Source organism: Nitrosomonas sp. Nm166 (genome assembly GCF_900112825.1).
Classification (GTDB): Bacteria; Pseudomonadota; Gammaproteobacteria; order Burkholderiales; family Nitrosomonadaceae; genus Nitrosomonas.
Window position 1 is genome coordinate 1 of record NZ_FONE01000004.1, and the last position, 57,671, is coordinate 57,671.

General features: G+C 43.6%; 57 protein-coding genes. 31 read left to right on the top strand and 26 right to left on the bottom strand.

Going from position 1 to position 57,671, the window contains the following annotated elements; all coding sequences use genetic code 11:
* Positions 1–690 precede the first annotated feature (690 nt).
* From BM021_RS01800 to BM021_RS01815, 3 genes are all read left to right on the top strand, one after another.
* A complete protein-coding gene (locus BM021_RS01800; protein WP_090718144.1) occupies positions 691–894 on the top strand; it encodes a cold-shock protein in 204 nt (67 codons plus the stop codon).
* An 894-nt stretch (positions 895–1,788) separates the two neighbouring features.
* Complete coding sequence (locus BM021_RS01810) at positions 1,789–2,763, top strand: YihY/virulence factor BrkB family protein (RefSeq protein WP_090718147.1); 975 nt, start codon at positions 1,789–1,791, stop codon at positions 2,761–2,763.
* 490 nt (positions 2,764–3,253) lie between these two features.
* On the top strand, positions 3,254–3,934 hold the full coding sequence (locus BM021_RS01815) for a Crp/Fnr family transcriptional regulator (RefSeq protein WP_177186273.1): 681 nt from the start codon (positions 3,254–3,256) through the stop codon (positions 3,932–3,934).
* A 167-nt stretch (positions 3,935–4,101) separates the two neighbouring features.
* Here the strand turns inward: BM021_RS01815 and BM021_RS01820 are convergent, their stop codons facing one another.
* The 5 genes from BM021_RS01820 to BM021_RS01840 form a co-directional block, all read right to left on the bottom strand.
* The gene (locus tag BM021_RS01820; protein WP_090718152.1) at positions 4,102–4,785 is read right to left on the bottom strand and encodes an MEDS domain-containing protein; all 684 of its coding nucleotides are present in this window, start codon (positions 4,783–4,785) and stop codon (positions 4,102–4,104) included.
* Between the two features lie 623 nt (positions 4,786–5,408).
* A complete protein-coding gene (locus BM021_RS01825; RefSeq protein ID WP_090718155.1) occupies positions 5,409–6,008 on the bottom strand; it encodes an HdeD family acid-resistance protein in 600 nt (199 codons plus the stop codon).
* 79 nt (positions 6,009–6,087) lie between these two features.
* Entirely contained in the window at positions 6,088–6,198 is a 111-nt protein-coding gene (locus BM021_RS16540) for an Hsp20 family protein (RefSeq protein WP_090718157.1), read from the bottom strand.
* Positions 6,199–6,304: 106 nt separating this feature from the next.
* Positions 6,305–6,508, bottom strand: a complete 204-nt coding sequence (locus tag BM021_RS01835; protein ID WP_090718160.1) for an Hsp20/alpha crystallin family protein — start codon at positions 6,506–6,508, stop codon at positions 6,305–6,307.
* A gap of 269 nt (positions 6,509–6,777) precedes the next feature.
* Positions 6,778–8,604 (bottom strand): AI-2E family transporter, encoded by a 1,827-nt coding sequence (locus BM021_RS01840; RefSeq protein WP_090718162.1) that lies wholly within the window; start codon positions 8,602–8,604, stop codon positions 6,778–6,780.
* Positions 8,605–8,609: 5 nt separating this feature from the next.
* Between BM021_RS01840 and BM021_RS01845 the strand changes: the two genes are divergently transcribed.
* Positions 8,610–9,782 carry a hypothetical protein gene (locus BM021_RS01845; RefSeq protein WP_143074273.1) on the top strand — a complete coding sequence of 391 codons (1,173 nt, stop codon included), beginning with the start codon at positions 8,610–8,612 and terminating at the stop codon, positions 9,780–9,782.
* 63 nt (positions 9,783–9,845) lie between these two features.
* On the opposite strand, the gene BM021_RS01850 is transcribed toward BM021_RS01845, so the two are convergent.
* Positions 9,846–10,700, bottom strand: a complete 855-nt coding sequence (locus BM021_RS01850; RefSeq protein ID WP_090718169.1) for a KPN_02809 family neutral zinc metallopeptidase — start codon at positions 10,698–10,700, stop codon at positions 9,846–9,848.
* Positions 10,701–11,322: 622 nt separating this feature from the next.
* On the opposite strand from BM021_RS01850, the gene BM021_RS01855 reads away from it, so the two are divergent.
* The 5 genes from BM021_RS01855 (at position 11,323) to BM021_RS01875 (ending at position 15,712) form a co-directional block, all read left to right on the top strand.
* The gene (locus tag BM021_RS01855; protein WP_090718172.1) at positions 11,323–11,631 is read left to right on the top strand and encodes a DUF4389 domain-containing protein; all 309 of its coding nucleotides are present in this window, start codon (positions 11,323–11,325) and stop codon (positions 11,629–11,631) included.
* A gap of 223 nt (positions 11,632–11,854) precedes the next feature.
* A complete protein-coding gene (locus BM021_RS01860) occupies positions 11,855–12,232 on the top strand; it encodes a hypothetical protein (protein WP_090718174.1) in 378 nt (125 codons plus the stop codon).
* 407 nt (positions 12,233–12,639) lie between these two features.
* Positions 12,640–13,047, top strand: coding sequence for a LexA family protein (locus BM021_RS01865; RefSeq protein ID WP_090718177.1), 408 nt, complete (start codon positions 12,640–12,642; stop codon positions 13,045–13,047).
* Between the two features lie 2 nt (positions 13,048–13,049).
* Positions 13,050–14,429: an exonuclease domain-containing protein gene (locus BM021_RS01870; protein WP_090718180.1), complete on the top strand. Its 1,380-nt coding sequence runs from the start codon at positions 13,050–13,052 to the stop codon at positions 14,427–14,429.
* A gap of 2 nt (positions 14,430–14,431) precedes the next feature.
* Positions 14,432–15,712, top strand: coding sequence for a Y-family DNA polymerase (locus tag BM021_RS01875; RefSeq protein ID WP_177186274.1), 1,281 nt, complete (start codon positions 14,432–14,434; stop codon positions 15,710–15,712).
* A gap of 31 nt (positions 15,713–15,743) precedes the next feature.
* On the opposite strand, the gene BM021_RS01880 is transcribed toward BM021_RS01875, so the two are convergent.
* Both BM021_RS01880 and BM021_RS01885 read right to left on the bottom strand, forming a co-directional pair.
* Complete coding sequence (locus tag BM021_RS01880) at positions 15,744–16,220, bottom strand: DUF4112 domain-containing protein (protein WP_090718186.1); 477 nt, start codon at positions 16,218–16,220, stop codon at positions 15,744–15,746.
* Between the two features lie 114 nt (positions 16,221–16,334).
* Positions 16,335–16,643, bottom strand: a complete 309-nt coding sequence (locus BM021_RS01885; RefSeq protein WP_090718188.1) for a hypothetical protein — start codon at positions 16,641–16,643, stop codon at positions 16,335–16,337.
* A gap of 456 nt (positions 16,644–17,099) precedes the next feature.
* Between BM021_RS01885 and BM021_RS01890 the strand changes: the two genes are divergently transcribed.
* Complete coding sequence (locus tag BM021_RS01890; RefSeq protein ID WP_090718418.1) at positions 17,100–17,480, top strand: sensory rhodopsin transducer; 381 nt, start codon at positions 17,100–17,102, stop codon at positions 17,478–17,480.
* A 76-nt stretch (positions 17,481–17,556) separates the two neighbouring features.
* Here the strand turns inward: BM021_RS01890 and BM021_RS01895 are convergent, their stop codons facing one another.
* The 7 genes from BM021_RS01895 to typA all read right to left on the bottom strand — a co-directional run bounded on the left by BM021_RS01895 (position 17,557) and on the right by typA (position 25,825).
* Positions 17,557–18,039 carry a DUF2721 domain-containing protein gene (locus tag BM021_RS01895; RefSeq protein WP_090718191.1) on the bottom strand — a complete coding sequence of 161 codons (483 nt, stop codon included), beginning with the start codon at positions 18,037–18,039 and terminating at the stop codon, positions 17,557–17,559.
* A 5-nt stretch (positions 18,040–18,044) separates the two neighbouring features.
* A complete protein-coding gene (locus BM021_RS01900) occupies positions 18,045–18,422 on the bottom strand; it encodes a sensory rhodopsin transducer (RefSeq protein ID WP_090718194.1) in 378 nt (125 codons plus the stop codon).
* Positions 18,422–19,612 (bottom strand): D-arabinono-1,4-lactone oxidase, encoded by a 1,191-nt coding sequence (locus tag BM021_RS01905; RefSeq protein WP_090718197.1) that lies wholly within the window; start codon positions 19,610–19,612, stop codon positions 18,422–18,424. Before BM021_RS01905 ends, BM021_RS01900 begins: the two co-directional genes overlap by 1 nt.
* Before the next feature lie 62 nt (positions 19,613–19,674).
* Positions 19,675–20,640, bottom strand: coding sequence for a TIGR03885 family FMN-dependent LLM class oxidoreductase (locus tag BM021_RS01910; protein WP_090718199.1), 966 nt, complete (start codon positions 20,638–20,640; stop codon positions 19,675–19,677).
* Positions 20,641–20,661: 21 nt separating this feature from the next.
* A complete protein-coding gene (locus BM021_RS01915) occupies positions 20,662–22,284 on the bottom strand; it encodes an alpha-amylase family protein (RefSeq protein ID WP_090718202.1) in 1,623 nt (540 codons plus the stop codon).
* A gap of 221 nt (positions 22,285–22,505) precedes the next feature.
* Positions 22,506–23,696 carry a hypothetical protein gene (locus BM021_RS01920; protein WP_256207726.1) on the bottom strand — a complete coding sequence of 397 codons (1,191 nt, stop codon included), beginning with the start codon at positions 23,694–23,696 and terminating at the stop codon, positions 22,506–22,508.
* Positions 23,697–24,010: 314 nt separating this feature from the next.
* Entirely contained in the window at positions 24,011–25,825 is a 1,815-nt protein-coding gene (gene typA / locus BM021_RS01925) for a translational GTPase TypA (protein ID WP_090718207.1), read from the bottom strand.
* 153 nt (positions 25,826–25,978) lie between these two features.
* On the opposite strand from typA, the gene BM021_RS01930 reads away from it, so the two are divergent.
* Positions 25,979–26,950: an ornithine cyclodeaminase family protein gene (locus tag BM021_RS01930; protein ID WP_090718209.1), complete on the top strand. Its 972-nt coding sequence runs from the start codon at positions 25,979–25,981 to the stop codon at positions 26,948–26,950.
* A 12-nt stretch (positions 26,951–26,962) separates the two neighbouring features.
* Here BM021_RS01930 and BM021_RS01935 read toward each other — a convergent pair whose 3' ends face one another.
* Positions 26,963–27,154, bottom strand: a complete 192-nt coding sequence (locus BM021_RS01935) for a hypothetical protein (protein WP_090718212.1) — start codon at positions 27,152–27,154, stop codon at positions 26,963–26,965.
* 129 nt (positions 27,155–27,283) lie between these two features.
* Here BM021_RS01935 and cutA point away from each other — a divergent pair, with 129 nt between their 5' ends.
* From cutA to BM021_RS01960, 5 genes are all read left to right on the top strand, one after another.
* Positions 27,284–27,607, top strand: coding sequence for a divalent-cation tolerance protein CutA (gene cutA / locus BM021_RS01940; RefSeq protein WP_090718421.1), 324 nt, complete (start codon positions 27,284–27,286; stop codon positions 27,605–27,607).
* Positions 27,608–27,624: 17 nt separating this feature from the next.
* Positions 27,625–29,559 (top strand): protein-disulfide reductase DsbD, encoded by a 1,935-nt coding sequence (gene dsbD, locus BM021_RS01945; RefSeq protein ID WP_090718214.1) that lies wholly within the window; start codon positions 27,625–27,627, stop codon positions 29,557–29,559.
* Between the two features lie 9 nt (positions 29,560–29,568).
* Entirely contained in the window at positions 29,569–30,147 is a 579-nt protein-coding gene (locus tag BM021_RS01950) for a TlpA family protein disulfide reductase (RefSeq protein ID WP_090718217.1), read from the top strand.
* 384 nt (positions 30,148–30,531) lie between these two features.
* A complete protein-coding gene (locus BM021_RS01955; RefSeq protein WP_090718220.1) occupies positions 30,532–30,879 on the top strand; it encodes a BON domain-containing protein in 348 nt (115 codons plus the stop codon).
* A 117-nt stretch (positions 30,880–30,996) separates the two neighbouring features.
* Positions 30,997–31,374: a DUF2784 domain-containing protein gene (locus tag BM021_RS01960; protein ID WP_177186275.1), complete on the top strand. Its 378-nt coding sequence runs from the start codon at positions 30,997–30,999 to the stop codon at positions 31,372–31,374.
* Here BM021_RS01960 and ttcA read toward each other — a convergent pair whose 3' ends face one another.
* Positions 31,375–32,277, bottom strand: a complete 903-nt coding sequence (gene ttcA, locus BM021_RS01965; RefSeq protein WP_090718222.1) for a tRNA 2-thiocytidine(32) synthetase TtcA — start codon at positions 32,275–32,277, stop codon at positions 31,375–31,377.
* Between the two features lie 211 nt (positions 32,278–32,488).
* Here ttcA and BM021_RS01970 point away from each other — a divergent pair, with 211 nt between their 5' ends.
* The 4 genes from BM021_RS01970 to BM021_RS01985 are packed head-to-tail and all read left to right on the top strand — an operon-like array spanning position 32,489 to position 35,225.
* Positions 32,489–32,905, top strand: a complete 417-nt coding sequence (locus tag BM021_RS01970; RefSeq protein ID WP_256207727.1) for a cupredoxin domain-containing protein — start codon at positions 32,489–32,491, stop codon at positions 32,903–32,905.
* On the top strand, positions 32,902–33,441 hold the full coding sequence (locus tag BM021_RS01975; protein ID WP_090718227.1) for a DUF411 domain-containing protein: 540 nt from the start codon (positions 32,902–32,904) through the stop codon (positions 33,439–33,441). The genes BM021_RS01970 and BM021_RS01975 overlap by 4 nt, the downstream gene beginning before the upstream one ends.
* Positions 33,442–33,457: 16 nt before the next feature.
* Entirely contained in the window at positions 33,458–33,928 is a 471-nt protein-coding gene (locus BM021_RS01980) for a c-type cytochrome (protein ID WP_090718229.1), read from the top strand.
* A 52-nt stretch (positions 33,929–33,980) separates the two neighbouring features.
* A complete protein-coding gene (locus BM021_RS01985) occupies positions 33,981–35,225 on the top strand; it encodes a multifunctional CCA addition/repair protein (RefSeq protein WP_090718233.1) in 1,245 nt (414 codons plus the stop codon).
* Between the two features lie 72 nt (positions 35,226–35,297).
* Here the strand turns inward: BM021_RS01985 and BM021_RS01990 are convergent, their stop codons facing one another.
* A complete protein-coding gene (locus BM021_RS01990; protein WP_256207728.1) occupies positions 35,298–35,909 on the bottom strand; it encodes a hypothetical protein in 612 nt (203 codons plus the stop codon).
* 492 nt (positions 35,910–36,401) lie between these two features.
* On the opposite strand from BM021_RS01990, the gene BM021_RS01995 reads away from it, so the two are divergent.
* The 9 genes from BM021_RS01995 (at position 36,402) to BM021_RS02035 (ending at position 44,631) form a co-directional block, all read left to right on the top strand.
* Positions 36,402–36,614 (top strand): YezD family protein, encoded by a 213-nt coding sequence (locus BM021_RS01995; protein ID WP_090718235.1) that lies wholly within the window; start codon positions 36,402–36,404, stop codon positions 36,612–36,614.
* A gap of 143 nt (positions 36,615–36,757) precedes the next feature.
* Complete coding sequence (locus tag BM021_RS02000) at positions 36,758–38,419, top strand: alginate export family protein (protein WP_090718238.1); 1,662 nt, start codon at positions 36,758–36,760, stop codon at positions 38,417–38,419.
* A gap of 30 nt (positions 38,420–38,449) precedes the next feature.
* Positions 38,450–39,451, top strand: a complete 1,002-nt coding sequence (locus tag BM021_RS02005; RefSeq protein ID WP_090718241.1) for a sulfate ABC transporter substrate-binding protein — start codon at positions 38,450–38,452, stop codon at positions 39,449–39,451.
* 48 nt (positions 39,452–39,499) lie between these two features.
* On the top strand, positions 39,500–39,778 hold the full coding sequence (locus BM021_RS02010) for a DUF2325 domain-containing protein (RefSeq protein ID WP_090718245.1): 279 nt from the start codon (positions 39,500–39,502) through the stop codon (positions 39,776–39,778).
* Positions 39,779–39,931: 153 nt separating this feature from the next.
* Positions 39,932–40,765: an EAL domain-containing protein gene (locus tag BM021_RS02015; RefSeq protein ID WP_090718248.1), complete on the top strand. Its 834-nt coding sequence runs from the start codon at positions 39,932–39,934 to the stop codon at positions 40,763–40,765.
* Between the two features lie 38 nt (positions 40,766–40,803).
* Positions 40,804–41,637, top strand: a complete 834-nt coding sequence (gene cysT, locus BM021_RS02020; RefSeq protein ID WP_090718250.1) for a sulfate ABC transporter permease subunit CysT — start codon at positions 40,804–40,806, stop codon at positions 41,635–41,637.
* 9 nt (positions 41,638–41,646) lie between these two features.
* Positions 41,647–42,528 carry a sulfate ABC transporter permease subunit CysW gene (gene cysW, locus BM021_RS02025; RefSeq protein ID WP_090718253.1) on the top strand — a complete coding sequence of 294 codons (882 nt, stop codon included), beginning with the start codon at positions 41,647–41,649 and terminating at the stop codon, positions 42,526–42,528.
* Positions 42,518–43,621 carry a sulfate/molybdate ABC transporter ATP-binding protein gene (locus BM021_RS02030; RefSeq protein WP_090718255.1) on the top strand — a complete coding sequence of 368 codons (1,104 nt, stop codon included), beginning with the start codon at positions 42,518–42,520 and terminating at the stop codon, positions 43,619–43,621. The genes cysW and BM021_RS02030 overlap by 11 nt, the downstream gene beginning before the upstream one ends.
* Before the next feature lie 131 nt (positions 43,622–43,752).
* Complete coding sequence (locus BM021_RS02035; RefSeq protein WP_256207729.1) at positions 43,753–44,631, top strand: EAL domain-containing protein; 879 nt, start codon at positions 43,753–43,755, stop codon at positions 44,629–44,631.
* A 15-nt stretch (positions 44,632–44,646) separates the two neighbouring features.
* On the opposite strand, the gene BM021_RS02040 is transcribed toward BM021_RS02035, so the two are convergent.
* The 8 genes from BM021_RS02040 to panB form a co-directional block, all read right to left on the bottom strand.
* On the bottom strand, positions 44,647–46,356 hold the full coding sequence (locus BM021_RS02040) for an ABC transporter ATP-binding protein (RefSeq protein ID WP_090718258.1): 1,710 nt from the start codon (positions 46,354–46,356) through the stop codon (positions 44,647–44,649).
* A gap of 57 nt (positions 46,357–46,413) precedes the next feature.
* Complete coding sequence (gene lolD, locus BM021_RS02045; RefSeq protein WP_090718262.1) at positions 46,414–47,106, bottom strand: lipoprotein-releasing ABC transporter ATP-binding protein LolD; 693 nt, start codon at positions 47,104–47,106, stop codon at positions 46,414–46,416.
* Positions 47,099–48,346, bottom strand: a complete 1,248-nt coding sequence (locus BM021_RS02050; RefSeq protein WP_090718432.1) for a lipoprotein-releasing ABC transporter permease subunit — start codon at positions 48,344–48,346, stop codon at positions 47,099–47,101. Before BM021_RS02050 ends, lolD begins: the two co-directional genes overlap by 8 nt.
* Before the next feature lie 577 nt (positions 48,347–48,923).
* Entirely contained in the window at positions 48,924–51,338 is a 2,415-nt protein-coding gene (gene gyrB / locus BM021_RS02055; protein ID WP_090718265.1) for a DNA topoisomerase (ATP-hydrolyzing) subunit B, read from the bottom strand.
* Positions 51,339–51,413: 75 nt separating this feature from the next.
* A complete protein-coding gene (gene dnaN, locus BM021_RS02060; RefSeq protein ID WP_090718269.1) occupies positions 51,414–52,529 on the bottom strand; it encodes a DNA polymerase III subunit beta in 1,116 nt (371 codons plus the stop codon).
* Positions 52,530–52,722: 193 nt separating this feature from the next.
* The gene (gene dnaA, locus BM021_RS02065) at positions 52,723–54,117 is read right to left on the bottom strand and encodes a chromosomal replication initiator protein DnaA (RefSeq protein ID WP_371116007.1); all 1,395 of its coding nucleotides are present in this window, start codon (positions 54,115–54,117) and stop codon (positions 52,723–52,725) included.
* A gap of 49 nt (positions 54,118–54,166) precedes the next feature.
* A complete protein-coding gene (panC, locus tag BM021_RS02070) occupies positions 54,167–54,991 on the bottom strand; it encodes a pantoate--beta-alanine ligase (protein WP_090718438.1) in 825 nt (274 codons plus the stop codon).
* A gap of 13 nt (positions 54,992–55,004) precedes the next feature.
* A complete protein-coding gene (gene panB, locus BM021_RS02075; RefSeq protein ID WP_090718272.1) occupies positions 55,005–55,796 on the bottom strand; it encodes a 3-methyl-2-oxobutanoate hydroxymethyltransferase in 792 nt (263 codons plus the stop codon).
* A gap of 455 nt (positions 55,797–56,251) precedes the next feature.
* Here panB and BM021_RS02080 point away from each other — a divergent pair, with 455 nt between their 5' ends.
* Positions 56,252–56,941 (top strand): hypothetical protein, encoded by a 690-nt coding sequence (locus BM021_RS02080; protein ID WP_090718275.1) that lies wholly within the window; start codon positions 56,252–56,254, stop codon positions 56,939–56,941.
* Between the two features lie 39 nt (positions 56,942–56,980).
* A complete protein-coding gene (locus BM021_RS02085) occupies positions 56,981–57,670 on the top strand; it encodes a hypothetical protein (protein WP_090718277.1) in 690 nt (229 codons plus the stop codon).
* Position 57,671: the final 1 nt, after the last annotated feature.

Sequence of the window (57,671 nt, forward strand, 5' to 3'; positions counted from 1 at the left end):
GATGATTCTGAGGAAGCTGAGGCTTCTTCTCGCCCTCATTCTCGTGCAATTGCATTGGCCATTAATGAATGATGACGGAGCCAACCATCGTCTTACACTCGCCTACGCCTGAAAATAGAATTGTTCAGGGCTGACTAGCTATGGAAAGTACTGTCATTAGACATGATCATACGGCAAAGCGTGAGGCTGTTCCGATTGCAACTCCCCACACCTGCAATTCTTCATCATCCTTGAAACGGATGAGTGAATAAGCTGTATTTTCAGCGTGCTACTTGATGACACCATTACGCGCATAGAGCCGCTTAACAGTGTATTCATTGACCAGCATGTCACTATCGTGAAGTGAGCACCAGTCATAGAATCCCCACTCACACGAAAGAAATAGGTTACTGCTTTATTACTTTATTACGTATCACATAAGTATTGAGATCAAGCCCTTTCTCAACATATTCGTCTGCTGGGGAAGGAAATCCGGCAGGCACGCGATGCTGCAATGGCGGTAATATACATACATGCAACCGGGCGATGCATCATTTTAGAAGACAATATTTGAGAAGATAAAATGATCGGTAGCGAACATATCTCTCGCCTAAAAATTGTTAAGATATAATTAGCCCTTAGACGAGGGTCTTTCTTTTTTAACTAATATGTTTCACGGGTTCCGGCCCAGTTTTTTTATAGGAAGTAAAAATGACAACTGGTACAGTAAAGTGGTTCAATGATTCAAAAGGTTTTGGTTTCATTACCCCTGATAACGGTAGTGAGGATTTATTCGCACACTTCTCTGCAATCAACATGAACGGATTCAAAACACTCACAGAAGGTCAAAAAGTAACGTTTGAGGTTATACAAGGTCCAAAGGGCAAGCAAGCATCAAACATTCGATCCGCATAAGATTTCATGCTGGGGTGAACAGATCGTATCAACGTGTAGTTTAGCGTTGATCTGCGCGGATTCACCCCTCTGATTATCCCTTCTCCTAGGTAAACTGTTTTAAACACATCTCTTAAAGTTAATTAGTTACCCCTGAAATACCATCATGGCTGGCATATAGCACAACCAGATAATTTTAATTATAATTTGAAAATGGCATATTTTATTGGGTTCCGGCATAAAGTCTTATCTCTCCTAGAGAAGGAAAGGCTTGCAAAGCTTGGTTAGCGGATCGGTTGTAACTATGCTATAGAAAACTCTAACACACCCCAAAGCGGTTGATCGCGCATGTGGCGCATCCCTCCAGGACAAGATCATCGCCTATAAATCCGCAGGCCGGGCCATTGTCTATATTGATGAAAGTGGGTTTGCGCATGACGCGCACGCACGGTTATACCCCATTGGCCAGAGATGTCATGGCACACATAATTGGCACGTGAAGGACCGTATCATCGCGATTGGCATTTTAATCGAAAATACTGGTAACCGTCGGCCTGTTTGAAACCAACATCAAAGCCGATGTGTTTCATGGATGGGCGATGCAGGATCTGTTGCTTAATTGCTGTCACATTCCGTCATTGTGATGAACAATGTGCCCGTTCCGTAAGAGACAGGGCACACGGAACATCATACAAAACGCTGGGCATACTCTTGAATACTTGCTGCTTGACTTCTTCTGATCTCAATCCTATCGAACACAAATGGGCGCAGACCAAAGCACTGCGTAAACAATAAAAATTAAACCGTCGACAGGCTCTTAAAATCCTATATATTCTGAATCATTCTTAACTGATTAGACCATATTAACGTATCAAAATTAAATTACAAATATTCCCCTACATCAGGCTCCATAAAATGAAACTTACGCTTAAGAGTATTTGGGTTATATTGAGAGAAGTAATTTCAGAATTCATGGAAGTGAATGTGCTTAGAATGAGTGCTTCACTCGCGTTTTATACGTTGTTCGCTCTTGCTCCTATGTTTATTATTATCATCACCATTGTTAAATTCTTCTTTGGAGCCGAGGCAATAGAAGGAAATCTTTACCCTCAAATTGAGGGATTAGTTGGTTCACAGGCAGCCACCCAGATAGAAGAAATGATTAAAAATGTTGCTATATCTGGCAGCAGCACTTTTTCAACTATGGGTAGCGCAGTTATGCTCGTAGTATTAGCTACCGGTGTTTTTGTTGAAATTCAAGAATCTATAAACTATATCTGGCACTTAAAAGCAAAACCTAAAAAAGGATTCATTAAACTTATCGTTAATCGTTTACTCAGCTTTTCAATGGTAATTTCTTTAGGATTCATATTGCTAGTATCACTTACATTAAATGCCGCACTAGAAGTTCTAATGGAAAGTCTGCAACGAATGTTTCCTACTGTTACTATTTATATTGCTTATTCTCTCAATTTACTTCTAACCCTCTTCATTGTTACTTTATTATTTGCTGTGATATTTAAAATATTGCCCGATGCAGATATCCGCTGGAAGAATGTCATTATAGGAGCTATTACTACCACTTTACTTTTTTTGATAGGAAAATTTTTTATCACCTTATACTTAAGTAAAAGTAATATAAGTTCAGCCTATGGCGCTGCAGGTTCAATTGTGATCATTCTACTCTGGGTATATTATTCAGCTATTATTTTATATTTCAGTGCTATTCTTACACGAGTGTATGCCCAATTTTCCGGTTATAAGATATATCCAAACGAATATGCAGTATTCATCAAGGAAGTTGAAGTAGAGAATAAAGCTTCATTGCAGGCCCAATCGGATACTCAGGAAATAAAAGCTGAAATTAAAGAAATAGCAGAAGAAAGGTAGCCAGCGGTATTCACATGTGATGGCTTCCCTTACTTTCGTAATTTCTTTTCGGTTTACAAGCAGCAAGGGTGTTTTCCATCAAATGCCGATATCTATACAAGCCCCTCATTAAAGTAGGCACTTTTCAAAATGCGGATAACTTTATGAGTAATTTTATTTAATAAAAAATAAAATTTATTTGAATTAATGACTTTCATATAATGATGTGAATCCCATTCTCATAAAACCTGAAGAAAGTTTTTTATTAATACTTACGATTGCGAGACAACAACAATCATTAGTAACTTCCAAAGCGTTTTCTTCTTACTGGCGAAAAGCATGAAAAATTTCTACTCACATTCATAGAATGCGTTATGGTTAAATTTTATCTTCTATGGGTCTAATAGTTATGAATTCTACAATTACTTGCGATCCACGAGAAAACCATATCTTGTGTGCTCTTACTAAATCCGAGTTTGAACTACTGATTCCTCACATAGAACTAGCCACTATGTCTCGTGCTGAAGTATTATTTGAAGCTTATGAGAAATTACAATACGTTTATTTTCCCGTTACAGCTACGGCTTCTTTACTGTGCTGGCTGGAAGATGGTACTACCGTAGAAGTAGCGATGGTAGGCAATGAAGGCATACTCGGCGTTTCAGCTTTAATGGGTAGAGAAGAATCATTTACACAAGTTATTGTTAGCCAGCCAGGGCATGGCTATCGAGTCTCTATAAAATCATTACAGAAAATTTTAGCTCGCAGTGGAGGGCGACGCACTGGAATTTTGAAAAAAGTAATTACACGCTACAATCAAACCCTTCTTATACAAATGGCACAAGCTACTGCTTGTAGCCGACGTCATCTTTTGGAGCAGCAACTATGCACATGGCTTTTATCATGTTTTGAGCGTGGACATTCCAATACCCTAATAATGACACAGGAATCAATCTCTTATGCCCTAGGGGTTCGGCGTGAAAGCATAACTGAAGCAGCAAAAAAATTACAAGACTCTGAAATAATTACTTATAGGCGAGGATACATCGAGCTGAAGAATAAAACTAAGCTGGAAGCCAGAGCTTGTGAATGTTATAAAATTCTCGGACGAGAATTAGTTCGCTTGAAATCTGATTTAGAATCATTTCGCAACTTGCCTGGTTTAAAGCTGCCTAAAGATGAAATTAGGTAAAAAGAGGCAAGCTAAAAAAGAGTCTAAAAGGATCTTGCCATAAGCAGTGGGGTATTTTAGCTGAAACACTGCTATCTGATAAGCGGGCTGCCGCTTCCTTTGATATGTTATAATTCACTTAAGTTAGAATTCTAATTGAGCAATTTTTAAAGAAATACATATATAAGTCAAGTGGATATCTGCCGTATTATTTGATGGGATTTTGCTAGCTTAGCCACCACACGATTCCAAGCTGCCCAAAACATAATTAGCATTGCTTCGCCCACTTTCGGGTTAAATGACCTACTCATTGGAACGAGATGTGTGTGGCATTTACAAATATGCTCTAATGATTGGTCGTAAGAGTTCGGATCTAAGCTAGTCAGAAGGTAAGTACAAAGAAGGTTAAGCTCTTCTTTCTTGCATAAGTCACTCCATAAACCTTCAAGCTGTACAGCCGAATCGTGCCGACCATTTTGCCACAGCACATCCACCATCTCACCAAATGCACGGACTTTACCGTATTTTAATTTCGCCGCCTGAACTGGTAACGCAACGAATTTCTGAAAAGCTTCCTCTTCAAGCACTCCATTCAGTAGCAGATCCGATAGTAGAAATTCAGCATCAAAAAATTTTACTTGATCTTTATTTTTTAAGGCCTGCATATTAAAACCTAGCGTATCTAGTTTAGATAGTACAGCCTTCCTCAGAGCCGTTTTGGCAATAACAATAACCGCCTCATCGTTTAGCAAACCTTCTTGAATATACTGAGTAAGTATTTCTACCTGAGATATTTCATTCTGGCAAATTTGAACAATATGACTACCTGCGGCAGAATTGAAAGAAACCGTTTCTAAGCTACTTAACTTCATAAATGCTCCAGAATATATAAAAGATCAAGTATTAACATTAACAGATATTAATACTGCTTCACCATATAAACCCTAAATTTTGCAGGGTATAATTTTTCTTAAAAAAAGTAAATCTTAAAAATTTTTAGCAATAAAACTACCTATAGTAGTATGACAGTGAATTGACCAGTGTGGAGCTAGAACTGGCTCTGCAGGATTTTCAGATGTCGATGAATTTCCTTTGGTACACAGCGTATTCGAGGTAAAAGAAGACCTCTGTGGATCTTGAAACGCCAAGAAAAGTTTATACGAGATTGCGTCAGATTTTTTTCTAAAGCACTATGCAAGCTCTTATCTGCAAGCCTTATCCATGAATAGTGGCAGCGAATACTGTAATCTATGATATATGATGAGCTATGATGAATGGGTCGATTGGCTTTGAAATACTTCAGGGGTAGCTCATAGTGGAGCGAATCTTCAATGGTGAACGGCATTAACTTATTGTTAACATATCAAATTATAGAATAAGTTTTGACCTCTTATCCTTGGTAAGTCCATAGTTCCATACCGCATTGCGCATATTTTTATATGAGTATTTTCAAATTGCTACGCTTAAACTCCTTTTAACCTTATTTTTGGATAATTTAAGCCAACTTTCTCTCCGATTCATGGCTGGAAAAATATTTTCCTTCGCGATTAGTTCTGCGCACTGCCATGGCTATGGCAATGAGCAGCCAGCCATTTATCATCATCTCTATAGCTATAAATAAGCCGATCACCCAGAACAATGTACTTGGCCATCCATATAAAATCATGCCTGCCAATAGCAGATCAATCAAACCACCTACCAGCATTAATTTCCATTTCCAACCACGATTTCGACATTTCCAGGCATAAGAAATGCGTGACACGCCAATGGCAATCAGAAAGCCTGCCAGCACCAGCGTAAGACTGACAGAACCGCTAACTGGGTCCCATAATATCAAACCGCCAAATAGGATATAGGTAAATGCTATGAGCAGATGCAAAGCTCGACCTGACCATTTAACTTCTTTACTGGCTATGCCGTGCCAGAGCTGGAAAATACCTGATACCACAGCCATGGCACCAAACATAATTACACTCGCAAGAGTCAGATAAACGGCGAAACCGACACCTAACATGCCAAAAATAACCATACCTATACCAAGTGCCAGCAACCAGCCCCAGCTAAGAGGCCATTCCAATTTCTCTTCCACTGCCATTTTGCTTTCTCCTTGTCGTGTAAGTTTTCGGAATATTCACAATTGGCTTTTACAGCCTCATACTGTACCCAATAGGCTGTTACCAAATAAAAATGACCGTAATATTGCGACGCTTTGAAGATTCTTCTTTCGACAAAGTAACTTCCAAAATACCATTCTTTAAGGATGCTTTTGTTTTTGAAGTATCCACTACTCCAGGTAACCTAACTGAACGAGAAAATAAAAAATTTCAAATTTCGCGCTTGTGGTAATCACTTTTCTCTTCTTTCGCTTCACTCGCACAATGGTCATAATCGTCAGCAAAAGTTTCCAGTAATAGAAATATTCAAATCTTGCTTTTCTCTACCCGGAATTTCAGCACGAACCAGAATTTCATTATCCCGATCAACTATATCCAGATTAGGTGAACGCGAGCCTTCCCATTCAAATGCTTTATCCAGCATCGGCATATCGTCCCCAATGCCTAAACGAAGACCATTCGCATCTGAAAAAGTGATCAAAAATACGGTCTATCTCATTAAATGGTTGCATGACTGACACTTCAGTTTTTGCTAACAATTAACAGCCCAGTTTTTAAAATAGATAATAAGTACTATAGAGACTTATCAAGGAAATTCTGTACGGGGCACACAAAAATCTTTCTATGGCTATTTGCTTAAGTAATCCTGTTCGTGATCTTACATTGACTCGGCCTGCCTCTTTCAGCAAGTCAACTAAGTTACTTGATTAGCTTTAAAGTAGTGACATAAAGGCAACAAATATTCTACTTTTACTCGGCACTTGATAAATCTAGAAGATCTAACTTATCAAGCTCTAACAAAGTTCCTTGAAGGCTGTAAACCACCCTATTAGCTCCGGCTGCTTGCAGTTGATTATGAGTATTTGTGAGTGGTGGTTTTATATTCTCTATATGATGGATGCCAAGCCTGCAAACAACAATAGTTATCTCTGGAAAACGTATACGTATACGTTTGCAAAGATAGACTGTATGCGCCAGACTGCTCGGATAAATTGCGGTAATAACAATAATATTGGCATTTAACTGCTCTATCCTCGTTAACACTTCAGTCGCTAGTCCCATAGAGCCAATTTCATGCCACTCAAAATCCTGTCCAGATATTGATTTACTTAACATTGATATCGCCAATTCATCGCTCGAATCTCGCGCCGGAACAGCCAAAACAATTTTACGCTTGGTTTGCTTATCTTCCTCCCTCTCTGCAGGAGCTTCTAATTTATCATGATCAGCAATAATCACTTGTAAATTATCAACTAATCCGCGCTGTTCATCGGAGTCAATGTTGCCATTACGTAAATCAGCTCTGGCCTGCGCTAGTGCAGGAATTGCTAATTTATCAAAAACTTGTGCTAATGTGCTATTTTCATTGGAGAGTTCTTGCTCTATCAAGTAAGAAGCTTCATCAATATCATCAGCCAATAATCTCTGATAAAAACGCTGCTCAAACGATAAGGTTGGTCGATCGCCGAGCATGGTATCCAGAAACTTTAAGTGTGGAACATATCTACCCAAAACTACAATACAGACGGTTAGTGGCGAAGCTAAAATAAGCCCAATAGATCCCCAAAGCCATGTCCAGAATGCAACGCATACTAGTAAAGCCGCCTGAGATACACCCATACCCCGTCCGTAGAGCATGGGTTCAATAATCATATTTGTGATGAGCTCAAGTACGCAAAAAAGCACGATCACCATTATTGCTAATGACCAGTCAGGCGATATTAGCAGGCTTAGCATGATAGGCAGGATTGCAGTCAACCATGCGCCAAGATAAGGGATATAACGCAACAGTGCTCCAAAAAATCCCCATAAAGGTGCGTAAGGGACACCAATCATCCATAAACCAAGAGCAACTGCTACCCCATACCCTACGTTTATTAATAACTGCATCAGTAAATATTTGCTGACACGCTCACCTGCATCCTCAAATGCCCGGGTTGTGCGTGCTATTTGTTCCACACCAATTAACGAAATTACCCTATCGCGTAAATCTTCCCGGTTAATCAGCATGAAACAGACCAGCACTATAATTAAGCCCGCATTAGCCAATGGCTCTAGCATGGGACCAAAAATCGACCACAATTGCGAAAGCTGGAAAGGGCCATCATTTACAATACGTACCGGTTGGGCATCTTTCTTTTCTTTCTTGTCAGTAGGAAACGATAACCTATCTTCTAATACTGGATTATCTGTAAGTTGTTCGGTGATACGTTCTGTTACAGCCTGCAATTTGTCAAATAGGCCATCACGTTCACGTTCGGAAAGTTGATTGAGTTTAGATAAAATATTATCTTCATACTGTGGGTAGGCATCCAATAAACTTCCCATCTGACTAGTCACCCCCCACATAGCACCTACTATTCCGCTTAATGCAAGAGAAGAAGCCAAGAAGATGGCCACTACTCTTGCAATGCCGTGTTGCTGTAGCCATGTTACTATGGGAGAAAGTAGAAAAGTCAGCAGGATCGATAAGGCGAGAGGAATAATGATTGCCTTTGCCCAATAAAGAAAGCCTAGCACTAGCGCTAAAACTATTAGCATTGATACATTATTGCTAACATAAAGTTTTTTCTTCATATTCTTTGACAGCAAAATTAGGTTTATTTATGCAGACAGAATGTCAAATAGAAAGTAATACACCGTATTATGTTTACCAATTAATTTTACTGAGTTTACTCTTATTTCCTACAAGCATTGTCTTGGCCTTCGATATTAATCCCTTTAAAGAATATAACGGCGGTGCTGAATTAGTACATACTTTTGAGCAACCTGCCGCGGAGATATTAGTAAGTTCAATTATTAATCCGGTACATGAAGAGTTAACAATTAAAACCTTATTTTTTGTTAGAGATACGCGAATGCCGGGTTATGAATTAATTGATGATAATTTAATAAGAAAAGTTATTAGAGGCGTTCGGTGGAATGATGATCCTTTGAATTTTTTACCGGACAATCCTCGCCAATGGCTTTTGAATTTTGAGCATGCCAGTAAAATTACTGATCGCATTAATGAAAATTTTGATTTATTCTATCGAAGCCATCATGCTGATTTGCAGTTTTTACATGCTATGGCATCGTCTGAAGATGAATCAGCTCAATTTACTCGCGCGGCGATAATGAGTTGGATTGAGTTTACTTACAAAGTAGCATCGGGATATATTCCTGTTCATACACCATTTAAGCAGCTCCATAATTACTTATCCCCTAAGACCAGTTTGGTTTTTAAAAATTTTTTTACTCAAAACGGTAGGAGGCTTAATTGGACCCCTGCTTATTTATTTTCTTTGAAGTGCACCCGCGAAGTAGTATTACCATCCACCTTCGAAGCATTAGATTGCTCTCAGACAACGTGGTTACCAAATAAACAAGATATTCAAAATATCGCACTTGGCAGCTTGCTGCATGTTATTCAGGATTCCTTTTCCGATAGTCATGTTACCCGTAATCCTGATTATGATGGTAATTACTCGCTCATCCACGGGCGTTCCGCGATACAAACTTTCAATACTTACAAGAAGCAGAGCATTAGGCTGCATCGCGGCGCAGATTCCTATCCTCAAGATATGGATCAACCGCCTATGCAGAGTGGATTTAATTTAGAGGAAGTTTCAGCAGAAGTAATTTCATACGTTTTATCGGATAGAACCAGACCAAGAAATAAAAATCGTCAAGCATTGGTTAATTCAAAATTAAGAAAAGGGATTTTTCATCTTCTTGACCCAAACGCCACTGCAGGCTCTGGTAAATATAAATAAGCTAACATAAAGATCTAGCAATTTTTTAAATCTGCCAGATACAGATAATTGATTTATTTATAATTACAGCCGCTTAGTGTTGAAGGTATCACAGCTACTAACTTTTCCTGATTCTAGTCCTCGTCTAAACCAGCGAGCTCTCTGTTCTGAGCTTCCATGTGTAAAAGATTCAGGAATAACGAAACCTTGTGATTGCTTTTGTAAACGATCATCACCAATGGCCGCAGCCGCATTCAAACCTTCTTCCACATCACCGCTTTCAAGAATATTACGTGCTCGATGTGCATGATTCGCCCATACACCAGCAAAACAGTCCGCTTGTAATTCCTGCCGAACCGATAACGCATTTCGTTGAGCTTCGTTCATATGTTCTCTCTGTGCCAATATACGATCGGAAATACCTAACAAAGTTTGTATATGATGCCCAATTTCATGGGCAATAACGTATGCTTGTGCAAAATCCCCGGCTGCACCTAGTTTCTTTAAATCATCGAAAAAACTAAGATCTATATAAACTTTCTGATCAGTAGAACAGTAAAATGGACCCATTGCAGCCTGCGCAAAACCACATGCAGACTGGACAACGCCACTGAACAAAACGAGGGTAGGTTCTTCATATTTTTTATTAAGCTGCTCTGGAAACAATACCCTCCAAGTATCTTCCGTATCTGCAAGCACCACAGAGGTAAATTCCTTCGCCTCCTCCTGACCAGGAGGGATAGGTTGGGTTTCTGTTTGTGAAGTGCCACTACCTAAAATTTCAGCCCCCTGCATAACAATACGTGGCTCTATATCAAAAAATAACGCCACAAGCGCTAAGACGATGATACCAATACTGCCGCCACCAAGCCCTCTAGATATCCGTAAGCCACGTCTATCTTCAATATTCTGACTACGACGACCAGTTTTCCACAACATAGACTCCTCCATAAATATTTAACCTTGAGTGTGCATCTTAGAGGTTTTTGATAGTTATCAATAAAAATGTATTATCAATGTTAATAAATGGAAAGGCATGTAAACCTCTGATCTACTAAAGAGCACAGTGGCACGCATTCACTGATTTTTCTTCCTCCGTCCGTAAGCTAATTTCAGGTAGCCGCAAAAAGTAAATTTTTTCGAATTCAATTTTATAAATTTCTATAATTTGAAACCCCATTTCTTAGGAAAAGTTCCCATCTATTTTTACCAAATTTTGGAGAGACCGAGTAATTCCCGAGTAATTCAAAAGATCCTGGTAAAAGAAAATCCCGCAGACGATAATTTTTCAGGATTGATTTATTGAAGATCAGTATGAAGATCAGTACACCATGTGTTGAATAAAGATTAGCCAGAGAAGTAGCTCTAGCTGTTGGCAGGGAAGGGCTTCTCATTCATCCGGAGCGGACTGAATATAATTAACAGACGCGATTAGGAATTTCTCCAGCGAATGTTGTCAAATGAAATGCAGTGACCCTTAAGCGTAGGGGGGTCAAAAACTATTTAATAAACCCATAAATATTCAATAGGTTATTGATCACTTATCTTTTTTACAGGAAAAATGAAAGAAGAAATTAAACGAAGATTACAAAAGAATGAAACCTGGCAGCGTGGATTTTATATGTTATTTTTCATTTTCATCTATGGTGTGTCAAAATTTCTAGTCATAGCTGTTATGTTATTTCAATTCTTTACTATGATCGTGACAGGTACCGTAAACGAACAATTGCTGAAATTTGGTCAGAATCTGAGTACATATCTATATCAAATTACAATGTTTTTAACTTTTAATAGCGAGCAACTTCCCTTTCCATTTAGTGCATGGCCACAGGGTACACCTAATCAAAAATATTATCTCGACGAAAGTTAATCAATATGAAAGTTTCACACTATCTATAATTTGATAGTCCAAGCTGATTGACACGATCCCAAAATGTTCTCAAAATCGCGGCACGTTGTTGATTTGTCATTTGGTAAGTTAGTAAACCGTCATGATGATACTCTTACAATTGTAAGTGTATGTCTTGTAATGGCATTAATATTGATAACAACGACTTTGTGATTTTTAATTTAAATTAATAGGTTTAATGCATATGAATAAAATACTTTTTGCTGTTCTGATTTCTTTGGTGTTTTCAAATAGTCTGTATGCAAAAGGAGGCAAAGGCAGCTCATCGAAAGGTTCGTTTAGCTCAAAACCTGCTGCTACCCAACAAAAGAAAACTGACACACCAAATCACTCTACGCCAGCGCAAGCCAGCAGTTCAAACACATCAACATCAACTCCAGCACCCGCGCAAAATACATCTGGCGGCAATCCGTCGTTACTTCAATCAGCCATGCCAGCTCTAATAGGGGGTGCGGTTGGAAGCTATGTCGGCAGCAAGCTAGCCAATGACGGAGAGAATGAAAAAGAAAAAACAGTAGAAGGAAATGGAGAGAAAAAAGAGGAACAGCCGTTAAAGCCATAAGCTGTACTCGTTTCGATCTGATTATATAAAACCTTGAAAGCGTTACCGAGATAGATAATATGCTATTCCTGACTAACCAGGCATTTTATGATTTCGGTACGCTAACCCAAATTCTCCATTTAAAGTTCCAGCAAAATTAGAAACTGGATAATTGCATGGTAGGAAGAATAAGAGAGTGAAAGAATTGACATCATTATTTTATGTTTGAATAATGTACATATTTCAATTATGGAGTTATTCGAACAGTGTCAAATCGTGGTGGCAAGAGAGAAAATGTCGGAAGGCCGCGTGGAAAAGGAAGGTTTGGTGAGCCTACAGTAGCGATCACATCCCGCAGAGGCAAGAATCAGTCATTAAAGAAAGAATAGCTGTGAGGAACAAACATAGAAAAATTTCTTATTCCCGCTATGAGCGATCAACCGACCAGGTTGCCGCTGTTTTCAACTAAAGTCGTTGCAGGCTTCCCAAGCCCGGCAGATGATTATGTGGAAAAACGGCTTGATATCAATGAGTTCATGATTGATCATGCTGACTCAACATTTTTCGTTACTATTCAGGGACAGTCAATGATTGATGTAGGTTTATTGCCAGGAGATCAAGTTGTGGTGGATAGATCCAGGACTGCAGACATCGGTGATATCGTCCTGGCAGTTGTTGATCGTGAATTCACTATCAAAATATTGGATCACACAGATGGCAAGTTGCGCTTATTGCCCGCGAATTCGACAGGCGCTTATTCGCCGATCGAAATTAATGAAGACAAGCAATTTGAAGTATTCGGGGTTGTCATAGGATCATTTCGTCGTTTCAAATGAGTATGCTACCGTGTTATGTATTGCTTGATTTGGAAACAACAGGCACTACCCCTACCAGTGACCGTATCACTGAGATTGGCTTAATCCGTTATGAGAACGGTATTGAAGTTGGTCGATGGAATACCTTAATCAATCCAGAAGTCAGCATTTCACCATTTATTCAACGATTGACGGGCATTACGCAGGAAATGGTAGAGAACGCCCCTACATTTCCCGCAGTGCGCGATACTTTGTTGGATTGGTTAGATAATGCGGTATTATGCGCTCACAATGTGCGTTTTGATTACGGCTTCCTCAAAAACGAATTCAAGCGCATCGGCATTACCTTTCAAAAGAAACTGCTGTGCACAGTCAAACTTTCCAGAAAGTTATACCCTCAGCATGAAAAACATAGCCTGGATGCCATCATAGAAAGATTCCATCTGGTTTGTGAGCATCGCCATCGTGCAATGGATGATACTGAAGTGATGGCGGCGTTTATTAGTGCAGCGATGAATGAGTTAGGTGAACATGCCGTTCAGGAAACCGCTCTGGCATTGCTGAAACAGCAAGCCATCCCAGCCAGTTTGGATCATCTGGAAATCAATGCTATTCCCGAAACTTGTGGTGTTTATTTATTTTATGGCGATAGTGCACTGCTGTATGTGGGTAAAAGTGTTACTCTCAGAAGTCGTGTGCTCGGTCACTTCCAAGGTGATCATAGTTCAGCCAGGGAAATGCGTATCGCTCAAGAAATCAGGCGGATCGAGTACCGGGTGACAAGCGGTGAGCTGGGGGCATTATTATTGGAATCTCGCTTGATTAAGGAGTGTCAGCCGATTCACAATCGACAGCTCAGGCGTGAGCGGCAATTATGTGCCTGGCTGGTTGCCGATGATCCCGCGGCCCGGCCACTGGTTAACCTAATTTATGAGAGTGACATGGACTGGACTACCTTAGAAAATGTGTATGGCACTTTTAAAACTAAACGGCAAGCACTGGAGATTCTGCGAAAGCTTGCAAATGAGCACGGCTTATGTGACAAAGCCTTAGGATTGGAAAAAGGGACTGGTGTTTGCTTTTCTCATCAATTAGAGCGCTGTAAGGGTTTATGTGCTGGCAAGGAGCTCGCGGAACTGCACCGTTTGCGCCTGTTAACAGCGTTAAGTAGTTACAGGCTTTTAGCCTGGCCATTCGGTGGTTGCATCGGAATCAGGGAGCATAACCCGGATCATGATATGACAGAAGTGCATGTCTTTGATCAATGGTGTCATATGGGAACAGTGAAAGATCCTCAGGCGCTTGATGAAGCGTTCTGTCATCCGCGTTTTGACCGTGATACTTATCGCTATTTACTGAAATTTCTCAAAAAGAGAAACATTGAAATCATCAAACTGCATTGATCATGCCTGACCGTACTATCGCTCTGATTGATGTCAATAACTTCTACGTCAGCTGCGAGCGGGTATTCAATCCCAAACTGGAAGGAGAACCTGTTGTCGTGCTTTCTAACAATGACGGCTGCGCAGTGGCTCGAAGTAATGAAGCGAAGGCGCTGGGGATCAAGATGGGACAGCCGTGGTTCCAGTTTAAGGATCTGACGCAAAAACACGAAATCATCGCATATTCATCCAATTATGCGCTGTATGCCGATATGAGTAATCGAGTGATGAGCATCTTGGCAACATTCAGCCCTGATCAGGAAGTGTATTCCATTGATGAATGTTTTCTGGATCTGACAAGCTTTCATAATCTCAATCTCACCTGTTATGGTCAGAATATTCGTCAACGGATTAAACAATGGCTGGGTCTACCGGTCTGTGTGGGAATCGGATCAACCAAGACACTTGCCAAGCTAGCCAATTACATGGCCAAGAAACATCCTGAATTCAATGGCGTGTGCGACCTCAATGGGCTTTCGCCGCAACAGCAAGAGAAATGGTTAAAAAAAATTGGCGTAGAAGAGATTTGGGGAATTGGCAGACGGGCAGCGCCCAAGCTGCATGCCATGAAAATTAGAACCGCCTGGGATTTAAAACATGCATCTCTTTCGACTTTGCGCAGAGCATTTTCCGTGGTGATGGAAAAAATTATCCGAGAAATAAATGGAGTGCCTTGTATTGAGCTGGAAGAAATTCGCCCACCAAAAAAGCAGATTGTCAGTTCAAGATCCTTCGGAATTAAAATTTCGGATCTGGCCTCCTTAGAAGAAGCTGTCTCATTTTACACCAGCCGTGCAGCAAAAAAATTACGACGGCAACAATCCTGTGCAGGAGCAGTTCGCGTCACTCTCCGCACCAGCCCCTTCCAAGAGAAAGAAGCTTATTATGCAAATGGTCTAACAATTCCGTTTTCAAAACCTACGGATGACATTGTGCTACTGACTAAGGCAGCTTTGTGGGGGCTGCGTGAAATATACCGGCGCGGCTACAAATATCAAAAAGCCGGCGTGATATTATCTGAACTGGTTTCTGCGGATAAGCTACAGCATGATCTATTCAGCAGGGCATCAATTGATCATAAAGCAAGAAAGTTAAATGAAGTAATGGATCAAATTAATGACCGTATGGGAAGCGGTACCATCAGACTCGCCTCACAAGGCATCCAGCAAAGCTGGGCTATGCGGCAAGCAAACAAAAGCCGGAACTATACAACTGACTGGCAGGAATTGCTCGTTGTAAATTAATTTATTTAAATGAAGCGATTGAAAAATTGGCTCAATTACCTTGAACCGAGAACCAAAGCCAGCGCATTAACAGAAAACCAAATGCTCCAATCAGCACTACCACGCCAATCACTAACAAACCTACCATTCCAACAAAAAAGCGACTGTAAGTTACAGTTTTTTCTGGTTGTTCCAGATAATCGCTCAGCAATTTAACATTTTTCTGATTGGCTTTCCAGATAAAATCTGACACGTCCCCTATCACAGGAATTATGCCCAAAAGAGCGTCTAGCCCAACATTGAATGCCATTTTCAAAAGAATAGATTTTGGGACGCCCATTTGAGCTGCTTGGGACATAATATGGCTTGAAATCAATGCGCCAAGCGCATCGCCGATTCCCGGAATCAATCCGATCAATCCATCAACGCCAAAACGCATCTGCGTTCCTGGAACACGAAAAGAGTTATCCATCCACCAGGCTAGTCTGTTTAATTTATTCTTTGATTGCTCAATTTGACGTTTGTCCATAGAAATTTCCTTTAGAAAAATCATTGCCTTTTTATTTGAAAGCTTGAGCTATTTATGTTCAATAAACCCATACCAGAGAGTATTATTATTTGAAGGAAAACTTTTAACAGACGCTTATTTTGGAGGCGGTTGCTCCTTATCACCACCGGAAGGCGCCAATTCCTCAACAGGCACTCTTTTGCCGGAAGAATCCTTGACGGTAGGCTCTTCAGGAATATCCTTACGAGGAGGTGCATCTTCCGGCATGACTTCTTCAAATGGGATATCTTCATGAGGCTCCCGCTCAGAAGGAGGATTATCAATAGGCTCCTTTCTGGGAAGGTCCTTTTGAGGAGGAGGTATGTCCTTAGGCATATGGGGAAAAGTCGGTTCTACACAAGGTGCATTATCACCTGGTCCAATATCGATATTTTTTCTAGGCATGTTTACTCCTTCACGGGGTTATTTGTATCTGTAGTGCCACGCGGACTTCTATCAGACGAAGAAGTTGGATAACTTAACGTACTTGATTCCGCAGATAAACCATGAGAACTCTCACACAAGATTGCTTTTGCATAGCAAGAACTTTTACACGCTTATTTTTTTATGATGATAAATATTTGCAGTTTAGTCAGTTCGTTTTCCCACATTATGCTCTGATAGCTATTCCTATCATTGCTAATCTGTGTTAAGTTCTGATAGAGGCGCTGCGTTTCAATGCTTGGATAAATCCATTAAGTCCCTTTCCGGTTTACATCGATAAAAACGAGTTTTGCAAGGCCTATACAATTTGATTAAAAATGGCTTTATTGAGTTCAGTGAATTTAAGATTTATCTCCATCAATGGCTCACGCAGGCCTAAAACTGAATATGCTATTAGAAAATAGAGAATGCTTAAGTATGAATTTACCTATTGGACATAAGACCTGGGCTATCCCGGAAGGATATATACCTTCAAAAAGTACCGGGCCCGACCCGGAATTTACCAGTCATGAGACCGCTTGCATTTTGAATACCGGAGATAATGAAGCAAATATAGAGATAACCATATACTTTACTGATAAAGATCCTGTTGGTCCTTACAAACTAAAAGTGCCGGCAAGACGCACCCTGCATTTAAGATTCAATAGTTTAAAAGACCCTCAAGAGATTCCGCGGGATACTGATTATGCAAGTGTTATCAGATCGGATGTTCCTATTGTGGTTCAACACACACGTTTGGATTCCCGACAAGCAGAAAATGCATTATTAACGACCATTGCTTATCCAGTAAATGAATAGATAACCAGATGATTTTGTAGATTGCCCTATCTAACCATTAATAAGGTTATTACACCGTTCTGTTATTACTGATAATTTAACGATTAAATTTTTTATCTATTGTTAATCTGAATTTCATTTCATCATGGACAGCACCAAGAGCCAGCCTGGTTTCCATAACAAGGAAGAAACTTGCACAAAGCAGCATCAAAATACCTATTATAGAGAATGAAATCAAAATCCAAGATCTGATCCAGTTCAGAATTTCAAATATACCGATAAGCAAGCTGGTAGCAATAAAAAAAAATAATGAGATATAAAGCAACGCCATTGCACGCTGCAATAAAATAGATCTCTTTGCAGCTTTCTCCATTTGGCGGAACAACATTTGTTGCTCCTGCTCCGGCACTGATTTGTTTCCTTGCATGTCTTTGAATTCAATAGATATTTTTCTTGTTCTGTCAATACTTCTATTAAGTCTTTGAGAAGTAGTTAATAAAAGTGACCCGCAGGCAAGAATTAATACTGCAGGAGTTATCATTGCGGTAAGGACAGTTATGCTAACTGAAATCTCTTCCATATTTCTTAGCCATCCGTTCCATAAGCCATTGTTCCCATAATTGCCACATTCTTGTGCCCTGTATTCATTTGCAGAAATTGAATAATAACCTCGTGCTCTGCTTCAATGACTAATGCATAGTCTGTTGCAAGGAAAATAGGGAAAGGATTGATAAGATCATTGATGCGAACCTTCCTTAAACGCTGACCTTTAACTTCTAGAGAATAATTTTCTATAGATTCCTGATCAGGATGATATACAGTTAATTTTAATTTCACCGTATTCATGCCCGTATTCAATATTGCTATTCTATCTTGGCTCAAGAGGTCAGGCTCTTTCCCCGTACTTTTTAAGGGAATATGTCCAGCCGGAATTACCCACTTCTTTTTGCCAATCGCTTGCATCACAGATCAAAAATTTGCTTTTTTAAATAGTTATTTATAAATATTCTTCTTGGATCCATTTTCTCTCTTATTTTCAAAAAGTCTTTCCATCTCGGGTAAAGCTGGCTGATTTCCTCGCTTTTTAAAGTATGCTTTTTACCCCAGTGAGGCCGTCCATCAAAATTTCTGAAAACGGATTCGATCGTCCTGAAATATTCTTCAAAAGGAGCACCGGCATTTTGATGCAAGGAGATAGTAACCGTATCTCGTCCGAAACAGGGACTAATATAAAAATCATCTGCTTCTATTGTTCTGTAAAGAACCCGCCAGGCAACAATTTTTCTGAACTTAGCCTTGATTATTTTTCGTATTTCTTTGAAGCATTCCGGACCAGCTGCTAGGGGAAGTGCGTATTCTATTTCATCAAATTTTAAATCCCGTTGCTTAGGAAGGACATCAATAGCCCAACCTGATTTTTCTTCTACACATTTTGCATAGGCCAGCTTTTGTAACCCCTTGCCCGGTTCATTAAGAATACGTAATTTCGCCAGATCATTACGTGGATACCAGTAAAAATCAAAATTACGATTCTCATTGATGAGATCTACAAGATGTTCAAGACAATCCTCAATATGCGTACACCATTCTTTTCTTACAAGTTTGAAAGCAGGTAAAAGCTTGAGTTTCATCTTGGTCATAATCCCAAATGATCCCAGAGAAACACGCAATGCATCAAAAAACTCTTTCCCGTGCTGATCCTCAGTAAATTCTTTTATTTGCCCATCAGAACAAATCATCCTACAACCTACCAACATTGAAGATAGGTTCTTCAATTTTATTCCTGAGCCATGAGTTCCGGTACTGATTGCGCCAGAAATATATTGAATGTCTACATCACCGGTATTATGAAATGATAAGCCATAGTCAAGTAATCTGCTTCCCCCCTCTTTTACAGTCAGCCCGGCTCCTATCCATGCAGTTGAATTTTCCTTATCTATATTATCAACTGATCTAAGATGTTTAAGAGAAAGAAGATTTTCATCTGTAACTACCAGAGGAGATGAGGAATGTCCTGCTCCCAAGACTCTGATTTTTTGGTTATTTTTTAAAATAGTCTCAACAACTTCCAATAATTCCTGTTCACTGGCAGGTTCAATAATTTTACCAGGAGTAAATTTTAAACTTCCCGACCAGTTTGACCATGTATTCATGTGACTTTAATATTAGTCAAAATTTTTTATAAGATTGGGTTAAGAGTTAATAATGATGGAAATCATAAGCTTTTGAGTTCAGGGATAACTTTTTCAGCAAACACTTCTAAGAACTGCTCCTGTTTTTTATTCACATTGTGGAGAATCAGATCAGAAAACCCCATATCTCTATATTTTATGAGCCATTCTATATGTTGATCTGGTTCATCTGAGACATTTACCATTTTTTTTAATTCTTCAGGCTTAACATGCTGAGCGGCCTGCTCGAATTGTTGAGGATTCCGAAGTTGAGACTGCAAATCACTAGCAAAAATGTTTGTTCTCCATTGTTGATGCGCCCCATGCAAAGCATCATCAAAATTTTTGTCATACGACAGCTGTACTTTTAGCTTGATGGGTTTATTTTCTCCTCCGTTTTCTTTCCACGCATTTACTATCTCTCCTAATTTTTCTTCTGGTTGAGAAATAGTAATTAAGCTATCAGTCCATGAAGCCATCCATTTTGCGGTTTCAGGTGTTAAAGCAGCGCCCGTTACCGACATTTTTGATTTTGGAGTTGTATATAAGGTAGCTTCCACTACCTTTATTGGTCCTTTAGTTGTTACTGTTTCACCCTTCCATAATGCTTTCATAATATCTACAGAAGCTTTTAATTGCTCATTTCTTTCGGGTTTGGTTGGCCAGTACTCACCTAAAATAGATTCATTAAGTGCCTGACCACTTCCTACTGCAATCCAGAATCGTTGTGGAAACATTTCATCTAAGGTGGCGGCGGCCTGAGCAATTATTGCCGGATGGTAACGGAAGAATGGACAGGTAACTATTCCAAAATTAAGATCCGTTTGGCTTAAAGCCGCTCCCAGCCATGACCAGGCATAACCACTGTGGCCCTGATCAAAATTCCATGGAGAAAAATGATCTGAAGACAACCCGCATGAAAAACCTGCCTCAGCGGCTTTCTTGGCTAACCTCAGCAATTCTCCAGGTGGAAACTGTTCATGGGATATGTGATAGCCAAGGTTTAACATATCATTTGCATTAAGTGAGTATTAGTTCTTAGTAAATATTTGTACCCATCTAAAACCGTATGGGTTTAGATTGAATTCACTTAAGTCTACTTCATCTCCATATTGCTCATCCTCAAGTATTGGAATCATCCTAAAAGGGATAATATCTGTAGTAAAGCTGGTTTTTATCTTATCTGAGGACAAATTATAGACTGCCATAAGTAAGGTTTCTTTATATTTGAAAGACCATGCTGCAACCTTTTCGCTATCCGGTTGCATTACATCTAAATTTCCCTTGCTGATAATAGAATTTTGCTTTCTGATCTTTATCAGATGACAAAAAAAGCTCAGAAAAGAATCTGGATGATTTTGCTGATCAAGAACATTTACTTTCCTGTAACTGAATTCTCCCTCAGAAATTACAGGCCGGTATAATTTTTCATAGGAACAGGTTGAAAAGCCTGCATTGGTTTCATCAGACCATTGCATAGGTGTTCTTACACTATTTCTTTCTTCAAGATCAAGATCATCGCCCATGCCTATTTCTTCACCATAATATACCAATGGGGCACCAGGTAGGCCAAAGATTACGGCATAGAAGAGTTTCATTCTTTTTATTTCATTGTTTAGCATGGGAGGAAGCCTTCTTCTGATTCCATGACTAAATACCCGCATATTTTCATCAGGCGCAAAAGTACTCAGAACTTCTTTTCTTTCCGATTCACTTAACAGCTCAAGATTTAATTCATCATGATGTCTACCGAAGTTAAGCCAATAAGAAGCCTTCTCAATACCATGGTATAGACCGAGCATTTTAGTTAAAGTAATTCCGCTGTTGCGGGCAAAAGCCAGGAAAGTATGTTTATTCGAGATAAAATTAAAAAGCATATGTAACCTGGGCCTTCCATCGCTGCTCAGGAAATATGCTGGCAGCTCATCAGGTGGCACATCCGCTTCTCCCAATAATATAGCATCTGGATATTTTTCCTTAAGCAGGTCATTCATTTTCTCGAAAAGAGTATGAAGATTACCAAAATCAATATGCTCAACATCTACAGGATTTGTTACAGCATGTGCTGCGTCAATCCTGAAACCTGACACTCCTAGCTCAAGCCAGAACTCCATTATTTTAATAACTTCGCTTACCACTTCGGGATTAGCCAAATTTAAATCGGCCTGGTGTTTAAAATATTCATGAAGATAATATGAATTGGTTTTTTCGCTGTACTCCCAGATTTCCCGGACATCTCTCGTCCTTATAGACGTTTCATCACTTTTTGGGTCATCATCCCATATATAAAAATGCCTATATTTGGAATCTCTACTGTTTTGCGCATCCAAAAACCACGGATGTTCTACGGAAGTGTGATTGATAACCAGATCAATGATGATCCGGATGCCTCTCTTACTGGCTTCATCGATCAGTTGTGAAAAATCATCCAAGCTTCCAAGTAAGGGATCTACATTGAAATAGTCTTTTACATCATATCCATTATCCAGTTTTGGTGAAGGATAGAAAGGAAGAAGCCAAATACAGCCATAACCTATTGAATTTATATAATTAAGTTTTTGTATTACCCCCTGTAGATCTCCAATCCCATCACCATTTGAATCATAAAAAACTTTTACATCCAGGGAATAAAAGATTGCGTTTCTGTACCACATATTCACAGGTAGCGCCCTTAGATATCGTCAATTATGAAAAGCGAAAGGAAAACAATTTGATCTCAAGTTTTGATAATTTAAAAGATTTATAAACAAGCGTGTAATGTAAACTAAAGCCCACTATAAGTCTGTGTGAAAACGCTCTTTCGGGCTTGAGTTATCCAGGAGGTCGATTAACTAACCATGCCAAACCACCGGCAAAGCCGGTGGTATTTGATCCTCTATGGCTGGGGTTGCAGCCTAAACATCATCGGCTGCATGCGCTTAATCGTAGTTGGCGAGATCAGGTCTTTTATCTGCAATGACTTAATCGCTGATGCCGGAGCGCAGTTAGCCACTTTCACCAGTTTGACGATGACCGGGTTAAAATATACGTCGACACCGGTATAGCTACCTGCATCGTCACCAGAGCGATCACCGCGGAATACAAATTCCTTGACCGGCCCGTTCGGGCCACCGCCTTGACGGTCATCGTTATGATCTGTGTCAACATAGTGCGCTGAGCTTTCTGCATAGCCTGCAACTATGCGATCGATACGATATCCGGAAGGCGCTGAATAATAGGATATTATCTTTTCCCCTTCTGCGGTGGTCCAATCACTGCGCGTTTCCTTGGCCTTCATCCAAAGCCGGAAATTGATGTGCGTACCCTCATTGATCAAGCGCGCGTTCGCCCACACCTCGGGTCCATTACCCGAGTATTCCCTGTCGCCCCGAGTATGCGGCGGCGTGTAGGATAAGTAAGCACGTGGTGAAATAGGTTCATCTTTTTCCTCGCACACCGGCGTGGCCGGCTGGATGACAGCAATACTGGAGATAGGACGATCCTGCCATTCTAAAGTCAAGCGGTTGCTTGCACTCGATATAGGGACGCCATTGGCGCCAAGATTGAGGGTCATATGATAGTGAGTAAGCCGGTCCAAATGAGAAGATACGTCAAGTGTGCGTGATTGGTCCTGCAAGGTCACTTTAATAGGAGTAGTATCAAAATCGTAGCCGAAAAACTCCAGTTTATTGCGGCGGTTTGCATCCAGTGCCATATCCACAGCTGCTGGCACCACATGGCACAATGCCGGCTCAACCGGCGGTATTGGCTGATGAAGCAAACGGGCACGAATTCTCACCAATGCTTGGCGCACACGAGAGCCGATGAAATCCATATTGCAACGCAGTTCTGTCCCAGTGGCTGCAACGCTGCGGTTGAGCAGATCCGAGATTTCATTTCGGACGGTAGATTGGGCATCAGTAGTCAATTTCTGGGTAGTTTCTTGTAATACTGTTTGCCAGGATGATGAATTACGATCCAAGGCATCAATAGCGTTATCCAATGCAGCCACAGTATCGCCCGTAATATCGCTAACTGTGTCGGTCGCTTTATCGATTTTATCGCCGATGCTGCAACCTGAAATCATGATTGGTATCCATATTACCAACCATATTAACGATCTGCAGATTTTAATACGTGTTGGGAAAAAGTATGACAGAGATGGTAGGGCTACTTTCATGCTGTTAATCTCCTTTTTGTGTAGGGAAGCTCGCATTCCTGTTGCAATGGAGTACAGAAATAAAAAGTTTTATTTTCAAATTGAATATAAATAAACTCCGGTGCTTAGTCAAACCAGCGGCTGCTGAATTCGGGCTGGATGGAAATCCAGCCTTTCTGGATAGAGTAAATGATGGGTTATACCATCATCGAAACAATGAACGATGATGGTACTTGATAGTACTAAGCGGCTACACGCGATGCGCGTTTGCGTTCGTGCTCCAGCAGGTAGCGCTTACGGATGCGGATGGTTTTAGGAGTAATTTCCACCAGCTCGTCGTCCGCGATGAATTCAATCGCGGATTCCAGTGTGAGCTGAATCGGCGGCGTTAAAGTCACCGCTTCATCGGTTCCCGATGCGCGGATATTGGTCAACTGCTTGCCTTTGATCGGATTGACCACCAAATCGTTATCACGGCTGTGAATGCCGATCACCATGCCTTCGTACAGGCGATCACCGGGACTGACGAACATGCGACCGCGATCCTGTAATTTCCAGAGCGCATATGCAACCGCTTCGCCATGTTCGGAAGAAATCAGCACGCCGTTTCTGCGCGGCGGGATCTCCGGGCGCATCGGCGCAAATTCATCAAACACATGGCTCATCAAGCCAGTGCCACGCGTCATGGTCATAAATTCCGACTGAAAACCGATCAAGCCACGTGCAGGGACACGGTAGTCCAACCGTACGCGTCCTTTAGCGTCCGATACCATATCCAAGAGGTCACCGCGACGCGCGCCCAAGGCCTCCATTACCGCACCCTGGTTGGCTTCATCGATGTCGACCGTCAGCAACTCAAACGGCTCGCATTTGACGCCGTCGATTTCACGGATCACGACATGCGGACGCGAGACGGCAAGCTCGTAACCTTCGCGGCGCATATTTTCCAGCAAAATGGTCAGATGCAACTCGCCGCGCCCGGAAATCAGGAACGAATCGGTCTCGGAAGTTTCTTCCATCCGCAACGCGACATTAGTCAACAGTTCTTTTTCCAGGCGTTCGCGCAACTGGCGGCTGGTCACAAATTTGCCTTCCTGACCGGCAAAAGGCGAAGTGTTGACCTGAAACGTCATGGTTAATGTTGGCTCATCCACCGCAAGGACAGGTAATGCTTCGGGATGATCCACATCAGCCAGCGTAGTGCCGATGCTGAGCTCTTCCACGCCGTTGATCAGCACGATATCGCCCGCCAAGGCCTCTTGCATTTGCACCCGCTCCAGTCCGCGGAAACCGAGCACTTGGTTGACTTTGGCTTTTTTAGACGGTTTGTCGCCCATCAGTACCATGACTTCTTGGCCGGGTTTCAGCTTGCCGCGGTGAATGCGGCCAATGCCGATGCGGCCAACAAAACTGGAATAATCCAGTGCGCTGATCTGCAATTGCAACGGTTCGTCCGGATTACCGGCAGGGGCCGGAACATGCTTGAGGATAGTCTCAAACAACGGACGCATGTCCGGGCTTGGTTTTTCAGTATCCAATGTAGCGAAACCATTCAATGCCGAGGCATAGACCACGGGAAAATCAAGCTGCTCGTCGTTGGCGCCCAGTTTGTCGAACAGATCGAACGTTTGATCCACCACCCAATCAGCACGCGCGCCCGGCCGATCAATCTTGTTAATCACGACGATCGGACGCAGACCCAGTGCCAGTGCTTTTTTGGTGACAAAGCGAGTTTGCGGCATCGGGCCTTCGACCGCATCGACTAACAGCAATACGCCATCGACCATCGATAAAACGCGCTCGACTTCGCCGCCAAAATCCGCGTGACCCGGAGTATCGACGATATTGATATGGATGCCTGCGTAATCAATGGCGCAATTTTTGGCTAAAATGGTAATGCCGCGTTCGCGCTCAATATCATTGGAATCCATCACACGCTCGGAAACCTGTTGGTGTGAGGCAAAAGTACCGGCTTGATGCAACAGTTTGTCGACCATAGTGGTCTTACCATGGTCAACGTGAGCGATAATGGCAATATTGCGGATCGGACGAGACATAAATAATTCCTCAAAAATAAGCTGTTAGTAGTTACGGCGGGGGGCAACATTATAACAGTCAACTGTTAATATGGCTAATTTTCAAATAACTTTGCAAAGACAATTCAAAATACAGCAAAGTTCTAACTATTCTAACTATGTGGATAAAAAGCTATGACACAGACATCATCGGTTATTCGCTACTTGTCTAGAGGTTCATTGCAATCTCTACAATTATCCACGCAAGACATCATTGCAAGCATCGAGCACCTGATTCTCGGGCAAAGCCGGCAGCAAGTCTGGAACGCGCCCACAGCGGTGATTACGCCGCTAGATGGCCGGTATATGATGGCTACCCTGGCGGCTGCCGATGATCCGCCGTTTCTGGCAGTCAAAGCGTTAGTGCTGAATCCGGATAACCCGAAGCATGGACTTAACAGCATCAATGCACTGGTGACTTTGCTAGATAGCCAGAGCGGTTTACCGCTCGCAATCATTGATGGGAATTGGGTAACCGCGGTGCGTACCGCGGGGTTGAGCGCGGTGGCTGCCAAGCGGCTCGCCCGGCCCGATGCATCCATCGCAGCGTTTATTGGTTGTGGCGTGCAAGCGCATAGTCACTTGCTGGCATTAGCTGAATTATTTCCATTAACACAAATTCGCGCATTTGGACGTGGAGCCACTAGCCGGGATACATTCTGCCGCAGCGCTGAAAAGATGGGTTTATCGGTCATTGTTAGCCAAACTGCACAGGAAGCGGTCAGTGATGCGGATCTGATCGTTACTTCCGTCACACTATCGCCGCAGTTAATTCCTTTTCTGGATGCACGCTGGCTAAAGCCCGGCGCTTTTGTCACGATGACGGATCTGGCTGCTTCGTGGCTGGCTGAAAGCATGCCGGCCTTTGATCGTATTATTGTCGATGATCTGGAACAGGAAGCCAGCATGCCTAAACCGCTGGTAGACCCGGCGCTGGTTTGCGGCGATCTGAGCGGTTTGGTAAATGGCAGCGTGCCAGGTCGTTGTAGTGATAGCGAGCGCACTGCGTTTGTGTTTAGAGGATTGGCGTTGGGAGATCTGGCTGTAGCTAGCTTGGTTTACCGGCGTGCCTGTCAATGTTCCAAAGGCGCTTTGATAGAGGCTTAAATGATTTGCCTGTCATTCCTTGTCTGCGCCTGACATCAGAAATTTAATGAGCAAAGCGAAAATAAATGGAATTGTACTCAGCGCAGTCACCATATAATGCTCAGCAGTGAATTGATCGCCTTCATCCATGATGATGTAGCCAAAAAACACCGTGATCGGGGCTATCAAGGATAAAATTATAACTAAACTCAATAATCGTTTCATTGTAAATGTCCTGTGCAAATTTTTTTAAGTATAAGCTTATTGGCAGAATATGCCCAGTCTGCTCAAGACCTACTGAATTGAGTACTGGAAAGGTTAAATGGCCACTTTCTTTCGATTACAATGCCTGGAATGGAATTCATACTCATCATTACCAATTTTCCCGATAAAGCAGGCGCTGTTGCGCTCGCCGAAACATTGATTGATCAACATTTGGCTGCTTGTGTCAATGTGCAAAGCCCATGTGCTTCCATCTACCGCTGGCAAGGAAAAACCGAATTGGCTGAGGAATTACCCGTTTTAATTAAAACTCAGCGGCAGCACTATGAGCGGATTGAACAGTTAATCAAGATGATGCATCCTTATGAACTTCCCGAAGTGATTATGGTTCCTATCGTAGGCGGACTGCCTGCCTATTTGCAGTGGATCGCCAGTGAGACATCTCTATCTGATTAAATCATTACTGAATACCGATGCGATTAATCCATTTTTTATTACTGATTTTATGCTTGACCAACGTCAATGTTTTCGCTCAAGAAAGCGGGTCTTTCAGCTTGTTCCAAAAACTGCAGGGACTGGGCATCAATCTGGGTCAAAGCAATCCACAAGAACTGTTACCGCCTGATGAAGCGTTCAAGATCTCAGTGGAAGTGCACGATGCTAATACACTAATTGCCAGTCTGGTTCCGGCAAAGGATTATTATCTCTACCGCGATAAAATTGCCTTCGAGCCGAAACAGGACGGTACAGTCATTGAAAAAGTCATTTTGCCGCCGGGCAAAATAAAAGAAGACCAAACTTTTGGTCAAACAGAAGTTTATTACCAGCCCATTCAGGCCATTATTTCGTTAAAACGTGAAGATCCTGCAAGCGAACAACTCTTAACGCTGGCTGCCACTTATCAAGGCTGTAATGAGCCGGTCGGAGTGTGTTATGCGCCGATCAACAAAGCCATCGATCTGACACTACCCACAGTGAAAGCGGCGATCGGTGCAGTGGCCGAAGCGGTAAGCGGACAGGTGGCTGCGGCAGGAATCGATGCGACGGCTGATCTGTTTCAGATGCCATCCAGAACGCCGGCTATCGAAACCGAAGCGTATAAAATCGATCAGTTGTTTCAAACCGGCGATTTTGGGTTGATTTTAACCGGATTTTTCGGCGTTGGCCTACTATTGGCGTTTACACCCTGCGTGTTTCCGATGTTTCCCATTCTGTCGGGAATAATTGCCAAACGAGGCGAGCATGTGACCAAAGGCCATGGATTTATCCTGGCGCTGGCTTATGTGCTGGGCATGGCGATTACTTATGCCATCGCCGGTGTGGCTGCTGGATTGTCAGGTGCGATGTTGTCGGCGGCGCTGCAAAATGCCTGGGTATTGGGCACGTTTGCAGTGATATTTGTGCTGTTGTCGTTTTCCATGTTTGGTTTTTATGAGTTGCAACTGCCCGGTGCATTGCAGACTAAATTATCCGAGGAAGCCGGGCAGTTGAAAGGTGGGCATTTAACCGGTGTATTTGGTATGGGCGCATTGTCAGCATTGATCGTCGGACCGTGCGTTGCTGCACCACTGGCGGGTGCTTTACTGTATATCAGCCAAACCCGTGATGTGATTCTGGGTGGCTCAGCATTGTTTGTGATGGCACTGGGCATGGGAGCACCATTGCTATTATTAGGCACCTCTGCAGGTGCTCTATTGCCGAAAGCTGGCGCATGGATGGAATCAATCAAACGATTTTTTGGTGTATTGTTATTAGCAGTGGCTATCTGGCTGATTTCTCCCGTTATCAATGAAGTGGTTCACATGCTGCTGTGGGCAGCCTTGTTGATCATCTCCGCCATTTACCTGCACGCGATTGACCCACTGCCGGAAAGATCCTCCGGTCTGCAGAAATTTCTGAAAGGTGTCGGTGTTATTGCATTGCTGGTTGGTATTGCCTTATTGATTGGCGTTTTATCGGGCAGCCGCGATGTGTTGCAGCCACTTTCAAAAATCAATCTGGCCAGTACCGATGAAGTTAATACCAGGGAGTCAGCCACTTTCATTGAATCTTTACCTTTCCGACGGGTAAAAAACGTTGCAGAATTGGATGAGCAGATTCGGCAATCCAAAGACAAGTACATCATGATCAAATTTTATGCAGACTGGTGTGTTTCTTGCAAAGAAATGGATCGCTTCACGCTCTCTGATGCCAAAGTACAATCGCGCTTGAAGGATGTTGTTCTACTGCAGATTGATGTGACTGAAGGCACTGCCGATGACGCTGCTTTACTCAAACGCTTTAAACTGTTTGGACCGCCCGGAATTTTATTTATCGATCCTCAGGGTAATGACATCCCCGATATCAAAATTATCGGTTTTCTGAATAAAAATGATTTTCTAACTGTGCTCAATGCAGTACTGATTTAAAGGAATATGATGGCAAAATTGAAACAACTATTGATATATTTGATGCTGGCCGCTCTTGCAATAACGACCGGCTTTATGTTGCGGTCACAGCTGATGGGCGGTTCGCAAGTTGCACTTTCCAGTGAAGAAAGCCAGCAAGGCGCAAAAGCAATTCTTGCTGTCAATTTGCCGGATATTGAGGGAGAAAATCAGGCGGTATCCCAATGGCTGGGAGAAGTAATGGTAGTCAACTTTTGGGCTACCTGGTGCACACCTTGCCAGGAGGAAATTCCGGAATTCATTGAAGCGCAAAAAAAATTCCGCGACCAAGGATTGGTATTTGTCGGAATTGCCATTGATCAACCCGACAAAGTGAAAATGTTCAGTCAGGAGTTTGGCATCAATTATCCGGTATTGGTGGGTGGCTTGAATACCTGGTCGCTGTTAGAAGCTGCAGGAAATCGCCAGTCTGCGCTACCCTACACGGTAGTTATCAATCGTTCTGGAGAAATTGTTGAGACCTACTTGGGACGCGTCAATCTGAAAAAACTAGAAACACTGCTGACTCCATTGTTAAAACAAAATCCACAAACCGGACAATCAATATGAGTCAGCAGGAAATATCCGCTTGATGCAGGAATTACAGCAACAGTAGCCTCGACCCTTTATTTATCGATTCAAGCGGACTTTCAGTTTCTGCGACCTTGCTGTGCAGTTTTCTTAAAAACTACGAAGCAGTAATTCCCAACAAAGATTGTTTCTGTCAGCGATAATCATGTAATATCAGCCATAGGAATGGAATGCTTTGTCACTAGCCTATATGCGAGCTACTCTGTCCTTACAAATACCTCGCATTCTGATTTTTGCGAATACTTACCGGAGGCCTCAATAAAACAATTGCTTGGATAAGTACTGAAGGTAGTAAAGCAAGGGTTTTTTAATCTAAATGTAACGAGGATATTTTTTCCGATCATCATTTAGGAGAACCTTATCATGACACGGCTCGATAGTAATAATCATTTCATTTTTTTCTTCTTAGTTATGCAAATGGCTTTTTCCCCGGGTTGTGCCTCAACGTCCGATTATCAGGGAAGTAGAGAACAATTCGATGATATTGTCATTACCGCCAAGGTTCATGAAGCCATTCTCAATGAACCTTCCTTAAGACCCTACGAGATTAATGTCAGTACTGTGAAAGGCGTCGTAGAGCTAAGCGGTATCGTCGAAACGCGGGATGAGATGGAAAGAGCAGTCGCTATTGCACGCAGTATCAAGGTCAAGGGCATAAGATTAATCAAGAACGACATACGGCTGCTGCAGAGAGTCGGCGATCATTATTAATTACCTCATTGCAAATTGGGCAGGGCTTTTTGTGCCCTGCTCAACTTACCAGCTCTTACCAGCTGATGAGCGCTTTTTAACTGACAATGACAAGTCTCTGGATAAATAATTATTAATATGCTGTTGGCTGACCTTGTACTGATCATTCACTTCTTGTATGTATTGTTTGTGGTCGGAAGCTTGCCCGTCATCTGGCTAGGCGCATGGCTCAAGCTGCCATTCGTCAGAAACCGCTGGTTTCGTTATTTACACCTTGCCGCCATCGTATTGGTCGTGGTTGAATCCATAGTCGGGGTTGTTTGTCCGTTAACTGCGTGGGAAAATGCCTTACGCCAAGTCGAAGCAGATGGCAGTTTTATTCAGCGCTGGTTGCACCAAATCATGTTTTACAATGTACCAGAAGGCGTGTTGACGGTAATTTACATCCTATTTGCCGGTTTAGTTGCCGTGACTTTCAAGTGGGTACCACCGAATCCTCGCAGGAATCTGCATTGATTATCCTGAAACCAACGAATTATCGTGCTCTTCTGCGGCGGAAGTGAGCATTTCTTCAACCGTGGGTTCAAATGCTTCTTCATCAAAGGCAATATCGCCATCGATTACCGGCTGACCTTGCGCTTTCAAATTAAAAAAGTCATAACGGGTAGTATCGGCCAAATGCGATAGCTGAATATTTTGGATGGAGCGGAACATGGTTTCCAATCGACCAGGAAATTTTTTATCCCACTGCTGCATCATTTCTTTGATGGCCTGACGCTGCAGGTTTTTTTGCGATCCACACAGATTACAGGGAATAATCGGAAAATCTGCAATTTCAGCGTAAGCTGCCAAATCTTTTTCTTTGCAATAAGCTAATGGCCGGATCACGATGTGCCGCCCATCATCGCTGACCAGCTTGGGCGGCATGGCTTTAAGTTTTCCACCATAAAACATATTTAAAAACAAGGTCTCAAGAATATCATCTCGATGATGGCCCAGTGCGATTTTGGTAGCCCCCAATTCACTGGCAACACGATATAACACACCGCGGCGCAGCCGTGAGCACAGGCTGCAGGTAGTTTTTCCCTCCGCAATGACACGTTTTACAACACTGTAGGTATCCTGTTCAACGATACGAAAAGGCATGCCGATCTTAGCCAGATATTCAGGCAGCACCTGCTCAGGAAAGCCAGGTTGTTTCTGATCCAGATTAACCGCCACCAATTCAAATTCCAACGGGGCATGGATTTGTAAATTGCGCAGAATATCCAATAAAGCATAACTATCTTTGCCGCCAGACAAGCACACCATGACCCGGTCGTCCGTTTCGATCATGTTGAAATCAGCAATGGCTGTTCCTACCAGCCGTCTTAAGCGTTTATGTAGCTTATTGGTATTGTATTGTTCTTTTTTTTGCATAATTTCTAAGGCTTAACAAGAAAAGAAAATATTCATTTTTGTGAATGAGTAAGCTCTACGGTCTTATGGCAGAATATTAGACAAACACAGTGGAACAATTTAGCATGCTCGGATTCTAATAAACGGCAGATAAAGGCGCCGGAAATAATTGTTCGGGAGAATCAATCACATGTGCAGATTCCGTTTAATTATAACATTGATAACCTTGGTCTTGCTTTCAACTCATATTTATGCGAGTGCAGAATCCAATCCTGAAGTCGATATTGGCAAACCGGGTGATTCAAATAAAGTATCGCGTACAATTCAATTAGTGCAGGTAGATAATATGTTTTTACCTTCGGAAATTACGGTGAGTGAAAGCGAAACGATCCGGTTTGTGATAAAAAATGGTGGCAATCAAAAACATGAAATGATGATAGGTTCAATGGCAGATCTAAAGAAAGTTGCTAATATGCGGCGCAAGTTTCCTGAAAAAGATCATTCCGTAGCGCACTTGGTGCAAGTTGAGCCAGGTGAGCAAGAAGAATTCATCTGGCAATTTGGCAGTGCGGGAACAATAGATTTTGCCTGTCCGCTGCCGGGTCATTTTAAGAAGATGCGTGGAACAATCACTGTGGAGAGAAAATGAAAATACGAGTAAATACCTTAATAGTGGGATCAATTATGGCATTCGGTTTGTTAAGCGCTGCTTCACAAGCGGCTGCCACCGCCACGGTTGAGGTTTATAAAAGCCCGACCTGTGGGTGCTGCGCCAAATGGGTTGATCATATGCGCGATCACGGTTTTACCGTAAAAACGCACGATGTTGGCAATAAAGAAATAAGAAAAAAATCAGGTATTTCAGATAGCCTGGGTTCATGCCATACCGCTCTGGTCAATGGCTATGCCATCGAGGGGCATGTACCGGCGCCGGATATCATGCGTTTATTGAAAGAAAAACCCAAAGCAGTCGGGTTAGCCGTACCTGACATGCCACATGGAACACCAGGTATGGAGGGGGCTCGAAGTGATCCCTATAATGTCCTTCTGATCAAAGAACGTAACGAAGAACGCAAGGATACGACGATTTATAACCGTTATGATCCGTATGCCAAGAAAGCAGAACAATCACAGCCAGTCAAACCGGAATCCGAAAAAAACAGTTCGGTGATGCGTTTAAAATAGAGTAATTGAATTTCCCATGACAAATCGTCATTTTCTACTCCTAGGCATCCTTACATTGATACTGGGTTGCGGTGATTCTGCACCTCGTCATGTTTTATCAGGACAGCCTCAGATCGATAGTAAAAAGGGTTTGGTCGAGCGAAATTTTGATCCAGCCCAAATCAAGCGCGGTGAAGATGTCTATGTGACAAATTGCGTGGGTTGTCATGGTCCTAACGGCGCGGGAACACCGGATTGGCGCAAACCTAATCCGGATGGCAAATACCCGCCCCCGCCTCTGGATGGTACAGCGCATGCCTGGCATCATTCGACAGAAGTCTTGAAGAAAACTATTTTGAAAGGCACTCCCCCAGAAATCGGATCCATGCCGGCATGGGAAGGAAAATTAACTGAACAGCAGATCGATGATGTGATTGTATGGATAAAATCCTTATGGCCAGATGAAATTTATGCTATCTGGTACAAGAATTTTGAAAATAATCCATAGAAAACTGCCTTAGATCACCAAAAACTCATTAGCTTGTGCAAGCTTTCAAAGTGTGAAAACTTATCTCGTAGGTGGTTCCGTGCGCGATGAATTGCTGGGACTATCGGTAAAAGATCATGATTATGTGGTAGTAGGCGTTTCACCGGAGGAAATGGTACAACTGGGTTATCGTCCGGTCGGTAAGGATTTTCCGGTCTTTTTGCATCCAGAAACCCAAGAACAATACGCATTAGCGCGTACGGAACGAAAAATTTCACGCGGCTACAAAGGATTTGAAGTATTTACTTCTCCGCAGGTTACCCTGCAGGAAGATCTGGCGCGGCGTGATTTAACCATCAATTCGATCGCCAAAGACGAAGAAGGCAATATCATCGATCCTTTTAACGGGATTGCCGACCTGGAAGCAGGCATACTGCGTCATGTCAGTCCTGCATTTTCTGAAGATCCGGTGCGTATTCTAAGAGCTGCGCGCTTTGCAGCGCGCTTCGGCTTCCACATGGCACCGGAAACCTTGGCACTGATGAGCGAAATGGTGCATAACGGTGAAGTTGATGCACTGGTGCCAGAACGTGTATGGCAAGAGCTTGCCAGGGGGTTAATGGAAAAACATCCTTCAAGAATGTTCTATATTCTGCGCGAGTGTGGTGCGCTGGCACGTATCATGCCTGAAGTCGATGTATTATTTGGTGTTCCGCAGCCTGCACATGCACACCCCGAAATTGATACGGGTGTGCATATCATGCTGGCGATTGATTACGCAGCAGCTAAAAATTATTCCTTGACTGCACGTTTTGCAACGCTGATGCATGATTTAGGCAAAGGCACGACACCCCCCGAGGAGTGGCCGCACCATATCGGCCACGAAACGCGCAGCATTCAGTTAACGCAGGATTTATGTGAACGCATTCGAGTACCTAAAGATTGCCGTGATCTTGCTTTGCTGGTTGCCCGTTATCACGGTAATGTCCATAGAGCTGGTGAACTCAAACCATCTACCATTGCAGATATGCTGCAAGCAGTTGATGCCTATCGAAAACCGCAAAGATTCGAAGAATTTTTACAAGCCTGTGCCTGTGATTTTCATGGAAGGGCAGGATATGCAGCAAAACCTTATCCTCAAGCAGAACGGTTAAAAAAAGCATTTACCGCAGCCAAAAGTGTCGATGCTGGCGCAATTGCCGCTGAATTAAGCCTGAAACTTCTAGACTCCAGTGAGCTACCTGCCGCAATTCATTCTAAAGTACGTGCAGCCCGTATCATCAACATAAAAGCTGAACTGAGTGATGGAAAGCGCTGAAAGAGTGCTTGTGTAATACTGTAACCCAGCTTTGGACTTTGTTCCAGCCATTGCCGCACGCCTATTTTTGAGTTAGGGTTTGAAAAAAGCTCCGATGCGCGGAGGAGAAGTCAGATCGGTTTTGTTAAAACTGATCAGGAACAGTAGCGTGTATGCGTTATAAAATGTGTCGCCAAGAAATGATGAAGATGATGCAATAAATCGACCGGATGACATCTCAAAAACATCTAAGTGAAATTTTGCATATCCACTTTGATGTTCTGCCTTAAAGAGCGCTAATTCAGGCAGCGAAATAGGTATCAGAGAAGCTCGAATTGGAGGAATTCCAAAGAAAGTGCTTCCCATTTCAGTCCCTAGAGAATCGACTACGATATTAATACGATGAGTAGCATTTTCTGGTCCATCTTGCACTGCATATCCCAGCAGTCCTAACCATCCAGCAATTATTGCGCGCGCCATATCCTTGTCTGTGGTCATGCCTGTAACGTCAAGCTTAACGATTGCACCTCGCGGAATAGGCAAAGGTAAATCAACTTGTTTAGGAAGGCTACGCATGACTGCTTCACTGATGAGTAACTGCTCTGTTGCGGTTCTTGATGAGTTGGTTATTTTTTGCGTCGTTGAACAAGAGGATAATAACCCGATGAGTGCGCTTAAGCAAAGCATGGTAACCATTTTCTTCATCAATAAACTCCAGACCATTACATTAAGGTTTTTCTTTTGTGTCTATAGCAAGGGAGATTATAAATGTCAATCTGTTCTGGGTCGTACCCAGCTTGTTGGGGACGTAACGATATGCGACTGTTTTTGGAATCTCCCAGCTTGGGTTTGATGGCAACAATCAAAGCCTTTATAAAGCCGAATCAGTAGCTTACTGGAATCACTCAAGATTTGTGCATTTTGCACGTTGTCTTGCTTAATAAATGGATCATTACTTATCCTTATTACTGATGGATATCCGTTCAACTAAAAAATTAATCCTATTAAATTGATAAGAGCAAAAATTTTCTGCCATTTGTACCTGTACTTTATTATTATATTAAGCTATTGATAAATAATTATAAAATATAATTATAACTTAATAGTATATTTATTTAACTAAATATTATTTTTTTTTATATAGAAACGATGCTATCGTTCGCTTCCGTTGACATTTTTACCAATCAGGTGATGTAAATGACTACCGATTTACAACCAAAGTTTGTTACAGAAGGCGCTACTAAACGCATACCTACAGACGTTGCTCAGGAAATTCTGCGCACTGTTGCCAGTATCGAATATGGATCCATCGAAATAGTCATACACGAGGGTAAAGTTGTGCAGATAGAGTGTCGGGAAAAAATTCGCGTGAATCAAAGTGGATCTGGTCGTAAAACATCGAAATCTTAATAAGTTTTGGGTCTGTGACCCATCAAAATCAAACTGATCTCGCAAATGGCAGCATAGCACCGACCAACAACATGGAGGTGAAAATAGCAAAAAGATATCAGTGACTCAACCGAATTCCCGGAGAGTTCACTTAGGAGAATAACTTGAAGTTTCTTTGGTTTTTTTTACACATTGCGGTATTGAGCATATTTACTGTCAATTCTGCTAAAGCATCTTCAGACAATAAATCGTCGATAGATTTTCAGGCTGCGCAACGGCATATTGTGCAGCTAGCCCAGCAAATTGCAGTTGATATGGGCAAGTCGCTATCATCCGGGCAAGCTAAACCATCCGAACAAGCCAATCCATTGCCTGCCATTGTGCCGCAAGCAAGCAGTCAATCGACCAGTTATCATCGGCGCTCTAACAGCTATGCAACCAATCCGGACTCTGACCCGCCACGGTATGTACGTCAGTTAAGCGATATCGGTGTGGAGGCATTTAAAGATATTACCTGGCTGGATATCGGTTTTGAGCACCGTACGCGTTATGAGTGGCGAAATAACGACATACGACGTATTGAAGGTGGAGAAGATAATCCGATCTTTTTACGTAATCGCGCTTGGCTGGGGATAAAAAATATTCTGGATCCATTTCGTTTTGCAGTCGAGTTCCAGGACTCACGGGTAGTTAACAATAAACATGCCATCACCGATCAGGAAAGAAATGAGTACGATCTGATTAACGCCTACGGTGAATTGTATTTCAAAAACGCACTGGGTGCCGATGACCGAGGTAATAATCGTCCGATTCGATTCCGCGTGGGCCGATTCGCTTATGAAGTAACAGATCGGCGGTTTATTGCACGTAATGAGTGGCGCAATACCACCAATTCTTTTGAGGGCTTCCGCCTGAATCTGGGACGCGAAGCTAATGACTGGGAAATTGATCTATTTGGCATGCAGCCAGTCAGACGCTTGCAGACCAAATTTGACGAGGCTAACGATCATCTGTGGTTTTTTGGAGCGATTGGCAATTGGCGCAGATGGTCTGACATTGTCACCATCCAACCTTATTACATGGGCCAAAAGCAAACGGCTGATCCGAGTGGGTTTACCGCAACCAACCGGCTGGATCGGGAAATTCATATGCCAGGGTTCCGCGTTTACGGTAAAGCAGGGAATATTCTGGATTTCGATGTCAGCTACAACCACCAGCTAGGGTTTAGCGGTCCCAATCGGACAGATGCGCATGGTTATACCATCGAAATAGGGCGAACCTTTGATCATGCCTGGAAGCCCCGTATCGGCTTATTTTATGGATACGCCACCGGTGATAAAGACCCTAATGACAATGTCGATAACCGCTTTGACCGCTTCTTTGGATTTGCACGTCCGTGGTCCGCAGATCACTATGTGATTTATGAGAACTTGAAGGCGCCTAAAATCAGGTTTGAATTTAATCCAACTCAGAAACTAGGATTTGAACTTGGGTATGGTGGATATTGGCTGGCCAGCAGTACTGATCGCATGTTTGATATTCTCGATGGCAACATCAGTAATACCGTTAGAGATCCTGGATTCAATCGTGACCGCACTGGACAAAGTGGTGATTTTGGCGGTCATGCATTTGAAGGACGCATACGCTTTCAACCCACATCGCGAATCAGTACCATCTTGGGCTATACCCATTTTACTGCGGGTGAATTCGTAAAAAACCGTATCGCAGCGAATTCTTGCGCTGTTCTCCAGACGCATCCCTGCGTCGATCAGCGTTCGGGCAATACAGATTTTCTATACTTTGAAGTGTTAATCAGTCTGTTGTAAACAATCTTAATCTTTATTGGAGAAAAAATCATGACAACCAGAACATGGCTAGCAGCAAGTTTTCTGACGGCAAGTCTGTTTATCGGCGGTAACGCATTGGCAGAAAAAACCTTACTAAATGTTTCTTATGACCCAACTCGTGAGTTATACCAGGAGTTTAATACTGCTTTTGCCAAGTATTGGCGGGAAAAAAACAATGAAAAAATCAGCATTCGACAGTCTCACGGTGGTTCCGGTAAGCAGGCCCGATCCGTCATCGACGGTTTGGAAGCGGATGTCGTAACCCTGGCTTTAGCTAATGATATCAACGCTATTGCCGAAAAAGCCAAATTACTTCCGGAAGATTGGCAAAAGCGCTTTGCGCTCAACAGTACGCCATACACCTCGACAATCATTTTCCTGGTGCGCAAAGGCAATCCCAAAGGAATCAAAGACTGGGATGATCTGGCGCGTCCTGGTGTGTCCGTGATTACACCGAACCCGAAAACTTCCGGAGGAGCGCAATGGAATTATCTGGCGGCTTGGCAATATGGCAAGCGGAAATACGATGATGAAAGCAAAGTAAAAGAATTCGTCAGCAACATTTATAAAAATGTACCCGTGCTTGATTCCGGTGCACGCGGTTCAACCACAACATTTGTCGAGCGCGGCGTGGGAGATGTTTTCATTTCCTGGGAGAACGAAGCGTTCCTGGCACTCAAGGAATATGGTGCGGATAAACTCGAAATGGTAATTCCGTCGCTGAGTATTCTTGCAGAGCCGCCGGTTGCGGTCGTGGATAAAGTGGTCGACAAAAAAGGCACGCGTCAGGTCGCAGAAGCCTATCTTCAGTATCTGTTTTCAGAAGAAGGCCAGGAGATTGCTGCCAAGCATTTCTATCGGCCTACCAATATAAAAATTGCTGAAAAATATGCCGCCAAGTTTCCAAAAATCGAGTTATTCAAAATCGATGATGCGTTTGGGGGCTGGAAAAATGCGCACAAAGCCCACTTTGCCGATGGTGGCACATTTGATCAGATTTATCTGAAGTAATAGCGCACAATGACACGCTTTGGTGCGTTCACCTAAAAGGAATTAGATATGACTGTTCTAATTGTCGGTGGGGATTATGTTGCATCGTTCGAGCATCTCGTTTCCATGCAACACAATGCGCGTGTTGAGCATTGGAGTGGGCGCAAGAAAGGTTTTAACAAGCGTTCACTTCCAAACGAGACACAGTTAATTATCGTTGTTTGCGACTACGTCAATCATAGTCTTGTTAACTCTGTGAAGGAAAAAGCGAGTCGCAGCGGTATTCCGATGGTTTACTGCCATCGCTCTGTCAATGAACTGAAGTGCAAGTTACGGCAGATTCATTAAATTGATTGTAAAAGTTTTTATGGAGCAAAATCAATTTCAAGGATTTCAAGATAGATCCATTGGTACAATCTAAAACAGACAGCAAGCAGAATTCCAAGAACAATCCGCTTGCTGGTCTGTGGCTAGCATCATCAATGATATGGGGAGTAATCCATGAATAAGTCAATAATCAATACCTTTACTGTCAAGGATGAATTTGAACTCATCAACTCAGCCACCGACTATTCTTTGAAGCGAGCCGAAAATGGCTGGATAAGCGGACATTTCTATCACTGCGAATTAACCAGTGTTTTTCAGCCTGTTTTTAGCATGACCCAAAGTAAAACCATCGGCCACGCCGCTTATATCCGTTCCAAGGCAAATGGAGAGGTCGCGCTTTGGCCTTGGCAGGTTTTTTCGCTGGCGTCAAAAGATGAGCAATTGATCGATCTGGATCGTTTATGCCGGGCAATTCACGCTTTGAATTATTATTTCAGCAATGCTTCCAAATCCGATAAATTATTTGTTGATGTCCATCCACGTCTTTTGGAAAGTGTCAAAGACGATCATGGCCGAGCCTTTGAAAATTTTCTCGATTTGATTGGTATGAAGACCTCGCGAGTGGTGATTGAAATTCCGGGCATCGTCAATCGCAACTGGAAATTGCTGCGGCATGTCATCACCAATTACCGTTCCCGTGGTTATCAAATTGCAGCCGATTATAACGGCACTCGCAGTGACTGGATGGTTGAATTGGGGAGCTTGTATCCGGATATTGTGCGTATTGAAGCGGATGAACTGATACGGCATGAAGCCATTGCACCATTGATGGATACCCTCCAAAGCTTTGGCGCAAGTCTGCTGGTAAAGGATATCGAAACATCCAGGCAATTAGCCGCTGCAATCCGGGCGGGTGCAAATTATCTGCAAGGAAATTTACTCAGTGAGCCGGTCCATACCGTCAGCATGATTGATTTATTACCCGTTTCAGAAACAGATATAGGCTAAAACCGACGAGACCACCATGAATTTTACAGGAGTTCGATTTGAATACTTTTAAACAGCACAGCATCTTGCCGGGCTTCAATCTGGCACTGGGATTTACACTGCTGTATCTAAGCTTAATTGTGTTGATTCCGCTTTCAGCAGCGTTTATTCGCACGGCTGAACTGACTTGGCCGGAATTCTGGTCGGTTGTGACGACACCCCGTGTGATAGCTTCATACCGGCTGACGTTTGGCGCGTCATTCGCGGCTGCCCTCGTGAATGCAGTATTTGGTCTGCTGGTGGCCTGGGTGTTGGTGCGTTATCACTTTCCCGGTAAGAAATTAGTCGACGCATTGGTGGATCTTCCCTTCGCGCTGCCAACGGCCGTGGCCGGTATTGCGTTAACAGCACTGTATGCAGGCAATGGTTGGATCGGTCAGTTTCTGGAGCCCTTGGGGATCAAGGTCGCTTTCACACCGCTCGGAATTTTTGTGGCGCTGACTTTCATCGGATTGCCATTTGTGGTGCGCACGGTGCAGCCGGTACTCGAAGATATTGAATCAGAACTGGAAGAGGCGGCAGCTACGCTTGGCGCCAATCGCTGGCAGACTTTTACTAAGGTGATTTTTCCAGTGCTCTTTCCAGCGCTGATGACTGGTTTTGCGCTTGCCTTTGCACGTGCGATTGGTGAGTATGGATCAGTTATTTTCATTGCCGGCAACATGCCGATGGTCTCTGAAATCACGCCCCTGCTGATTATTACCAAACTGGAACAATATGATTATGCAGGCGCCACAGCGTTGTCGGTCGTGATGCTGGTAATTTCATTCATTCTGTTGCTGATTATCAACCTGCTGCAATGGTGGAGTCGGCGCCGCAGTATTAGAGCGTGAGGTAATATGATGAGTACGATAACTTTTCCGGTGACCACTAGCGCGAATAAACAACACGCGACACAAGAACCTGCTTGGGTCCGTAGGTCCTTAATCGGACTGGCGTTGGTGTTTTTAACATTGTTCCTTTTTATTCCCCTGATTTCGGTTTTTTATGAAGCTTTCAAGAAAGGCGTGGATGTCTATTTGGCTGCGATCACCGATCCAGATGCCGTTTCTGCAATTAAACTGACGCTGACCGTTGCAGCGATTGCAGTGCCTTTGAATCTGGTGTTCGGTATCGCTGCCGCCTGGGCAATCGCCAAGTTTGAATTCCGTGGCAAGAATCTGCTGATCACCTTGATTGATTTGCCTTTCTCGGTATCACCGGTAGTTTCAGGGTTAATCTATGTCTTGGTGTTTGGCTTACAGGGATGGCTGGGTCCATGGCTGGCAGAGCATGACATCAAAATTATCTTTGCCGTGCCTGGTATTGTCCTGGCGACCATTTTTGTAACAGTACCCTTTATTGCGCGTGAATTGATTCCACTGATGCAGGCGCAAGGCACTGAAGAAGAAGAAGCGGCTGTGGTGCTGGGCGCAAGCGGCTGGCAAACCTTTTATCACGTGACAATTCCCAACATCAAATGGGGTCTGTTGTACGGCGCTATCCTATGTAATGCACGGGCAATGGGAGAGTTTGGCGCCGTATCCGTGGTATCTGGCCATATTCGCGGCAGCACCAACACTATGCCGTTGCATGTCGAGATTCTCTACAACGAATATAACTTTGCGGCCGCCTTTGCAGTGGCTTCACTACTGGCATTGCTGGCGCTGGTGACACTGGCATTAAAAACATTAATCGAATTTCGCAATCAACAACATCAAAAAGAGGTTACGAATGAGCATTGAAGTCATTAACATTTCAAAACAATTTGGTACTTTTGCTGCTCTGCATCATGTCAGCCTGCAAGTACAATCAGGTGAACTGCTGGCACTGCTGGGACCTTCGGGTTCCGGCAAAACCACATTACTGCGCGTGATTGCAGGGCTAGAAACCGCCGATAGCGGTCAAGTACTATTTCATGGCGAAGATGCAACCGATCAGCATGTACGTGAACGTCAAGTCGGGTTTGTATTCCAGCACTATGCCCTGTTTCGCAACATGACGATTTTCGAAAATGTCGCTTTTGGTTTGCGTGTGCGTCCAAAGAAGTTCCGTCCCTCCAATGCCGAAATCCACAGCCGTGTCATGAAGTTACTGCAACTGGTGCAACTGGATTGGTTGGCAGATCGTTACCCTCACCAGCTTTCTGGCGGTCAACGCCAGCGCATCGCACTGGCACGATCACTGGCAGTAGAGCCAAAAGTATTATTGCTCGATGAGCCTTTCGGCGCTCTGGATGCCAAAGTACGCAAGGAATTGCGCTCCTGGCTGCGCAGACTGCATGATGACATGCATATCACTAGCGTGTTTGTGACCCATGATCAGGAAGAAGCCCTTGAAGTCGCCGATCGGGTAGTGGTCATGAATGAAGGCCGGATTGAACAAATCGGCACACCGGATGAGGTTTATGAGCAACCAGCCAGCCCGTTCGTGTATGAATTTCTTGGCAATGTCAATCTGTTTCATAGCCGTCTCCATCAAGGACGGGCGTGGATTGGCGATATCGAAGTGGATGCGCCAGAACACGCCGAGGCTGAGGAGCTCGCCGCAGTGGCCTACGTGCGTCCACATGAAATCGAAGTTGAGCGTACTACGCAAAATGGTGAAGCGACATTTGCTGCGCGGGTCATTCATGTGCTTTCGGTAGGCCCGATCGTGCGACTGGAGCTCGTGCGTCAAAATGACGAAGAAAAAACTCCCATTCAGGTTGAAATCAGCAAAGAGCGTTTTCGTGAATTACAACTCGTCAAAGGCGATGAAGTCTTCATTAAACCCCGCCGCCTTGATCTGTTTCCAAATCATAAAAATAAAACAGATGGTGCTGCGCAAGCGCAGTAAAGGACTTTGTATGACTGGCTCAAGTAAATCAATCAGGCTGAACAATCAAGGTTGGAATCCGGAAATAGCATGTCGTCGATTCAATTTAATAATGACTTGTTTTTACGACATTCTTAAGCCACGGAGGAAATATGCCTTTAGAACAATTAATCTCTTTACAACAATTAGTCGATCATTTTAACGATCGCTTTGAAACTGAACATCATTCCACTTTGCGTCCATTTATTCTGCAAAGAGATATGGTTAGCGGTATTTTTGGACCCATTCGAGTCAGCAGTGCTTTTTTGCCTGTACGGCAAATTGGTAATAACGAAGCGCTTATCGGTCATATTGCGCAAATATCCGTTACTCCCTACGATAATGGCGTACATAGCGAACAATCCACAGAAATAGGCAATTTGATCACTAAAACTGTTACACAACCTACTAATTTTCAATCCATTATTAGTCTGGATCGCCTATGCAGAACCGTTCACATGCTGAATTATCTGAGTCATTCGCCTAACAGTGGCGTCATTTTTCTGGATGTTGACCCCAGGCATATACTTGGCGTTCAGCAGGAGCATGGTGCTTATTTTGAGAAAATTATTTTCAAATGCGGATTGGTAACCAAAAATATTGTTATTTCTACGACGATTAATAGTTCTTATGTTTTAAATCACAAAGAGCTGCTGGATGGTTTATACAATTACCGCCGACACGGCTACCAAATAGCGCTCAATATCGGCTCACTCTATGCTGCAACTGGGCTTTGGGATCTGATTGTCAAATTGAAGGCGAATTATCTGCGTATTAATGCTCCACATATCGAAACCATTCGCCATTCAGATGCTATCTGGCTATCGGACCTAAAAAAATTAACAGAACTCCAAAATTTAACGGGGGGACAAGCGATATTGCAACAAGTTAATCAAAAAGAGCAGGCGAATATAGTTGCTTCTGCTGGATTTGAACTGGTGCAGGGCGACTATCATGATAGGCAATTCACAGATCATTTGAGATGCCTATAATGAGATGTTAGAGAATTAAGGTATATAAGCACCCTGCGACAATGGCTCTGCTATGCCATTGGAAAGTATGAACACCCGATCCGCCGCATTGATTACCGCAGGTTGATGCGAGACAGCGATAATAGTCAGGTTTTGGGATAATTTTTGCAGTGTCTCGCAAATAGTTTGTTCACTTTCCGGGTCCAGCGCGCTGGTGGGTTCATCCAGAATCAGGAATGCCGGGTTATGTGCCAGTGCGCGTGCAATGGCGATGCGTTGGCGCTGGCCGCCGGAAAGCAGCCCGCCGCGTTCACCCACGACCGTTTGAAGCCCTTCCGGTAAGGCATTGACAAAGTCCCATGCACCGGCCTGGCGCAGTGCCTGCTCTGCATCGGCGACAGTCAATGTAGGCTCCCCGACCAGAATGTTATTCATCACCGTATCATGCAATAAAATGGTATCTTGCGACACATAACCGATCATGTGGCGCCATTCGCGCAGATTGATATCGTGCAACGATATGCCATCGATCTGGACATCGCCGGATTGCGGCTCGGTCAATCCGCAGAGTAAATCCAGTAAAGTGCTCTTGCCGACGCCGGAAGGTCCCATCACTGCAGTGAATGAATTGATCGGTATTTCGATAGTCAGGTCCTTGAAAATGGTCTTTTGACCATAATTGAATTTGACATGCTGCAGGGCGATGCCTCTTTGCAGCGTGGGTTGCCGTGTTCCAGTTGCTCGCTCCGCTGCCGCGCGTGCGCCTTCAGCGGCTTTGCGCAAGGCCCAGTAAGCGCTTTCTTGGGCAGCCAATTGCTGGTGTCTGCGCTGCGTCTTATTCAGTAATCCCAGTATGCGCGTCAGCAGAAAAACCATCAGCATGACTTCCGGCAACGACAATTCCCATACCACTAATGCAATATACAAGCCGCTGGCAGTCAGGGCGGCGAGTATCGGCTCCTGCAATGCGGTTAAAGCCGCCCTGTTCATGACCTCCCGGCGCGTGGCTTTTTCCAGGTGTTGCGTTTGCTCATGCAGAATAGCATCGGCCACGTTATCGCGCGCCATGGCTTTCAATGATTTCACTGAGCTGAGTACATCTGACAGATAAGTCAGCAAGTCCCGTAGCAGATAGGTTTGCTTGCTGCCTGCGCGGCGGGTAGCGCTGACGAGACGGTTCAATACGACCAGCAAAAATAAACCAATGACCAGTGAAGCCAGTGTGGCTTCCCATGAGATAAACAATGCCACAATGGCATACACCAGCACTTGAATGGCGAGCGCCAGCACATTCACGCTGTGCTCGAAACCGTTGGCTGCGCGGTAAGCTTCCGAAGCAATCGAGTTAGCCAGTGAACCCACAGGTTGGTTTAAATAATATTGCCAGCGGCTGGCCAGCAAAGCTTCAATAAGATCTAGGCGCAAAGCCGTGGCAACATGTGCAACGGTATAACCTACCTGCCGATTGGCCAGCAGCAGTACCAATCCTTTGAAAAACATACCCGCTACGATAATGATCAGAATGGTATCTAGTGCGGGTTCAATGCCGATGTCCTGCAGCGCTTTTTCCATGAATTTACCGATGCCGGAATTGCTCGATCCGCCTGATTCACCTACAGCGATGGATAATAAAGGCAGCAGTGCGGTTAAGCTCAATCCTTCAGCGACGCCGGCAATGAGCAATGCGACCAGAACAAATGCGCTGCGTCGGGGAAAGACCATAATGTACGTCAGTAAAGTACGCATAAGCTGTTAGGAAAATGATGAATAAAAGGTTCGATTGTTCACAGATGGGGTTGGTTTTCATTGTACATGCGCAACATCGCATAGAACGCCGTCAATCAATTGTTTGACCCGTTGGGCACGATTGGCCAGCCGCGCGTCGTGAGTAACAATGATCAGGCTTGCATTGACTTGATGATTCAGTTCCAGCATTAAATCAAATACCGCCTCAGCCGTATGGCGGTCAAGATTTCCTGTTGGTTCATCAGCCAGAATGCAGGCAGGTTGTGTCACCAGCGCACGTGCAACAGCAGCGCGCTGGCGCTCACCACCGGATAATTCGCTCGGCGTATGCGTCAAACGGTGGCTTAGCCCAACTTGCTGCAAAATAGCGGCTGCACGATCGTACGCCTCCTGATTTGGCAGACGGCGAATCAGGAGCGGCATGGCAACATTTTCCAATGCACTGAATTCCGGCAACAAGTGATGAAACTGATAAATGAAACCCAGAGAACCATTACGCAGCCGACACCGTTCTTCTTCATTAATTTTCGCAATATCCTGGCCGAGAATACAGATCTCTCCGCTGGTGGGCGCATCCAATCCGCCGAGCACATGCAGCAGCGTGCTCTTTCCCGAGCCGGATGCACCGACAATTGCAACCATTTCACCCTCGCTCAAGGTCAGATTAACGCCTTTCAATACCGGAACCGCCAGATCGCCTTGAGAAAATTGCTTAAACAGGTTGTGGCAGGAAATAACGATATCATTCATAGCGCAGCGCCTCTGCCGGATTCACCTTGGATGCCCGATAGCTGGGATAAATGGTGGCCAATAAACTTAAAATAAACGAAGTGACAGCCACCGTTGTGATATCGGTCAGCTGCGGGTCGGTAGGAATTTTACTGATGTAATAAACTTCACGCGACAGGAATTGCACATTGAGCAGCCATTCAATAAACGCAACCACTTCACCGACATTGTAGGCTAACAGCATGCCGCCGACGACTCCCAGGATAGTGCCAAACACACCAATAAACGTTCCCTGCACAATAAATATTTTCATGATGCTGCGCGGGCTGGCACCCAGCGTGCGTAAAATCGCGATATCCGACTGCTTGTCAGTGACCGCCATTACCAATGTAGACACGATATTGAATGCCGCTACTGCAATAATCAATGCAAGAATCAATGACAACATGCGTTTTTCAATCTGGATGGCACGAAAATAATTGGCGTGTTGCTTGGTCCAGTCACTGATATGACTATCGAGCGTCAGCATGGCAGGTAGTTCCTCCACTACTTTTGGAGCCTGAAACAAATCCGTCAGCTTTAAGCGCACCCCGGAAACAGCATCATTTTCCATACGATACAGTTTTTGTGCGTCAAACATGTGAATCAACACCAATCCGGAGTCATATTCAAAATGCCCTACCTCAAAAATACCCACCACCGTGAATTGCTTCAGGCGCGGCAAAATGCCCGCAGGGGTGACTTGTCCTTGCGGTGAAATCAGCGTGATCTTGTCCCCGATGAAAGTACCCATCATGCGCGCCAATTCCATACCGATGACGATGCCAAATTCGCCTGGCACCAGATGGTCCAGTTTGCCACTGACCATGGTTTTTGAAAAATCGGCTACCTTATCTTCCATCGCAGGCAAAATGCCCCGCACCAGGACGCCCTGTACAACCTGATTGTGTGACAGCATGCCCTGGGCGCTGACATAAGGCGCAGCAGCTTCTACCGCCGGATGCTTGCGGGATTCTTCTGCGGTCTGCTGCCAGTGACTTAGATTGCCATAGATACTGCCGATCTGAACATGTGAAGCAACTCCCAGAATGCGTGTACGTACTTCTTTCTGGAAACCATTCATGACCGACATAACAGTGATGAGTGCCGTCATTCCGAGTGTAATGCCCAGCAGAGAAATCAGTGAAATAAACGAGATGAAGTGATTGCGCTTTTTGGCGCGCGTATAGCGCAAACCAATGAAAAGTTCATAGGGGGACACGAATTTAATACCCGTAATAAGTTTATCCCGGCAGTTTGCCACAACTAACCGAAGCTTAACAAATAAACAATGATCAAGATGATGTGGAAAAACCTCTGAATGGATAGAAACTATCATTCATGAAGTTTTATACACACTTTGGCTTACGTTTGTTTCTTGTTGAGGAGTGTTTCGCTATTTTTAGCGAAATGCTGGCACAGGAAAAAATCCGGATCATCCACAAGGGAAGCAAGATCAGATGATCCGTTGGAATATCGTTCAATAAAATTGGATGGAGATCATAACTATCTAATATTTAAGTAATAATTAAAGTGTTAAGTTATTAGTCAAGTTAAGAAAAACCATTATAAATATATAAGTTAGCTACTTGTCTAAGAGGTTATTCACAAACTTATCCACAGAAATTGTGAATAACATAATTTATCTTTAACCAAATAATGAAATAGCACTAAAAATGACAGCTAATTCTTGAAAAGCTGGCTAACTAATTCATTAATTTACCAAACTTTATTCAAAACCAGAATAAAAGACTTTATCGGGTTCAAGCAGTCGGCTTCAGTCACATAGACCCGCTGCCTTAAATATCAATATTCGTTGCCCGCAACGCATTCTTTTCAATAAACATCCGTCGTGGCTCAACCACATCACCCATCAAGGTGGTAAAGATTTCGTCGGTTAATATGCTGTCTTCAATCTGGGCACGCAGCAGACGACGATTTTGCGGGTCCATGGTGGTTTCCCATAATTGACTTGGATTCATTTCGCCCAGTCCTTTGTAGCGTTGTACACCCACACCTTTTTTGGCTTCTTCCAGTAGCCACTCCAGCGCCTGTTTGAATTCACTGACACCTAGCTTTCGTTCGCCGCGCTGTACAAAGGCACCCTGGCCTAGTAAGCCTTCAAATACCTGGGCAGTTTTCTGGATCTGCGCATAATCACCACTTTCCAGAAAATCACTGTCCAGCTGACTGACCAGCAGATTTCCATGCGAGATGCGTATGATTTTCAGTTGGAAACGTTCGTGTACTTCATCATATTCTGCGGTAATTTGTACATCTTTTACTCGCGCGGCGAGCCGGGAAGCGCTATCCATTGCCGCTTGCTGACTGCTCAGATCAACATCCGGCTGGCGCAGCAACGCATACATGACATTGCTGTCGATCAGTTGACTCATACGCTCAATCACCGCTTCCGCAAGAATGTACTCATTGGCAATTTTTTCCAATGTTTTACCGTTCAAGGGTGGTTTTCCAATGCCGGGGTGCAGCTCGGCGTCGGCTAACGCAAGACTCAACATATATTGTTTCAATTCATGATTATCCTTGACGTAGCGTTCCTTCTTGCCATGTTTGATTTTATACAGCGGTGGCTGCGCGATATAAACATGGCCGCGCTCAATCAACTCGGGCATTTGCCGGTAAAAGAACGTCAATAGCAAGGTGCGGATATGCGAGCCGTCCACATCCGCATCGGTCATGATGATAATGCGGTGATATCGCAGCTTGTCCGGATTATATTCATCTTTGCCAATGCCGGTTCCCAGCGCAGTGATCAGCGAAATAATTTCCTGCGACGAAATCAGCTTATCAAAACGGGCTTTTTCAACATTCAATATCTTGCCCTTGAGGGGCATGATTGCCTGAAATTTCCGGTCACGCCCCTGCTTGGCAGAACCACCTGCAGAATCGCCCTCGACCAGATAAAGCTCGCATAATTTTGGATCTTTTTCCTGACAATCGGCCAGCTTCCCAGGCAGCCCCATGCTATCGAGCACGCCTTTTCTGCGCGTCAGTTCGCGTGCCCTACGGGCAGCTTCACGAGCTCTGGCCGCTTCAATGATTTTATTGCAAATAATTTTTGCATCAACCGGATTCTCCAGCAAATACTCGGACAGCTTTTGCGACACGACTTCCTCAACCACCGGTCGTACTTCCGAAGAAACCAGCTTTTCCTTGGTTTGTGAGGAAAACTTGGGTTCAAACAGTTTTACTGACAGCACACACGACAATCCTTCACGCATGTCGTCGCCAGACGTTTCAATCTTGGCTTTTTTAGCCAGTTCATTTTTTTCAATGTAGTTATTGAGCGTGCGCGTCATCGCAGCGCGCAGGCCTGTCAGGTGAGTTCCGCCGTCTTTCTGCGGAATATTGTTGGTAAAACACAGCACCTGTTCGGTATAACTATCATTCCATTGCATGGAAACTTCGATAGAAATATTATCCTTGTCTCCGACTGTATAAAAGATATTGGGATGCAGCACCGATTTGCTGCGGTTGATGTATTCGACAAAGTTCCTGATGCCGCCGATGAATGCGAATTTTTCCTCTTTCCCACTGCGTTGATCAATCAAGTGAATTTTTACACCGTTGTTGAGAAAGGAAAGTTCACGCAGCCGTTTAGCAAAAATATCGTAGTGATATTCGACGTTACCAAAAATTTCCTTACTGGCCAGGAAGTGCACTTCGGTGCCATGCCGCTCGCTTTCTCCAGTTACCTCCAGGGGTTTGACCGGCACCCCCATCCGGAACTCCATCTGATGGGTTTTTCCTTCACGACGGATCGTCAGCTTCAGCCATTCCGACAGGGCATTGACAACCGATACGCCTACGCCATGCAATCCTCCGGAAACCTTATACGAATTATCATCAAATTTGCCGCCGGCATGTAATTCGGTCATCACAATTTCTGCTGCAGAGCGTTTCATGTCATCATCTTGTTTAATACCAGTTGGAATTCCGCGTCCATTGTCGAGCACACTGACCGAATTATCCGGATGAAGCGTAACCGTGATTTCATCGCAATAGCCTGCCAGCGCTTCATCAATGGCATTATCGACCACTTCAAAAACCATATGATGCAGGCCAGTGCCGTCACTGGTGTCACCGATGTACATTCCCGGCCGTTTGCGCACGGCATCAAGGCCTTTTAATATTTTGATACTTTCAGAACCGTAGCCGCTCTGATTTGCTTTGGATATGTTGTGATTACTCATCAGTTAAAGTCTGTATGAAGTTAAACGGAATGTTAAGCATCGAAAATCGTCATTCGTTCTTAACCAGAATTATTGCTAAATTCTCATCGGCATCACGATATATTTAAATTCTGCTCTTCCTGGTATTGTGATCAGGACGCTGCTGTTGGCGTTTTCAAACGCACATTGCACGGTTTCGCTGTCCACATGGTTGAGTAAATCCAAAAGGTAGGTGATGTTAAGGCTGATATCGATCGATTCATTATCATACTTAACTTCCAGCTCTTCCCGGGCTTCTTCTTGTTCGCTATTTTTGCAGACAATGCATAGGTTATCTTTATTGATGATTAACCGTACTCCACGAAATTTCTCACTTTGATTGGAGAGAATCGATACTCGCTGCAATGCTTGAAGAAAAGTCAGACGTTCTATTTCAAATAATTTGGTATTTTTTGTTGGAATAACGCGATTGTAATCTGGAAATTTGCCATCGATGATTTTAGATGTCAGGATAATATTGGAAAAAGAAAAACGTACTTTGTTTTGGAAGTATTCAATATTGATTGGATCTTCACTGTCGTTGAGCAGTTTTGACAGTTCAAAAACCGCTTTACGCGGGAGAATGACTTCCTGTTTTGGATATGCTTTCGCTAGGTCAGCTGTCATATAAGCAAGCCGATGCCCATCAGTGCCGACACTAACGAGGTGTTTTTCTTCTACGAGTAATAAAAGGCCGTTGAGATAATAGCGAATATCCTGTTGTGCAACAGCAAATTGAACATGATGCAAAAGCTTTTTTAGCTCACTTTGTTTGAGTGTGACAAAAACATCGGATTTCGATTCTTCAACGATTTCTGGAAAATCTTCAACTGGCAATATTTGTAAATTAAAAGCACTCTTACCGGATTTTACATGCAAATGATCATCCTGCCGTGTCAGCAGAATTTCAGCATCTGATGCGAGGGCACGAAGAATATCCTGCAATTTTTTAGCAGCTACTGTCAGAGAAAAGCTTTGTTGCGCCGTAGAATCTTTCTCAGCAGTTGTTTTGATTTGTATTTCCAGATCGGTGGTCAAAAATGAAATCTTTTCTTCATTCTGTTGGATCAGAACATTGGATAGAATGGGCAGCGTTTGGCGGCGCTCTACAATACCAGTAACTGTTTGCAACGGTCTCAGCAAGGCATCGCGGTTAGTTTTTATTAAAAGCATTGATATAAGAATAGTAATAATTAAATAATGTCTTCAATCTTTCTGTATATTTTCTAACATTTAATGAATATCAACACGATAGCACAGTTTTGAAGTTTGTATCATCCTTGTATAAGCGTTGAATAGTTTGTGGATAAAAATGAAGAATGACAGTATCTACAAGTTATACACAAATTATTAAAACAATTATTAATTAACCTCTCAAAATCATAATTAGTGCATTAAAATCTCGATTTACCACAGGATCTGAAATACGTAACTCGCTGATTTTTCTATAACCATGTAATACGGTTGTATGATCTCTTCCACCGAAAGCTTCACCAATATCGGGTAAGCTCAAAGAAGTCAGCTCTTTGGCGATTGCCATCGCCATTTGGCGGGGTCTGGCGACGATGCGAGTGCGTTTTTTTGAATACATCTCAGAAACTTTGATTTTATAGTAGTCTGCGACGGTTTTTTGGATGTTCTCAATGGATATCTGGCGGCTTTGCACAGCCAGTAAGTCTTTTAAGGCCTCTTTGGCCAGATCGAGTGTGATTTCTTGACCGATAAAGCGTGAAAAGGCGAGTACCCGCTTTAATGCGCCTTCTAATTCCCGGACGTTCGAGCGAATATGCTTGGCAATGAAGAAAGCTACGCTTTCATCCAAGCGGATTTTTTCCAGTTCAGCTTTCTTTAGCAAGATGGCAACGCGCATTTCCAGCTCTGGTGGTTCCACTGCTACGGTTAATCCCCATCCAAAGCGCGACACCAGGCGTTCTTCCAGTCCGGAAATTTCTTTTGGATAAGAATCGCAAGTGATGATGACTTGTTTATGCCTTTCTACGAGCGCATTGAAGGCGTAGAAGAATTCTTCTTGGGTACGATTTTTTCCGCCGAAGAATTGCACATCGTCCACCAGTAACAGATCGAGCGAATGATAGTAAAGCTTAAACTTATCAAAAGCTTTATGCTGATAGGCACTGACAACGTCAGATACGTATTTTTCAGCATGCACATAACGGATTTTTGCATTTTTATCCTTTTCATGCACGTAATTGCCAATTGCCTGGATCAGGTGAGTTTTTCCTAAGCCCACGCCGCCATAGATAAAAAGCGGGTTATAGGCAATCCCCGGCGATTCCGCAACTTGGATTGCACCTGCTCGGGCTAATTGGTTAGCTTTTCCGGTAACGAAATTATCAAATGTAAAATTTGGATTCAGCCGGCTGGGATTTTTCTTGGTAGGTGGATATATTGCACTCGAGTCAGGTTTTGGTTCCTCCTGTACCCGTACAGGAGCTGGGTCAGAGTGAGTATTTTTACTTTCCGTTTGATCTGCGAGTTTTAGATGAAACTGAATTCTTTTAGCAAAATATCCTTGGGCCATTGCTTCTATATGAGTAATAAAATTGTCTTTTACCCATTGAGAAACAAAACGATTGGGAGCAATCAGCACCACTTCATTGTCGCTATTTAGCGAGGAATCAATCTGTAGAGGTTTGATCCAAGTATTAAACTGTTGAGCATTCAAGTCTTTTCTAAAATGATCAAGGCAAGATAACCAGAAGGTGTTAAGTGACTGCATAATTTTTGGTTCTTTATCCATCTGGCTTTGAAAGGCAACAGCAACGTAATATAAATACAAAAAACTAATTTTATATTTCCAGATTGTCGATCAACCGTGTGTTATCTAACCAAGCTGCACCTAGTACGACCAAGTCTTGGTCGTTGCTCTGTGCAGGCATCAGTGAACTGCGGTTTTGGATTTGAATGTAATCAACTTTCCAACCTCTTTTCACCAGATTGTTAATTGCGTTTTCTTGGAGGGTCAGAAAATCTTTACAGCCGGAAATAATTTCTTGCCTGATCTTAAGCAGCGTTTGATAGAGATTACGAGCTTCTAACCGTTGTACTTTATTCAAATATTGATTGCGCGAGCTTAACGCCAACCCATCAGATGCACGAACCGTTTCACCCGCAACAATCTCAATAGGCAAATTCAACTGTCTTACCATTTCACGCACAATATGCAGTTGCTGATAATCTTTTTTGCCGAATACAGCAATATCGGGTTGAATAATATTGAACAATTTCAGTACGATGGTTGCGACGCCACGGAAAAATCCCGACCGAAATTTTCCTTCTAAAGTATCTGCCACAGGTGGTAATGCTAACAAGAATTCTTGCTTTGTTGGGAAAAGAATTTTTTCATTGGGCGCAAAAACACTATTGACATTCAGCTCAGCCAGCAATTTGCAGTCATCATCCAAGGTGCGCGGATACCGATTAAAATCTTCATGCGGCAGGAATTGTAGCCGATTAACAAAAATACTGACCACAACACAATCAGAGAGCTGTTTTGCTTGCTTTACCAATGCAAGATGGCCTGCATGCAAATTGCCCATCGTAGGAACAAAAGCAATTCCTCGTTCATGCTTGAGGTCTTCACGCAGTGAAGGAATGTCAGTAAAGATTTTCACCACTAGCCGTCGATTAAAATTCGTGTTCTTGACCTGGAAATTGCCCTGTTTTGACAGCAACCACATAATTTGCTACCGCTTCCTGGATATTGTTTGCACCCACCATAAAGTCTTTAACAAAACGCGGTTTTTTACCTTGAAATAGTCCCAGCATATCATGAAGCACCAAGACTTGAGCTGAGCAATTCACACCTGCACCAATGCCGATGGTAGGAATAGCCAGTGCACGGGTAATCTCTTTAGCTAGTTTTGCTGGTACAACTTCCATTACCAGCAGGCTAGCACCGGCTTTTTCCAGTATTTTTGCATCATTGAGTAACTGTTTAGCTGATTTTTCCGAATTACCCTGTAATTTATAACCACCCAATTGATGGACTGATTGCGGTGTCAAACCGATGTGGGCACAAACCGGAATCCCGCGCCGTGCCAGAAATTCGACGGTATCCGCCATAATTTTGCCACCTTCAATTTTAACCATATGCGCACCCGCAGCCATGATCCTGGAAGCGTTCTGAAAAGCTTGTTCAGGTGAAGCCTGATAACTGCCAAACGGCATGTCGGTCATAATGAATGCCTTGCTGGAACCGCGCGCAACACAACGGGTATGATAAATCATGTCGTCCAATGTGACGGACAAGGTAGTATTGTCTCCGTGCAATACGTTTCCCAGTGAATCACCCACCAGCAATACCTCGACCCCCGCATTTTCCAGAATGTTTGCAAAGATTGCGTCATAACAGGTCAAAGCAGCAAATTTTTCATGGTTCTCATGCATTTTCTGTAGTGTGGTTTGTGTGATTCTCATGCTTTGTATTGACAATTATCAAATATTGATTGGTAAAAAGGATTAGGTTGCAGGGCACTTTTTTATCCATTCTATCCCGATTTCTCAAAACATCAGGTCGGTTTGCTTCATCTACGTTTCTCAGTATTACCGAAATGTTTTTCGCCTTCGAGGGGACGCTTATTCTATTTACCGAAACTAGCTTCGCCAGGTCGTATGTTTTGCTTTCATAACATGATTAGAATTATATAGATTATTTGATTTTATTTTCAATGTATTAACTAACTCTAAAAACTATATGTTCTGATGCTAATAATTTTTGGCACACCGTTTGCTTATATCTATAGTGAAGGCAACCGAGATTGAACAGGTTGACCTGACGGGAACGTTATCAAAATTCTTTAATACAGGGACTTATCGTTATTTAAGTTATTAGTTCAGGTGTTACGGAAACCAATAAATTGGAGGGTCATATCATGTATCAGGGCGAAAACGCATTCGAATTCAATCCGGAAATGAGCAATTTTGAAGGTGAACAATATGAAGGTGAGGGCGAGCAATATGAAAACGAGCAATTCGAGTTTGGTGAAGCAGAGTGGAGAGAAGTATTTAGCGAGAGTGAGGTGATGGAACTGACCGCCGAACTCATGGAAGTGACTAATGAGGAAGAGCTTGATCGCTTCCTGGGCAAATTGATCAAGAAAGCTGGAGGAGCTATCGGTAAAGTGGTGAAATCTCCCATCGGTCGAGCTGTGGGGGGCGTGCTCAAGGGTGTCGCCAAAAAAGCCTTGCCTATTGCTGGCGGTGCACTGGGGGCCTATTTCGGTGGACCATTGGGAGCCAAGATCGGTAGTGGTCTCGCTTCTGCAGCAGGAAAGGCATTGGGGCTGGAACTGGAAGCGTTAAGTCACGAAGATCGTGAATTCGAAGGTGGAAAACAATTCGTACGTTTTGCCGCTAACACCGTCAAAAATGCAGTTTCAGCGCCTGCTTCCACCGATCCACGCACTGCTGCCCAAACTGCAGCTACTAAAGCCGCGCAAATATATGCACCAAATCTGTTAGGCCCGGGCTCAAGACCCGCTGCGCCATCAACCGCTGCGGGCAAAAGTCGTGGTGGTCGATGGATTCGGCAAGGCCGCAACATCATCATTTTCAATGCCTGAACGATTTCCTGATAACGATTTTCCGAGGAGGACAGCATCATGCACGATATCGACCGCACGCAACTGGAAACCAGCGATGAGCTGGAAAATTACAATTACGAATATGAACAATACGAAGATGGTGAAACCGAATGGAGCGCTGAAACGGGTGTTTTCAGTGAAATGCAGGTTATGGAGCTCGCAGCGGAGCTGCTGGAGGTCAGTAGCGAAGAAGAGTTGGAGCAGTTCTTGGGCAGTCTCATCAAAAAGGCGGGTCGGGCTGCTGGTCAGTTTATCAAGTCACCGGTAGGTCAACAGCTTGGCGGTCTCCTGAAAGGTGCAGCCAAGAAAGCGCTGCCCATGATGGGGAGCGCCATTGGGGGTTATTTCGGCGGAAGCAGCGGGGCCAAAATCGGCAGTCAGGTCGCGTCCACTGCCGGCCGAATCTTCGGCTTGGAATTGGAGGGATTAAGTCTGGAGGACCAGGAATTCGAGGCCGCGAAAAGCTTCGTTCAGTTCGCTGGAGCAGCCGCTAAAAATGCAACCTCGGCACCGCCGACGGCGAATCCACGGGCGGTCGCCCAGTCAGCCATGCTGGCAGCCGCTCGTCAACTGGCGCCCGGGCTGGTTAGCAGCACCCGGCCTGCCACCTCTGGTGGCAAAGCGGGTGCTTGCCCTTCTTGCGGAAGTGGGGCCAAGAGCGGCCGCTGGATGCGTCGCGGCAACAAAATTATTTTGTTTGGGGCGTGAG

Coding starts and splice junctions, on each gene's coding strand:
- BM021_RS01865 (WP_090718177.1), top strand. CDS start 12,640: ATGAGCGATCAACCGACCAGGTTGCCGCTGTTTTCAACTAAAGTCGTT.
- BM021_RS01880 (WP_090718186.1), bottom strand. CDS start 16,220: ATGGACAAACGTCAAATTGAGCAATCAAAGAATAAATTAAACAGACTA.
- dnaN (WP_090718269.1), bottom strand. CDS start 52,529: ATGCTTTTAATAAAAACTAACCGCGATGCCTTGCTGAGACCGTTGCAA.
- BM021_RS02015 (WP_090718248.1), top strand. CDS start 39,932: ATGAATAAGTCAATAATCAATACCTTTACTGTCAAGGATGAATTTGAA.
- BM021_RS01995 (WP_090718235.1), top strand. CDS start 36,402: ATGACTACCGATTTACAACCAAAGTTTGTTACAGAAGGCGCTACTAAA.
- panB (WP_090718272.1), bottom strand. CDS start 55,796: ATGAGAATCACACAAACCACACTACAGAAAATGCATGAGAACCATGAA.
- BM021_RS01975 (WP_090718227.1), top strand. CDS start 32,902: ATGAAAATACGAGTAAATACCTTAATAGTGGGATCAATTATGGCATTC.
- BM021_RS01810 (WP_090718147.1), top strand. CDS start 1,789: ATGAAACTTACGCTTAAGAGTATTTGGGTTATATTGAGAGAAGTAATT.
- BM021_RS01935 (WP_090718212.1), bottom strand. CDS start 27,154: ATGAAACGATTATTGAGTTTAGTTATAATTTTATCCTTGATAGCCCCG.
- BM021_RS02080 (WP_090718275.1), top strand. CDS start 56,252: ATGTATCAGGGCGAAAACGCATTCGAATTCAATCCGGAAATGAGCAAT.
- BM021_RS01990 (WP_256207728.1), bottom strand. CDS start 35,909: ATGAAGAAAATGGTTACCATGCTTTGCTTAAGCGCACTCATCGGGTTA.
- typA (WP_090718207.1), bottom strand. CDS start 25,825: ATGTCTCGTCCGATCCGCAATATTGCCATTATCGCTCACGTTGACCAT.
- BM021_RS01855 (WP_090718172.1), top strand. CDS start 11,323: ATGAAAGAAGAAATTAAACGAAGATTACAAAAGAATGAAACCTGGCAG.
- BM021_RS01960 (WP_177186275.1), top strand. CDS start 30,997: ATGCTGTTGGCTGACCTTGTACTGATCATTCACTTCTTGTATGTATTG.
- BM021_RS01885 (WP_090718188.1), bottom strand. CDS start 16,643: ATGCCTAGAAAAAATATCGATATTGGACCAGGTGATAATGCACCTTGT.
- dsbD (WP_090718214.1), top strand. CDS start 27,625: ATGCGATTAATCCATTTTTTATTACTGATTTTATGCTTGACCAACGTC.
- ttcA (WP_090718222.1), bottom strand. CDS start 32,277: ATGCAAAAAAAAGAACAATACAATACCAATAAGCTACATAAACGCTTA.
- BM021_RS01840 (WP_090718162.1), bottom strand. CDS start 8,604: ATGAAGAAAAAACTTTATGTTAGCAATAATGTATCAATGCTAATAGTT.
- BM021_RS01870 (WP_090718180.1), top strand. CDS start 13,050: ATGCTACCGTGTTATGTATTGCTTGATTTGGAAACAACAGGCACTACC.
- BM021_RS02040 (WP_090718258.1), bottom strand. CDS start 46,356: ATGCGTACTTTACTGACGTACATTATGGTCTTTCCCCGACGCAGCGCA.
- BM021_RS02010 (WP_090718245.1), top strand. CDS start 39,500: ATGACTGTTCTAATTGTCGGTGGGGATTATGTTGCATCGTTCGAGCAT.
- BM021_RS02035 (WP_256207729.1), top strand. CDS start 43,753: ATGCCTTTAGAACAATTAATCTCTTTACAACAATTAGTCGATCATTTT.
- BM021_RS01930 (WP_090718209.1), top strand. CDS start 25,979: ATGACACAGACATCATCGGTTATTCGCTACTTGTCTAGAGGTTCATTG.
- BM021_RS01875 (WP_177186274.1), top strand. CDS start 14,432: ATGCCTGACCGTACTATCGCTCTGATTGATGTCAATAACTTCTACGTC.
- BM021_RS01825 (WP_090718155.1), bottom strand. CDS start 6,008: ATGGCAGTGGAAGAGAAATTGGAATGGCCTCTTAGCTGGGGCTGGTTG.
- BM021_RS01890 (WP_090718418.1), top strand. CDS start 17,100: ATGAATTTACCTATTGGACATAAGACCTGGGCTATCCCGGAAGGATAT.
- BM021_RS02005 (WP_090718241.1), top strand. CDS start 38,450: ATGACAACCAGAACATGGCTAGCAGCAAGTTTTCTGACGGCAAGTCTG.
- BM021_RS02030 (WP_090718255.1), top strand. CDS start 42,518: ATGAGCATTGAAGTCATTAACATTTCAAAACAATTTGGTACTTTTGCT.
- gyrB (WP_090718265.1), bottom strand. CDS start 51,338: ATGAGTAATCACAACATATCCAAAGCAAATCAGAGCGGCTACGGTTCT.
- BM021_RS01850 (WP_090718169.1), bottom strand. CDS start 10,700: ATGTTGTGGAAAACTGGTCGTCGTAGTCAGAATATTGAAGATAGACGT.
- BM021_RS01955 (WP_090718220.1), top strand. CDS start 30,532: ATGACACGGCTCGATAGTAATAATCATTTCATTTTTTTCTTCTTAGTT.
- BM021_RS01860 (WP_090718174.1), top strand. CDS start 11,855: ATGAATAAAATACTTTTTGCTGTTCTGATTTCTTTGGTGTTTTCAAAT.
- cutA (WP_090718421.1), top strand. CDS start 27,284: ATGGAATTCATACTCATCATTACCAATTTTCCCGATAAAGCAGGCGCT.
- cysW (WP_090718253.1), top strand. CDS start 41,647: ATGAGTACGATAACTTTTCCGGTGACCACTAGCGCGAATAAACAACAC.
- BM021_RS01910 (WP_090718199.1), bottom strand. CDS start 20,640: ATGTTAAACCTTGGCTATCACATATCCCATGAACAGTTTCCACCTGGA.
- BM021_RS01900 (WP_090718194.1), bottom strand. CDS start 18,422: ATGCAAGCGATTGGCAAAAAGAAGTGGGTAATTCCGGCTGGACATATT.
- BM021_RS01815 (WP_177186273.1), top strand. CDS start 3,254: ATGTCTCGTGCTGAAGTATTATTTGAAGCTTATGAGAAATTACAATAC.
- BM021_RS01980 (WP_090718229.1), top strand. CDS start 33,458: ATGACAAATCGTCATTTTCTACTCCTAGGCATCCTTACATTGATACTG.
- BM021_RS01905 (WP_090718197.1), bottom strand. CDS start 19,612: ATGAATACATGGTCAAACTGGTCGGGAAGTTTAAAATTTACTCCTGGT.
- BM021_RS01915 (WP_090718202.1), bottom strand. CDS start 22,284: ATGTGGTACAGAAACGCAATCTTTTATTCCCTGGATGTAAAAGTTTTT.
- BM021_RS02085 (WP_090718277.1), top strand. CDS start 56,981: ATGCACGATATCGACCGCACGCAACTGGAAACCAGCGATGAGCTGGAA.
- BM021_RS01895 (WP_090718191.1), bottom strand. CDS start 18,039: ATGGAAGAGATTTCAGTTAGCATAACTGTCCTTACCGCAATGATAACT.
- BM021_RS01820 (WP_090718152.1), bottom strand. CDS start 4,785: ATGAAGTTAAGTAGCTTAGAAACGGTTTCTTTCAATTCTGCCGCAGGT.
- BM021_RS01950 (WP_090718217.1), top strand. CDS start 29,569: ATGGCAAAATTGAAACAACTATTGATATATTTGATGCTGGCCGCTCTT.
- dnaA (WP_371116007.1), bottom strand. CDS start 54,117: ATGGATAAAGAACCAAAAATTATGCAGTCACTTAACACCTTCTGGTTA.
- lolD (WP_090718262.1), bottom strand. CDS start 47,106: ATGAATGATATCGTTATTTCCTGCCACAACCTGTTTAAGCAATTTTCT.
- BM021_RS01920 (WP_256207726.1), bottom strand. CDS start 23,696: ATGATTTCAGGTTGCAGCATCGGCGATAAAATCGATAAAGCGACCGAC.
- BM021_RS01800 (WP_090718144.1), top strand. CDS start 691: ATGACAACTGGTACAGTAAAGTGGTTCAATGATTCAAAAGGTTTTGGT.